The sequence below is a fragment of the Rubrimonas cliftonensis genome (assembly GCF_900107585.1).
In the GTDB taxonomy this organism is placed as follows: Bacteria; Pseudomonadota; Alphaproteobacteria; order Rhodobacterales; family Rhodobacteraceae; genus Rubrimonas; species Rubrimonas cliftonensis.
In genome coordinates, this window is record NZ_FNQM01000003.1 from 498515 (window position 1) to 554176 (window position 55662).

Below are 55662 nucleotides of genomic sequence, written 5' to 3' on the forward strand. Positions count from 1 at the left end.
CATCGCCAGCCCGTTGATGGCCCCGTCGATGGTCGCGCCGTCGCCCTTCTTCCACAGGAACCTGCCGACCCACATGGCGGGCCGGATGAAGATGAAGGCGTAGAGCTCGTCGAACCACCACTTGTTGAGCAGGAACTGGTAGAGGCCCTGGTGGCGCTCGGCGAGCTGCCCCGGCAGTTCCGGGCTGCGGATGTACATCCACCACGCCAGCGCGAACCCGCCCAGCATCGCGAGGAACGGCGAGAGCTTTACCAGCTTGGAGACGTCGTGGCTGTCATGCAGCACCGTGTTGCTCTCGGCGGTGAAGATAGACGCGCCCCAGAACGCCGCCTCGTGGTGGCCGACGAAGTCGCCGTAGAACTCCATGCCGGCGAGACCGGCCCCGACCGCCAGCACGATCAGCGGCACGGTCATGACGCTGGGGCTCTCGTGCGCTTGCTCGTGGGCGTGCATGTCGCCGCGCGGCTTGCCGTAGAAGGTCATGAACATCAGCCGCCACGAGTAGAACGAGGTCATCGCGGCCGCGGCCAGCAGCAGCAGATAGGCGTAGTTGGCGGCCGGCGCCTGAGCCGCGTAGGCGCTCTCGATGATGACGTCCTTGGAGATGAAGCCCGCGAAGCCGATCGGCGTGTCGAGCACGTAGACCAGCGGCAGCCCGACGCCTGTGATGGCGAGCGTGCCGATCATCATCATCCAGAACGTCAGCGGGATCTTGTCCTTCAACCCGCCGTAGTGGCGCATGTCCTGCTCGTGGTGCATGGCGTGGATGACCGAGCCGGCCCCGAGGAACAGCAGCGCCTTGAAGAAGGCGTGGGTGAACAGGTGGAACATCGCCGCCTGATAGACGCCGAGGCCCGCGATGGCGAACATGTAGCCGAGCTGCGAGCAGGTCGAATAGGCGATCACCCGCTTGATGTCGGTCTGCACCAGCCCGATGGTCGCCGCAAATAGCGCCGTGGACGCGCCGATCACCGTCACCACCCACTGCGCCGTCGGCGCGACCTCGAACAGCGGCGACATCCGGCAGACGAGGAAGACGCCCGCCGTCACCATGGTCGCGGCGTGGATCAGCGCGGAGACCGGCGTCGGCCCCTCCATCGCGTCCGGCAGCCAGGTGTGCAGGAACAGCTGCGCCGACTTGCCCATGGCGCCGATAAACAGCAGCAGCGCCAGCGTCTCGGCGGCGTTCACCTCCATGCCGAGGAAGCGGAACGTGCTGTCGGCGAGCATCGGCGCCGCGGCGAACACGTCGTCGAACTGCATCGAGTCGACCATGTAGAACAGGCCGAAGATGCCGAGCAGATACCCGAAATCGCCGACGCGGTTGACGATGAAGGCCTTCATCGCCGCGCGGTTGGCGCTCTCCTTGTGCCGCCAGAAGCCGATCAGCAGATACGAGGCGACGCCCACGCCCTCCCAGCCGAAGAACATCTGCACGAGGTTGTCGGCCGTCACCAGCGCCAGCATCGCGAAGGTGAAGAAGGAGAGATAGGCGAAGAAGCGCGGCTTGGCGGGGTCGTCCGCCATGTAGCCCATCGAATAGGCGTGCACGAGCGCGGAGACCGAAGTGACCACGCAGAGCATCACCACCGTCAGCGCGTCGACGCGGACGCCCCACTCCACCGAAAGGCTGCCGGACTCGATCCAGCGGGCGATGACGATGCTGCGCACCGCCTCGTGGTCGAAGGTGAAGAACGCGATCCACGAAAGCAGGCAGGCGACCGCGACAGTGCCGGTCGTCAGCAGCATCGCCCCGCGTTCGCCGATGGCGCGGCCCCCGAAGCCGGCGATGACGGCCGCGACGAGCGGCGCGAGCAGGATGAAGGAGTACATGGCTCAGCCCTTCATCATGTTGACGTCTTCGACGTCGATGGAGCCGCGGTTGCGGAAGAAGCAGACGAGGATGGCGAGCCCGATGGCCGCCTCCGCCGCCGCGACCGTCAGGATGAACATCGTGAAGACCTGACCGACCATATCGCCGAGATGGGCCGAGAACGCGACCATGTTGATGTTGACCGCCAGCAGCATCAGCTCGATCGACATCAGGATGACGATCACGTTCTTGCGGTTGGCGAAGATGCCGAAAATTCCCGTGACGAAGAGGATGGCCGCCACGGTTAGGAAATGGCCGAGGCCGATCCCGGCGTCGGACAGCATGTTCATCGCCTCCATGATCCGGCTCCCCCCTTGCACGCCATGCCTGCTGCCCTCGTCTTCATGCGCGTGATCTTCATACGCCTTGCCCCGGCTTCACGTCGCGCAGCTCCACGCTCTGCTCGCGGGTGCGGTACATCTGCGCGAGCACGTCCTGGCGCTTGACGCCCTCGCGCTTGCGCAGCGTCAGCACGATGGCGCCGACCATGGCGACGAACAGCACCATGCCGGCAAGCTGGAACAGGTGGAGGTAGTCGTCATAGATCAGCCGCCCGAGCGCGACGGTGTTGGAGACCTCATCGGGCGTCGGCGAGACCGCCGCGCGCGAGGCGACCGCCGCATCGCCGAACTGCCAGACGCCGACGGCCAGCACGATTTCCGTCAGCAGCACTGCGCCGATGAGCAGGCCGAAAGGCATGTTCTCGACGAAGCCCGACTTCAGCGCCGCGAAATCGACGTCGAGCATCATCACGACGAACAGGAACAGCACCGCGACCGCGCCGACATAGACGATGACCAGCAGCATCGCCACGAACTCCGCGCCCAGCAGCACGAACAGGCCAGCCGTCGAGAAGAAGGCGAGGATCAGCCACAGCACCGAGTGCACCGGGTTGCGCGCCAGCGTCACCATAAGCCCCGAGGCCACGGCCACGGCGGCGAACACGTAGAAGGCCAGGGCAGCTATCGCCATCGTCGTTCCCTCGTGCGTTCCTTGGGTGCGGCGCGGCAAGCGCTACACCAGTTCGGGCGAAAGACCCATGCGCCGCGGCGCCCCCTCGCGCGCGGCGCGCCGCCGCAGGCGTCAGCGATAGGGCGCGTCCATCTCGATGTTGCGGGCGATCTCGCGCTCCCACCGGTCGCCGTTCGCGAGCAGCTTATCCTTGTTGTAGAACAGTTCCTCCCGCGTTTCGGTCGCGAACTCGAAGTTCGGACCCTCCACGATGGCGTCCACCGGGCATGCCTCCTGACAGAAGCCGCAGTAGATGCACTTCGTCATGTCGATGTCGTAGCGCGTGGTGCGGCGCGAGCCGTCCTCGCGCGGTTCGGCCTCGATGGTGATGGCCTGCGCCGGGCAGATCGCCTCGCAGAGCTTGCAGGCGATGCACCGCTCCTCGCCGTTGGGGTAGCGGCGCAGGGCGTGCTCGCCGCGGAAACGCGGGCTCAGCGGGCCCTTCTCGTGCGGATAGTTCACCGTGACCTTGGGCTTGAGGAAGTACTTCATCCCCACCCTGAAGCCCGCGATGAAGTCCGCCAGCAGGAAGTAGCGCGCGGCCTTGTCGAACGCGATGGCCATGGTCAGCCTCCAACCGCCCAGCGGGCGTATCCGGGAACGTCGAGTTTCGCGAGCGTGGCGGCGATCACGACCCAGGCCAGCGACATCGGCAGGAACACCTTCCAGCCGAGCCGCATCAGCTGGTCGTAGCGGTAGCGCGGCACGATCGCCTTCACCATCGCGAACAGGAAGAAGAACGCGACCACCTTGAGCGTGAACCACAGCACGCCGTCCGGCAGCCCCGGTATCGGGGACAGCCAGCCGCCGAAGAAGAGCGTGGTGATCAGCGCGCACATCATCACGATGGCCATGTATTCGCCGATCATGAACAGCAGGTAGGGCGTGGACGAGTATTCCACCTGATAGCCGGCGACGAGTTCGGACTCGGCCTCCGGCAGGTCGAAGGGCGGGCGGTTGGTCTCCGCCAGCGCCGAGACGAAGAACAGCACCACCATCGGCAGGTGCGGCAGCCAGTACCAGGAGAACAGGCCATAGGCGCCGTCCTGCGCGCGCACGATCTCCGAGAGGTTCAGCGAACCGGTCGAGATCATCACGCCGACGATGATCAGGCCGATGGAGACCTCGTAGGACACCATCTGCGCCGCCGAGCGCAGCCCGCCAAGGAACGGATACTTCGAGTTCGACGCCCAGCCGCCCATGATGACGCCATAGACGCCGAGCGAACTGATCGCGAAGATATAGAGGATGCCGACATTGAGATCGGACACCACCCAGCCGTCGGCGAAGGGGATCACCGCCCAGGCCACCGACGCCAGCACGAAGCTGATGAGCGGCGCGAGCAGATATACAGCCCGGTCGGCGCCCGCCGGGATCACCACTTCCTTGACCACGAACTTCAGGAAGTCCGCGAAGCTCTGCAGCAGGCCAAAGGGGCCGACCACGTTCGGACCGCGCCGAAGCTGCACCGCCGCCCACACCTTGCGGTCCATGTAGAGCAGGAAGGCGAGGCTCAGCAGCAGGCTCACCACCACCGCGAGGCACTGCGCGAGGATGACGGTGAACTGGCCGAAGCCGCTGTCGAAGAAGGTCGTCTCCATCGGCTTACTCCGCCGCCATGGGGCGCTCGGCCCGTTCCGCCGCGAGCCGGCTCAGTTCGGCCATCACGGCGGAGGCCCGCGCGACGGGGTTGGTCAGGAAATGATCCCTGACCGGCGTCTCGTAGCGCGCGGTCGTCAGCGCGCCCGACGGCGTCGCGACGGCCTCGCTCACGGCGATCTCGTCGATGCGCGCGAGATGCGGATGCGCGGCGAACAGCTTCTCGCGCAGCTGGGCGAGGCTGTCATAGGGCAGCTTCTCGCCGACATGCTCCGACAGCGCCCGGATGATCGCCCAGTCCTCCTTGGCCTCGCCCGGGGGAAAGCCCGCGCGGAAGGCCATCTGCGCGCGTCCTTCGGTGTTGACGAGGATCGCGGACTGCTCGGTGTAGGCCGCGCCCGGCAGCACCACGTCCGCCCGGTGAGCGCCGCGGTCGCCGTGGCTGCCCTGGTAGATGACGAAGGGGCCGGCGGGGATGTCGATCTCATCGACGCCCAGCGCATAGACGACCCCGGCGCCGTCGAGCGCCGCCGCCAGGCCGCCCCGGGTCGTGAATCCGAGGTCCATGGCCCCAACGCGGCCGGCGGCGGTGTGCAGCACCAGCAGGCCGCCGCCGGTCTCGCCCTTCACGCCGATGCGCTGGCAGGCGGCGAGAACCGCCCCGCCGTCCTCACCCATGAGCGCGCCCTGCCCCACGATCACCAGCGTCTCGGGGCCGGCGGCGTCGAGCGCCTTGCCCAGCGCCGCGCCACCCTCGCCGAGATACTCGCAAGGATAGGTCAGATCGACCGCGGCCCCGATCAGCGCAACGTCGGCGCCGTTCGCCCAGGCCCTGCGGATGCGCGCGTTCAGCACCGGGGCTTCGGCCCGCGGGTTGGTTCCGACCAGAAGAATGCGTTTCGCGCGGTCGATGTCGGCGACGCCCGCGGTCCCGACATAGGCCGAGCGGTCGCCCTCGGGCAGCTTCGCGCCGTCGGTCCGGCACTCGACGCTGCCGCCGAGCCCTTCGACGAGTTGCCTGAGCGCGAACAGCGGCTCGACCGGCGCGAGGTCTCCGGCCAGCGCGGCGACCTTGCCGCCCTTCATCGCGGCGGCGCAGGCGGCGAAGGCCTCCGCCCAGCTCGCCGCGCGCAGGCGGCCGTTCTCGCGGATGTAGGGGCGGTCGAGCCGCTGGCGCTTCAGCCCGTCCACCACCTGGCGCGTCTTGTCCGCGATCCACTCCTCGTTCACGTCGTCATGGTTGCGGGGCAGGATGCGCATGACCTCGCGCCCCCGCACGTCGACGCGGATGTTCGAGCCGAGCGCGTCCATCGCGTCGATGGTCTCGACCTTGCGCAGCTCCCATGGCCGCGCGGTGAAGGCGTAGGGCTTGTTGGTCAGCGCGCCGACCGGGCAGAGGTCGACGATGTTGCCCTGCATCTCGGAGCTGAGGATCTGCCCGAGATAGGAGGTGATCTCGCTGTCCTCGCCGCGGCCGGTCTGGCCCATCTCCGCCACGCCGGCGACTTCGGTGATGAAGCGCACGCAGCGGGTGCAGGAGATGCAGCGCGTCATGTGCGTGCCGACGAGCGGCCCGAGCTGGAGGTCCTCCGCGGCGCGCTTGGGCTCGCGGTAGCGCGAGAAGTCCACGCCGTAAGCCATCGCCTGGTCCTGCAGGTCGCACTCGCCGCCCTGGTCGCAGATCGGGCAGTCGAGCGGGTGGTTGATGAGCAGGAACTCCATCACCCCCTCGCGGGCCTTCCTGACCATCGGGGACTTCGTCCTGACCTCGGGCGGCTCGCCGTTGCGGCCGGGGCGAAGGTCCTTCACCTGCATGGCGCAGGAGGCGGCTGGCTTCGGCGGCCCGCCGACGACCTCCACGAGGCACATGCGGCAGTTGCCGGCGATGCTCAGCCGCTCATGGTAGCAGAAGCGGGGTATCTCCACGCCGGCCTGCTCGCAGGCCTGCAGGAGCGTCAGCGCGGGGTCGACCTCGAGGGTCTGACCGTCGATGACGATGGGGCGGAGGTCGGTCATCGGTCCTCGCAGAAAGTCAGGGTTTCGCGCATCACCGACCCTCGATCCGGGCGACGGCGGTGAAGTCGAAGAAAAGCTTCGGGTTGCGTGCGATGAGCGCCTTCGGCGTCCCGCCGAAAACGGCGCGGTTCACTTCCGCCGCGAACTGGCACGTCGCCTTCGTGACCTCCGGCCACCGGGCGTAATCGTCGACGATCAACACCCCCTTCGCGTCGAGCAGGCTCCAGTAGGCGCGCAGATCCGCAAGGCAGGCGGCATACTCGTGCGAGCCGTCGATGTGGATCACCTGCGCCTTGACGCCCAGTTTCTGCAGAACCACAGCGGCGGAGGCGCCGTCCATGGGCAGCGGCGTGATCCGATTCTGGTGTCCGCGCTTCATGACGTTGGCGAGGAAGGTCCGATAGATCGTCGGCATGCCGTGCTCATGGCGCAGCGACGCGCGCCACCGCTCCTGCAACAGGTGCTCCGACGAGCCTAGCCAGGTGTCGATCGCGAGAATTTCGCCGTCGACGCCCAGCCTCTCCATCACGTCGGCCATGTAGAGCGCCGACATGCCTTTCCAGACGCCCAGCTCGATCACCAGGCGCGGCCGACAGAGTTCGATCACCGTATCGAAGAACGGATGACGGGAATTCCACCCCTGCTCGTCGACCCGCGCAGGGTCCAGCTGCAGCCCATCGAAGGCGTTCGGAATGTTCAGCACATCGCGGATCGGAGTGCTCGGTGCGTCGGCGCCGTCGCTCATCGTTTTACTCCGCCGCCATGCAGCGCATCTCGCGCCATCGGGTCGCCTGCGCGAGATGCGCCCAGCCGAAAGCGTGGTCGGTGTCGCCGTGCGCCTTGAGATGCTCCAGCCGCTCCAGCGCCTCCTCGATGGTCGGCCGCCAGCCCACGGGCACGAACCACATCACGAAATGCATGGCGCCCAGCACCTCGAACCACTCCGCGCGGCGCTCATAGAACTGGCGGTGCACCGTGTCCCACACGAAGCGCTCAAGACTGGCCACGTCCTCCCAGACCGTGAGGTTCGAGACGAAACGCGGGTCGCCATCGAGCTTTACGTCGGTGTTGCCGCGGCCGGGCTCGCCGGAGCCCTCCATCATCCACACGAAGCCGGGCATGCGCTTGCCGAGCCCGTTGACGCGGTCGAGCGCGCCCATGAACTCCGCCACGCGCGGGTCATCGGTCTCGGCGACGAGGCGGCCGATGTTGAGCTGGGCGAGATGGCGATCCCTGCTCATCACCTCCCCCCATTGACCTGTGAAGTCGCAGGACTCGCGGCGCCGGGGAACAAGCCCCATACGGGCCCCATCGAACGGCTCACCGGACAAATAGCCTTTCGATCGTGACGATAGCAATCGCCAGACCGCAACCGAGAAGCACGCCGGCAAGCGCTCTCATGCCCCATTGGCGCCGGCTCATCGACCAGAGGCGCCGGTCGAGAGCGTCGTCGCGGACCACGAAGCCGCACTGCGAGCAGAGAAAGTTTCCCATGGTCGGGCCATGGTCGTGACCACAGCTGTGGCACACCCCGCTGTTGAAAGCAGGCACATTGGACGAGGTCCAGAAGGAGCGGCGATGCTTTGCGGGCATCGACCATCACTCCGCCGCCACCGCGCTCGCGCGGCCCTTCTGCTTGGCGCGGATGCGGTCCTCGATCTCGTCGCGGAAGTGGCGGATGAGACCCTGGATCGGCCAGGCGGCGGCGTCGCCGAGGGCGCAGATGGTGTGGCCCTCGACCTGCTTGGTGACCTCGTGGAGCATGTCGATCTCCTCAATCGCGGCGTCGCCGGTCACGAGGCGGTCCATCACGCGCATCATCCAGCCGGTGCCCTCGCGGCAGGGGGTGCACTGGCCGCAGCTCTCGTGCTTGTAGAACTTCGCCAGCCGCCAGATCGCCTTGATGACGTCGGTGGACTGGTCCATCACGATCACCGCCGCGGTGCCGAGGCCCGAGCGCTGCTCGCGCAGCCAGTCGAAATCCATGATCGCGTCGCCACAGACGCCCGCCGGCAGCATCGGCACCGACGAGCCGCCGGGGATCACCGCCTTGAGGTTTCCCCAGCCGCCGCGCACGCCGCCGCAATGCTTGTCGAGCAGCTCCTTGAGCGGGATCGACATCGCCTCCTCGACGACGCAGGGCCGGTTCACATGGCCCGAGATCGCGAAGATCTTGGTGCCGGCGTTGTTGGCGCGGCCGAAGCCGGCGAACCAGCTCGCGCCCCGGCGCAGGATCGTCGGCGTCACCGCGATGCTCTCGACGTTGTTCACCGTCGTCGGGCACCCGTAGAGGCCGGTGTTGGCGGGGAACGGGGGTTTGAGGCGCGGCATCCCCTTCTTGCCCTCGAGGCTCTCCAGGAGCGCGGTCTCCTCGCCGCAGATGTAGGCGCCGGCGCCGTGGTGGAGGTAGACGTCGAAGTCCCAGCCCGAGCCGCAGGCGTTCTTCCCGATCAGCCCCGCGTCATAGGCCTCGTCGATCGCCGCCTGCAGCGCCTCGCGCTCGCGGACATACTCCCCGCGGATGTAGATGTAGCAGGCGTGCGCGCCCATGCCGAAGCTGGCGATCAGGCAGCCCTCGACGAGAAGATGCGGGTCGTGCCGCATGATCTCGCGGTCCTTGCAGGTGCCCGGCTCGGACTCGTCGGCGTTCACGACGAGATAGGACGGGCGCCCGTCGCTCTCCTTCGGCATGAACGACCACTTTAGCCCTGTCGGGAAGCCCGCGCCGCCACGGCCGCGCAGGCCCGACGCCTTGACCTGCTCCACGATCCAGTCGCGACCGTTGGCGATGAAGCCGGCCGTGCCGTCCCACGCCCCGCGCGCCCGCGCGCCGGCCAGGCTGCGGTCGCCCATCCCGTAGAGGTTGGTGAAGATGCGGTCCTTGTCGTCGAGCATCGCGGGTCTCCAGCGGCCTTGCGGCCCAAATGTCTCGCCGGCGCCTCAGGCGCGGCTCGTCGGGACGTCTCCCTTCGCGGCGCGCTCCGAGAACTCGGTGGCGCCGCCGCTGGCCAGAACCCTGGCCTGATCCACCCAGCCGTCGCGTGAGACGCGGCCGCGGAAGCCTTCGAGGTTGTCGTCCACCCAGGCGACTTCCTCACCGGTCCAGCCGGCGATCTGGTCGAAGTGGTGTATCCCCATGCGGTTCAGCATGGCCTCCAGCTTCGGGCCGACGCCCTTGATCAGCTTGAGATCGTCGCCCCCCCCGGCGCGCGGCGCGTCCAGCAGTTCGGGCTTCCCGGCGTCGCCCCGCGCGCCGGGGGCGTCGACGGCGTTCGGCGCCGCCATGCCGTCCACGGGCGCGGACGCCCTCTCCGCAACCACGTTGACCGGCGCCGCAGCTGCGGCGGGCGACGTCGGGGCCGCGGCTTCGGCGGCCGGTCTCGCCGGCGCGGCGGCCTCGGCTGAAGCCGCCGAGCCAGCTTCCTTCTCCTCGGGCGCCGAGCCCGCCTCCTTCGCTTCGCGCAGCGAGAAGGAAAGCAGGAGGCCGAAGGCGATCAGCCCGAAGGCGACCATGGCGACGTCGGAAGCGACGCCGCGCAAACCCATCATCACCGCCAGCCCGAACGCCGCGCTCCAGATCACCGCGAGAACGATGCGGTCCCTCCGACTCAATTCGCCCAGCATCTACGCCCCCATGTCATCGCGCCCGCTGGGCCCCATGCCCCCGGCGGCGCCGAGCCTCAGCCGACGCCCTCCCGTCAGCTTCCCCCATCCCTCAGGTCAGTAAGCGCCGCGACCGGGTGTTCCCCGGTGATGCGCGCGACGGTGTCGCCCAGCCGTTCGGCGAGCGTCACCGAGCCGTTCGCCGCCTCGCCGCCGACGTCGCGCAGGGTGGTCGCGCCGCCCAGCGGCTCGGAGGCGAAGCGGCCGTTCTGCGGGCCGGGGCGGGGCGTCTCTCCGCGCGCCAGCGAGGCGAGGACGGCCTCCAGCCGCTCGGCGGTGAGATCCTCGTAATAGTCCTTGCCGATCTGCGCCATCGGCGCGTTCGAGCAGGCGCCGAGGCACTCGACCTCCTCCCACGAGAACCTGCCGTCCTCGGAAAGCTGGTGCGCCTTCGGCGCGATCCGGGACTTGCAGACGGCCACGAGATCCTCGGCGCCGCAGATCATGCAGGACGTCGTGCCGCAGACCTGAATATGCGCAACGCTGCCAACGGGTTGCAGCTGGAACATGAAGTAGAAGGTCGCCACCTCCAGCGCGCGAATGCGGGGCAGCGACAGCATGTCGGCGACGGCCTCGATAGCGGGCCTGGTCAGCCAGCCCTCCTGCTCCTGCGCGCGCCACAGCAGCGGAATGATCGCGGAGGCCTGCCGGCCCGCGGGATACTTGGCGATCTGCGCCTCGGCCCATGCGGCGTTGGCGGGCGTGAAGGCGAAGTTCTCGGGCTGGTCGGGGTGAAGGCGGCGCTGCATTACTCTCTCACGATCTTCCAGTTTATCCGGGCGCCCGCCACGGCCACCCCATTGTATCCATTGTTGTTCGTCGAAGAGCTTAGCGGCTGGTCAGTTGCAAGATAGTATTCTGTATGTCCATGCTCTCGCACTATAGATACATCCTGACCGAACCTAACAAAATCCCCTGCAGTGAAATATAGTGGAATATCACTCTTCAAAGCATATTCAGGTAAATCAAACGAGTCGGAAGCCAAAATTCTCTGCGCAAGAGCATCTATTTCAACTTGCGATAGGCCCCGGTGGTCAAAAACCACCTGTCCGCTCGGCTGTACGTAACGATGAACGTCTCTCACCGCTTTCCAGTCACTCCATAGACCCCCAAACCATAAAACTGCACCCGCAAAAACCAATACCGCTCCGGACGCAGTCGTAAAGACCTTCCACAGAGCGAGACCTTGGTTGGCTTTCTCGGCAAGTAGCTTGAGACGGTCGTTCTCTTCTTGCTGATCAGAAACCTTTTTGGTCATCGAGACAATAAGCTCAGCCATTTCAATACGATCAAGTTGGCTAACCTTTGAGATTGCCTGTAGCTCCGCGTCCTTTGGCGAGGCCGACGCAACCCTGAGCGTCTTGTTGAGCGCCGTGATGTTCACCGGTCGATCTCCCCGAACACGATGTCGAGGGAGCCGAGGATGGCGGAGACGTCCGCCAGCTGGTGGCCCTTGCAGATGTGGTCCATCGCGGCGAGGTGCGGATAGCCCGGTGCGCGGATCTTGGCGCGGTAGGGCCGGTTGCTGCCGTCGGCGACGAGATAGACGCCGAACTCGCCCTTGGGCGCCTCGACCGCGGCATAGATCTCGCCCTCGGGCACCCGGAAACCCTCGGTGTAGAGCTTGAAGTGATGGATCAACGCTTCCATCGAGGTCTTCATGTCCCCGCGCTTCGGCGGGCCGATCTTGGCCCGCGTCATCACGTCCTCGCCCTGCGTCTCGTCAAGGATGCGAAGGCACTGGCGCATGATCTTAACGCTCTCGCGCATCTCCTCCATGCGGATGAGATAGCGGTCGTAGCAGTCGCCGTTCTTGCCGACGGGGATCTGGAAGTCGAGCTCGGAGTAGATTTCGTAGGGCTGCGAACGCCGCAGGTCCCACGCCCAGCCCGAGCCGCGCACCATCACGCCTGAGAAGCCCAGCGCCTGCGCCTCCTCGATCGACACCACGCCGATGTCGACGTTGCGCTGCTTGAAGATGCGGTTGTCGGTGAGCAGCGTCTCGAGGTCGTCGCAGACCTCCAGGAACGGCTCGCACCACGCCTCGATGTCCTCGATCAGCTTCGGCGTGAGGTCCACATGCACGCCGCCGGGGCGGAAATAGGCGGCGTGGAGCCGCGCCCCGCAGGCGCGCTCGTAGAACACCATCAGTTTCTCGCGCTCCTCGAAGCCCCAGAGCGGCGGCGTGAGGGCGCCGACGTCCATCGCCTGCGTCGTGACGTTGAGCAGGTGGCTCAGGATGCGGCCGATTTCGCAGAACAGCACCCGGATCGTCTGCGCGCGGCGCGGCACGGGCGTGCCCGTGAGGCGCTCGATGGCGAGGCACCACGCATGCTCCTGATTCATCGGCGCGACATAATCGAGCCGGTCGAAATAGGGCAGGTTCTGGAGATAGGTGCGGCTCTCCATCAGCTTCTCGGTCCCGCGGTGCAGCAGGCCGATATGCGGGTCGCAGCGCTCGACGATCTCGCCGTCAAGCTCCAGCACCAACCGAAGAACGCCATGCGCCGCAGGGTGTTGCGGCCCGAAGTTGATGTTGAAGTTGCGGATACGCTGCTCGTGGGGCAGCAGGTCGCCGTCCATCAGGATGCTCCCTTCTCGTCGCCCGGCAGCACGTATTCGGCGCCTTCCCACGGGCTCATGAATTCGAACTGCCGGTATTCCTGCACGAGGCTCACCGGCTCATAGACCACGCGCTTCTGCGTCTCGTCGTAGCGCACCTCGACATAGCCCGTCGTCGGGAAGTCCTTGCGCATCGGGTGGCCGCGGAAGCCGTAGTCGGTGAGGATGCGGCGCAGGTCGGGGTGGCCGCCGAACATCACGCCGTAGAGGTCGAAAACCTCGCGCTCGTACCATTCCGCCGCCGGGAAGACTTCGACCACCGAAGGCACGATCGCATCCTCGCGCACCTGGGTCTTGACGCGCACGCGGTGGTTCTGGCGCATCGAGAGCAGATGATAGACCACGTCGAAGCGCTTCTCCCGTTCCGGCCAGTCCACCCCGCAAATGTCGACGAGGGTGGTGAACTGGCAGGCGGAGGCGTCGCGCAGGAACTTCATCAGGTCCGCCACGCCCTCTGGCGCGCATTGGACCACGAGTTCGCCATCCACCACGCGGGCGCTGAATACGGCGTCGGGCGTCGCGCCCTCGATGTATTCGCCGAGCTCGATCAGGTCTTCGGACAAGGTCAGCCCCTAGCGCGAGATGGTGCCGGTGCGGCGGATCTTCCGCTGCAACTGAAGAATGCCGTAGAGCAGCGCCTCGGCGGTCGGCGGGCAGCCCGGCACATAGATGTCCACGGGCACGATCCGGTCGCAGCCGCGCACCACCGAGTAGCTGTAGTGGTAGTAGCCGCCGCCATTCGCGCAGCTTCCCATGGAGATGACATAGCGCGGCTCGGGCATCTGGTCGTAGACCTTGCGCAGCGCCGGGGCCATCTTGTTGGTCAGCGTGCCCGCGACGATCATCACGTCGGACTGGCGCGGCGAGGCGCGCGGCGCGATGCCGAAGCGCTCGGCGTCGTAGCGCGGCATGGAGGTGTGCATCATCTCGACCGCGCAGCAGGCCAGTCCGAAGGTCATCCAGAACAGCGAGCCGGTCCGCGCCCAGTTGATGAGGTCGTCGGCGGTGGTCAGCAGGAAGCCCTTGTCCGCCAGCGCCTCGTTCAGCGCCGGCATCTGGGCGTCGCGGTCGACGCCTGCCTGAAGCGCGCCGGTCGAGGCGCCGCCCATGCCTGCGCTCACTCCCATTCCAGCGCCCCCTTCTTCCACTCGTAGGCGAAACCGACGGTGAGCACCCCAAGGAAGACCATCATCGACCAGTAGCCGACCCAGCCCTGGTCGCCGAAGGACGCCGCCCACGGAAACAGGAACGCGACCTCCAGATCAAAGATGATGAACAGGATCGACACGAGGTAGAAGCGCACGTCGAACTTCATCCGCGCGTCGTCGAAGGCGTTGAAGCCGCACTCGTAGGCGGAGATCTTCTCGGCGTCCGGCCGCCGCACCGCAACCACCAGCGCGGCGACGATGAACAGCAATCCAAGCGCCAGCGCGAGGCCGAAGAAGACGACGATGGGCAGATATTCCTGCAACAGTTCCGGCATTCCGGGCGCTCCCCTGTCGCGCGCGCTGGTCGCCGTCAGCCACCTTCGCGCTTCACCCCACTGACTATAGGCCGTGTGCAGTGCGGTCAACGCGGACGGGGCGCGGTCGGGCCGGTGCTATCGCCGCAGGGAAGCGGCCCGGCGCCGCGACGCGGGGTCTTCGGCCGGCGGGACGCGCGGCGGCGCCGGGCCCCGCTCAGCCCTGCCGCGCATCGGCGGCGCCGGCCTCGGGGCCGCTCCCGATCCCGCCCTCGGGCGGGCCCGCAGGCGCGACCTCGAAGGAGACGATCTCGGCGGCCTCCGAGTCCGCGCTGGCGCCCAGCGCCACGGCGCCGCTGCCCGTGAGCACGGCGGTCTGGCGGCGCACGAACAGCTCCTCGCCGCCCGGCCTCGACACGAAGGTGCCGTAGGAGCTGCGGTCCACCACCGCCGCGACGCCGTCGCGCACATGCAGGATGGCGTGGCGGCGCGAGACCCAGGGCCGCGGGATCACGAGGTCGCACTCCTCGGAGCGGCCGATCGACAGGCTCTCGGCCTCGCCGATGTCGAGCGTGACGTCGCCATGCCGCACCCGCAGCACCACCCTTCCCTCCTGCGAGGCGGGGCGCTCGCGCAGCGACTGCGGCAGCTGCGTGGTCTCGCCCATCGCCGGCGACGGGAGCGCGAACACCTGCACCGGGCGGGTGCGGCCCTTCAGGCGGAACGCGTCCATCGGGCGCAGGGCGCTGCGCATCACCGGCGGCAGGCGACGCGCGGCGGCGCCGCTCAGCAGCGCCTCGTCGGCGTTGGCCAGCGCCGCCAGCCGATACGCAACGTTGATCGCGTCGCCATAGACCGCGTCGCCGACGCGGATGACGTCGCCATGGTGGATGGAAAGGCGCAGGCTCACCGCGCCGCCGCGCGTCGCCTCCAGCATGCGGCCGGCGGCCTCGCACGCGCCGGCGCCCTCGTCGAAGAAGCTGAGCACATCGTCGCCGCGACTCTGCACCGGCTCGCCGCCACAGCCGGAAACGGCGCCGCGCACCCGCTCCAGAGCGCCAACGATGCGCGCATAGGCGGCGGCGTCGCCAAGCTTTTCATACAGATGGACGCTTGCCGTGATGTCCGCGATCATGACGAACGTCGTCGTCGCGATGGGCTCTGACATCGTCGCCCTCCTCGCCGAGCCAGCGTTCCGTAACGCTACAGGCAGGATGCGAAAGAGGAAAGTGGCGCGGTTGACGGGGCTCGAACCCGCGACCCCCGGCGTGACAGGCCGGTACTCTAACCAACTGAGCTACAACCGCGCAATCCGCCGGCTGCCCGGCGGCGTGGAGGGTGTTTAACGGCGGCGCAGGGGGGCGTCAAGCGCCGAAAAGGCGCGCCGCGGCAGCCTCACACGGCCGCGTCGGCGAGCGACAGGCCGCGGTATCCGTCGCGCTCAAGGGCGCGGAGCATCGCGGCCATCTTGTGGCGGCCGAGCACGTCCGTGGCGGCCCCGTCGAAGGCGAGATCGACGACCTTGCCGTAGTGAACGCCCCACGCGCCCACGACGTCGCCGCGGATCCGGAGATTGACGCCCGTGACCCAGTGGAACATCGCGCCCACGTCCTGCGCGGCCTGGAACGGATGCAGGAAGCCGCTCGCCAGCATCCCGGCGAAGCGCAGGTAGCCCGTGCCCGTGACCGCCGCGGTGGCCATCTGGCCGACATTGCGCGACATGATCGCGACGCCCGGCGCATTGAAGGTGGCGAAGGGCAGCCGGAGGCGGTTGCCGACGATCTGCGCGATGGCGCCGCCCAGGGAGTGGCCGCAGACGACGACGCTGGCCGCCGAGCCGCGGTTCACGCCCTCGATGAACATCGCGGCGTCGCTGAACTGGCTGCTGTTCATGCCGACGCCGAGCTTGAGGTCGGCGATGACGTCCCGCGGGCCGCTGGTGCCCTTGCACGCGAACACGAGTTCGCCGCCGCGCTGGAAGGCCGCGCCCTGGAAGGCTTCGGTCAGTCCCACGCCGGAGGGGCGGAAAGCCACCCGCGTCCATCCGGGCGCGCCGGGGTCGTCGTCATAGACCGCGTCCGCCAGAAGCCCGTAATCGTAGATGCTGGCCATGCGCAACGCCCTTCCGCCAAACCGATGATCGGCCGACATGCTGCGTCGGCGGCGGTTGACGGGCAGTGACGCGCGTCACGGCCATCGCGGCGATGGTGGGCGGTGAGAGGCTCGAACTCCCGACATCCTCGGTGTAAACGAGGCGCTCTACCAGCTGAGCTAACCGCCCTGACCGCCGCCTTCTAACGCAGCGGCGGCGGCGGCGCCAGTTCGCCGCGCGCCGCCCCGGCGGTGCGCCAGGCGGTGCGCCACGGCGCCGTCACGGGCGCCGCCACCTCGCTTGGCGGCCTCCCGGAGCGCTCTCCGAAACGACCGGATCAGTCAGCGACAAGAGAACCGCGACCGGGCGATTGCGCAGGGCGGCGGACCTGACGCCGTCAGGTCGGACGCCGCTCTAGCCGGCGACGACGCGGCCCTCTCGCAGCGTCACCGTGCGGTCCATGCGCGCGGCGAGGTCGGGGTTGTGGGTGGCGACCAGCGCCCCCGCGCCCTCCGAGCGCACCGCCTGCGTCATCACCTCGAAGACGCGCGCGGCCGTTTCGGGGTCGAGATTGCCCGTCGGCTCGTCGGCGAGGATAAGCCGCGGACGGTTCGCCAGCGCCCGCGCCACCGCCACGCGCTGCTGCTCGCCGCCCGAGAGTTCGGCGGGCCGGTGGCCGGCGCGCGGCGTCAGGCCGACCGCCTCCAGCAGCGCCCGCGCCCGCGCCTCCGCGTCGCGCCGCGGAACGCCGGCGGCGAACTGCGGCAGCATCACGTTCTCCAGCGCGGTGAACTCCGGCAGCAGGTGGTGGAACTGGTAGACGAAGCCGATGGCCTCGCGTCGCAGCGCGGTGCGCTCCGCGTCGCCCGTCGCCGCCCGTCCGCCGACCGACACCACGCCGGCGTCGGCGCTGTCGAGCAGCCCCGCGATCTGGAGCAGCGTCGACTTGCCGGCGCCCGATGGCGCGACCAGGGCGACGATCTCTCCGCCCGCCACGGCGAGGTCGACGCCGCGCAGCACGGCGACCGCGGTCTCGCCGCGGCCGTAGGTCCTGGCGACGCCCTGCAGCGCCAGCGCCGGAGCCTCACTCATGGCGCAGGGCCTCCACCGGGTCGAGCCGCGCCGCGCGCCAGGCGGGATAGAGCGTGGCGAGGAAACTCAGCGCGAGCGCGAGCCCCGCCGCGGTCAGCACGTCGGAGGCGCGCAGGTCCGCGGGGATCTGGCTCAGCACGCGGATCGAGGGGTCCCACACCGAGCCGCCCGTCACCGCCTCCACCCAGCCCTGGATCGTCCGGATGTTGAGCGTGAAGGCGACGCCGAGCGCCACGCCGAGCAGCGTGCCGACCACGCCGATCGAGGCCCCGCAGATGAAGAACACCCGCAGCACCGAGCCGCGCGCCAGCCCCATGGTGCGCAGGATGCCGATGTCGCGCTCCTTGTCCTTCACCAGCATGATCAGGCCGGAAATGATGTTGAGCGCCGCCACCAGGATGATCAGCGTCAGGATGATGAACATGGTGTTGCGCTCGATCGCCAGCGCGTCGAGGAAGGCGCCGTTGGCCTGCTTCCAGGTCCAGAGCGGCGCGCGGGCGCCGATGGCGTCGCGGATCGGCTGGGCGAAACGCTCCACGTCGTCGGGGCGGTCCACCATGATCTCCAGCCCGCTGACGGCGCCCTCGCGGTTGAGGAAGAGCTGCGCCGCCGGCAGGTCCATGTAGACGAACGCCTTGTCGTATTCGTGCATCCCGATGCGGAAGACGTAGGCGACTTCGTAGCTGCGCGAGCGGATCGAGCGGCCGAAGGGCGTCGAGAGCCCGTTGGGCGAGATCAGCGTCAGCGTGTCGCCCCTGGCGACGCCGAGCTGCTGCGCGAGGCCCCAGGCCACTGCGACGCGGTTCGCGCCGATGTCCGCGGGGTCGCCCAGCGCCTCCTCGGGCGCGGCGATGGCGGGCAGGCTGCGCAGGTCGTCGGCCGGGTAGGCGCGCAGGATGACGCCGGAGGCGCCGCCGGGGCCGGACGCCATCACCTGCCCCTCCAGCATCGCGGCGGCGCGGGTGACGCCGGGCAGCGCCGCGACGCGGACGGCGGCGGCCTCGGGGTCGTCCAGCGCGCCGCCGGCCGGCAGCGCCATGACATGGGCGCCGACGCCGAGGATGCGGTCCACCAGCGTGTCGCGGAACCCGTTCATCACGCTCATCACGATGATGAGCGTGGCCACGCCCAGCATGATGCCGACCAGCGAGAAGCCCACGATGGCGGAGATCGTGCGCTCCCGACGGCGCGCGCGCAGGTAGCGCCCGGCGATCAGCCACTCGAAGCGGGCGAAGGGGGGGGTGTTCATTGCGCCTCCTCGGAAGGACGCGCCTCCCGTATCAGGCGCCGGCGACCGCGGAAAGCGACCCCCGGATGAAAGGCGCGTCAGAATGTCGTCACCCGCGCGGACGCCGCGCCACCGGCGATGACGCCGGCCTGCGGCGGCGGCCCCGCGAGGCGCCGCCGCCCTCCGAGGCCAAACGGGCCGCGGCTCCTTGCCGACGGGGCGTCGCCGCCGCCCCGTTCGGCCTGTCCGGTGCGGCGTGTCCGGCGGCGGCGGCGCGGGCTTCAGCGCCCGTAGATCGCCGCAACCTTCGCCACCGCCGCCTCGGGCGTCAGCTCCTGGCTTTCGCCGGTGCGGCGCGAAGTCAGCTCCACGACGCCACTTTTCAGCCCGCGCGGGCCGACGGTGACGCGCCAGGGCAGGCCGATGAGGTCCATCGCGGCGAACTTCGTCCCCGCCCGCTCGTCGCGGTCGTCGTAGAGCGGCTCCAGCCCGGCGGCGGTCAGCCGGTCGTAGATCGACTGGCAGGCCGCGTCGGCCTCGGCGTCGCCCTGCTTGAGGTTGACGATCCCGGCGTGGAAGGGCGTCAGCGCCTCGGGCCAGATCACGCCCTTGTCGTCGTGGTTGGCCTCGATGGCGGCGCCGACGAGGCGCGAGACGCCGATGCCGTAGCTGCCCATCTCCACCGCGACCTGCGCGCCGTCCGGCCCCGCGACCCTCGCGCCCAGCGGCTCGGAATACTTCGTGCCGAAGTAGAAGATGTGGCCGACCTCGATGCCGCGACGCACGGTGCGGCGCGCCTCGGGCACGGCGCTCTCGAACAGCGCGGCGTCGTGCGTCTCGTCGGTGCGGGCGTAGGGCTTGGTCCACTGGTCGACGATGGCCTGGAGCCCGTCGCGGCTGTCGAAGTCGATGGCGCGGTCGCCGAGCGCGAGATCGAGCACGGCGCTGTCGAGAAAGACCTCGGATTCGCCGGTGTCGGCGAGGATCAGGAATTCGTGGGAGTGGTCGCCGCCGATCGGGCCGGTGTCGGCCTTCATCGGCACGGCCTTGAGCCCCATGCGCTCGAAAGTGCGCAGATAGGCGACGAGATGGCGGTTGTAGCTGTGGATCGCGGCGGCGCTGTCGATGTCGAAGCTGTAGCCGTCCTTCATCAGGAACTCGCGCCCACGCATGACGCCGAAGCGGGGCCGCACCTCGTCGCGGAACTTCCACTGGATGTGATAGAGGATGCGCGGCAGGTCGCGGTAGCTGGAGACGGCGCCGCGGAAGACGTCGGTGATCAGCTCCTCGTTGGTGGGGCCGTAGAGCATGTCGCGGTCGTGCCGGTCGCGGATGCGCAGCATTTCCGGGCCGTAGGCGTCGTAGCGGCCGCTCTCGCGCCACAGGTCGGCGGGCTGGATCGTCGGCATCAGCACCGCGTTGGCGCCCATCGCCGCCTGCTCCTCATGGACGATGCGCTCGACGTTCCTCAGCACCCGGTAGCCCAGCGGCAGCCAGGTGTAGATGCCCGAGGCCGCCTGGCGGATCATGCCCGCACGCAGCATCAGCCGGTGCGAGGCGATCTGCGCCTCGGCGGGCTGTTCCTTCAGGAGCGGCAGGAAGAAGCGGGTGAGGCGCATGGGGCGTGCTCCGGAAGGCTGCGGCGGCGCTGCGTCTCCTAGAAGATCGGCGCGCGCCCCGCAACGGGCCGTGCGGAGGCGGGCCGCAGCGGCGTTCGGCGCATCCCGTTTCCCGAGCCGGTTCGCACGCCGCCCCCTATTGCGGCGCCCCCTGTGCAAAAAAGTGTCAACAATCACCGAATCCGGCTCGACACGGGACGATTGATTGCGCTACCAAAACGTGACAAGCAAAAAGACCAAGTCTAGGGAGGAGCGGCTCGCCATCGGGCGGGCCGCAACTTTTTCGGCCCCATGGCCACCTTGGTCTGTTCCCCGCATCTCAGGCATGGCGCGAAGCGGTTCTTAGCCTCGGCGATCCGCCGGGGATCGGCGCTGCGCCGGTCCAGCTCGCGGTCCGGCGCACGGCGTCGCAAATCTTGCGAGACTCCCCCGGCGCCTTCCGGCCGGGCGGACGGTCTGCGACCGGAGCGCGAAGGCCTGGCCGCCTCTCCGCGGTCGTCACGTCAAACTTCCAGCGAGCATTCAAGGCCCAGCAAGTCCGCCAGCGCGCCGAGCCGGCGCTCGACAAGCTCGCCGGACAGGCTCGCCAGCGACGGCGCGAGCGTCAGGCGGACCTCACGCGCCGAAACGACGAGCCGCGCCTCGCTGAGCGAGCCCGGCGTCGAGGCCGAAAGCATCGCGCCAAGCCTGAGCGCCCGGCCGAGCGCCCTCGCGCGAACCGCGCCGGTCCTGTCGAGCAGCGCGAGCGCGGCCTCGGCGTCCACCGACCCGGGCCCGGCGCCGTAGCGCTGCGCGAGCGCAAGGCCGATGAACACGCGACCGGCATGGTCGACGCCGCCCAGATTGGCGCGCGTGACGGTCTCGAAGCAGCTCGCGGCGCGGTAGTCGGGGTGCGCGCGCCAGTTCACGTCGTTGAGCAGGCACGCGGCGCGGGCGAGCCGCCGATCCTCCACCGGCCAGGCGTCGAGCAGCGGCGCGACCCAGTTCGCCAGCTCGTCGCCGAAGCCGGGGAAGCGCGCCTGGGTCTGCTCCAGCCGCCGCGCGGCCTCGATCAGCGGATCCCGCCGGCGCACCGATTCCGGCAGGCGCTCGTAATAGGCGCCTTCGCGCAGGCCGAAGGCGGAGATGGCGAGCGCCACGGGCTTCAGCCGCTCGACCAGCCGGCCGAGCACCAGCGCCGCGGTCGGCGTCGCGGCGGCACGGTTCGAGGAGACGCCGGGCAGCGCCTTCAGCGCCTCGGGCGTCTGCGCCGCGATCCAGCCGCAGGCCTCGATCGCGGCGTCGGCCTCCAGCCGATAGCCGTGCAGCACCCTGAGGGGGTGGCCGACGCGGGCCATCTGCGCCTTGGCGACGCTGCGCCACGCCCCGCCGACGGCGTAGAGCGTGCGTCCGGCCAGCGGCACCACCATGGCGGCGCGGTCGATCTCGGCGTCGATGCGCTGGCGCAGCGCGGCGCCCTCCAGCCCCGCAAGCCGCTGCGGCCCCAGCGAGAGCGTCAGGCGCGGCCCGACCTTGGCGGCGGAGATGTCGGCGAGCTCCATCGAGGCGCCGCCCATGTCCGCCGCCGCCCCGTCCGCGGTCGGCTCGCCCAGCAGCACGCCCAGCGCGGAGAGCCGCGCCTCCTCGTCGCCATCGATCACGCGCAGGCGCAGGCCGGTCTCGCGCTCCACGAGGTCGCGGAACTCGGGTCCGTCCTCGGCCTCGCGCACCGCCGCCGTCGCCACGGCGTCGAGCGCGACGACGCGCATCCGGTCGGCCAGCGCCGCGAATCGGCACAGCGTCTTCAACGCAGCCTTGCGCCCGGCGACCGAAAGCCGCCCGGTCCGGGCCAGCTCGGCGCCCAGCCCGCAGGAGGCCTTCTCGTTGAAGAAATAGGCCGGCGCCCGGTCCACGCCCTCGAACACCACCAGGCGGACGGAGTTCGACCCGACGTCAACCACCGCCACGCGGCCCTCGCGGCCGTCCAGCCGCGCAAAGGACGGCGCCGCCGCCTCAAGGAAGCTCGCCTGATCGCCCACTCGCGCCTCCGCCGCGTTGCCTCGCGAGCGACGTCGCACAAGCCCGTCGACGGATCAACCGGCGCGGCGACCTGCCCGGCTCACTTGCGGTCGTAGGGGTTTTCGGTCTTGCGGTAGCTGAAGCGGATCGGCACGCCGTCGAGCCCGAAATCGCGCCGAAGGCCGTTGACGAGGAAGCGCGTGTAGCTCTCCGGCAGGTCCTCGGGCTTGTTGCAGAACGCCAGAAAACTCGGCGGACGGGACTTGACCTGCGTCATGTAGCGCAGGCGGATGCGGCGGCCGGAAGGGGCCGGCGGGGCGTGCTCGGCCACCCGGTCGCCCAGCCAGCGGTTGAGCTTCGCGGTCGCGATGCGGCGGTTCCAGGTCGCATGGACCTTCAGCACCGCCTCGCGCAGCCGGTCGAGCCCGCGGCCCTCGATGGCCGAGACGGTGACGAGCGGCGCGCCCTTGAGCTGCGGCAGCAGCCGGTCGAACGCCTCGCGCAGTTCGCGCAGGCGGGCCGACTTGTCCTTCTCGAGATCCCACTTGTTGACGGCGATCACCACCGCGCGGCCCTCGCGCTCGGCGAGGTCGGCGATGCGCAGATCCTGCTGCTCGAAGCTGGAGGCGACGTCGAGCAGCACCACGACCACCTCGGCATAGCGCACCGCGCGCAGGCCGTCGCCGACCGAGAGTTTCTCCAGCTTCTCCTGCACGCGGGCCTTCTTGCGCATGCCCGCGGTGTCGAACACGCGGAACGGGCGGCCGCCCCAGTCGATCTCCAGCCCGATGGCGTCGCGCGTGATGCCGGCCTCTGGGCCGGTCAGCAGCCGCTCCTCGCCGAGAATGGCGTTGACCAGCGTGGACTTGCCCGCGTTGGGCCGGCCGACCACGGCGATCTGGATGGGGCGCGAGGGGTCGGCCACGCCGTCGCTCTCATCCTCCTCGCCCAGCACCTCAGGCAGCGCCACGTTGGTCTCGGGCGCCTGCGCGGTGATCAGCGCGGCCTCGTCGGCGAAGGTGTCGGCGATGGGCTGAAGCGCGGCGTAGAGCGCCTCCATGCCCTCGCCATGCTCGGCGGAGAACGGGATCGGCTCGCCGAGACCGAGGCTGTAGGCCTCCATGGCGCCGGAGAGGCCGGCGCGGCCCTCAGCCTTGTTGGCGCCGAGCAGGATGCGGCCGCCGCGGCGGCGCAGGATGTCGGCGAATGTCTGGTCGAGCGGCGTGACGCCGGCGCGAGCGTCGATCACGAACAGCACGACGTCCGCCTCGGCGACGGCGCGGTCCGTCAGGCGGCGCATCCGGGCCTGAAGCGAATCGTCGTCGACGTCTTCGAGCCCTGCGGTGTCCACCACGATGAAGCGCAGATCGGCGAGCTTGCCCTCGCCCTCGCGCAGGTCGCGCGTCACGCCCGGCTGGTCGTCCACCAGCGCGAGGCGCTTGCCGACCAGACGGTTGAACAGCGTCGACTTGCCGACATTGGGTCGGCCGACGATGGCGAGCTTGAAGGTGGGGGCGCTTGGGCTCATGGCCGGCGGGCGATACGCCATCCCCGCCACGCCGTCCAGTGCCCGGGTCAGTGCGCCGGGCGGCCATGCGCGCGGCGCAGGGAGCGCCGCGCGGGCCCAGGGGCCGTCAGCGGAACGCGTAGAGCACCGCGTCGTCGGAGAGGACGTAGAGAGCGCCGCCGGCGATCACCGGCCCGGCCGAGGCCCCGCCGGAGACCGGCGCAACGCCGACGCGCTCGCCGGTGGCGGCGTCGAAGACCAGCAGCCCCTCCTCGCTGGAGGTGAGATACACCCGCCCGTCCGCCACCACCGGTCCGCCATAGGCGACGGCGCCCTCGCGGTCGTCGGGGTCGGACCAGCGCGGCAGGTCCACGGCCCAGAGCGTCTCGCCCGTCGCGGCGGCGAGCCGCACGAGCTGCGCCTCGGTGCTGACGGCCACAAGGGTCGCGCCGACCGCCCAGACCGGCGTGACCGAGCCGATCGGCCGCAGCCAGCCGCGGCGCCCGGTGCGCGCGTCGAGCGCGAGCATTTGGCCGCTCTGGTTCGCGACGAACACGGCCGAGCCCGCGATGACCGGGTCGCCGGTGATGTCGCTGATGTCGGCGCTGGCCAGCCCGCGCTGGCCGCTCGCCAGCGCATCGGCCCAGATCCGCCGGCCGTTGGCGGCGGCGACGGCGACCACCTCGCCCGAGAGGAAAGGCAGCACGGCGAGCCCGCCGGCAAGGGCGGGGCTCGCCCCGCCGAGAAAGCCCGCGCCGCCGCGGGCGCCGAGCACGCGCCACCGCACGGCGCCGTCTCGGGCGTCGAGCGCGAAGGCGGCGTTGTCGCGCGTCACGACCACGACGCGCTCCTCGTCCACCGCCGGCGCGGCGCGCAGCGGCGCTCCGAGGCCGCGGCGCCAGAGCTCGGCGCCGTCGGTCACGCCCAGCGCCACCACGTCGCCGAAGCCCGTCGTCGCGATCACCCGCCCATCGGCGACGGCGAGGCCGCCGCCGAAACCGTCGTCATCGCCCTCGGCCTCCGGCGAGAGCGAGGTCCGCCAGAGCACCCCGCCGGAAGCCGCGTCGACCGCCGTCACCGACGACGCGGCGTCCAGCGCGAAGACCCGCCCGCCGGACACGACGGGGGACGAGGTGATCCGCCGATCGCCGTCGGCGCCCGCCCCTACGTCGACGCGCCAGGCTTCGCGCGGCGCGGCGCCCCCGGCAGGGCCAGCAATGTGGCCGGGCGCCCGGTTCGGCGACGCGTTGCTCTGGGGCCAGTCCGCCAGCGGCTGCGCGACGCCCAGCGGCGCGAGCTGGGCGGCGCGGTCGGCCGGCGCCGTCGGCAGCGCCGACGCCAGCCTCACCGGCGTCCGGTCTCCGGGAAGGATCTCCTCGTCGCTTTCGAAAAGACCGCAGCCGGCAAGCGAGAGAATCGCCGCGCCGAGCATGGCGCAGCGCCGGAGGCCGCCGCCTAGGAGCCCGGCGCCCCGACCGCCCATGGTCCTCTCGCTCATTGCGCGGCCTCCTGCGGGTCGCGGGCGCGGATGGCGGAGGCCAGCAGTCCCGCGCGGCCCCGGGTCTCCTCGGTGGCCGCGGGGTCCGCCAGAACGGCCTCGACATCCTCGCGCGCTCCCGCGAGATCGCCGAGCCCAAGCCTCAGCGCCCCCCGGGCCTCCAGGGCGAGAAGCCGGAAAGACCCCTCCGCGCCGGCCAGCGGCGAGAGCTGCGCGACCGCGCCGGCGGCGTCGCCGCCCGCGGCCGTGAGCATCGCGGCGCGATAAGCGGCGAAGGCCGCAAGGCTGGGCGGCGTCGCGGTGTCGATGGCGACCGCGTCGTAGAGACCCCGCGCCTCGGCGACCTCGCCGGCCGCCGCGAGTTCGCCGGCCGCCCGGAGCCGCGCCAGCAGCGCCGCGCCTTCCGGCAGGGCGTCGGCTTCGGTCAGATAGCGTTCCGCGCGCGCCGGGGCGGTCGGCTCCTCGCCGGCGTCGATCAGCGCCGCGCCGGCCTCGCGCGCCGCCGCCTCGTCCTGCGCGTCGCGCCAGGCGATGAACGCCGCCGCCGCGACGACCGCTACGATCACGCCGATGACCAGAGGCGCATAGCGCTTCCACAGCCCGAAGAGGCGGTCACGCCGAACCTCCTCGGAGACTTCCTGGATGAAGCTGTCGGCGTCGCTCAACGGGCGTCTCCCTCATGTGCGGCGCGGACCCTAGTGGCGACGCGCGCGCCCGCCAAGCCCCCGCCGAGACCCCGGGCCGCGCCGCGCGCGCCGGGACGTGGATCAGCCGGCGTCGCCGCCGCGGCGCGCGGCGTAGGTGTGCTCCTCGCCGGGAAAGGCGCGGGCGCGCACGTCGGCGGCGTAGCGCGACACGGCGTCGTCCATCATCGCCTCCATCGCGCCATAGCGCTTCACGAAGGTCGGCACGCGCGGGAACAGGCCCACCATGTCCTCGAAGACGAGGATCTGCCCGTCGCATTTCGCGGAGGCGCCGATCCCGATGGTGGGGATCGCCACCGCCTGCGTGATGCGGTCGGCGAGCGGTTCGGCCACCCCCTCGACCACGATGGAGAACGCGCCGGCCTGCTCGACGGCCTTCGCGTCCTCGATCACGGCGTCCCACTGCGCCTCGTCGCGCACGGCGCGGAAGCCGCCGGCGGTGTTCATCGCCTGCGGCATCAGGCCGATATGCGCCATGACTGGGATGCCGCGCCGGGCGAGATAGCGGATCGTCGGCGCCATCTCGACGCCGCCCTCCAGCTTGACGGCGGTGCAGCCGGTCTCCTTGACGACGCGGCTCGCATTGCGGAAGGCGGCCTCCGGGCTCTCCTCGAAGCTGCCGAAGGGCATGTCGACCACCACAAGCGCCTTCTCCGCCCCGCGCGTGACCGCCTGCCCGTGCATGATCATGTGCTCCAGCGTCACGCCCAGCGTGTTGGGCATTCCGTGGATCACCATGCCGAGCGAGTCGCCGACGAGCAGAAGGTCGGCGTGCCTGTCGCAGATGCGGGCGACATGGGCGGTGTAGGCCGTCAGGCACACCAGCGGCTCTCCGCCCTTGCGGGAGGCGAACTTGGGCACGGTCATCCGGCTCCGGCGCGGCTGGCTGTCGCTGGTCTGGTCGGGATCCGCCATCGCGGCCTTCTTGGAGATGGTGCTGGTCGTGGACATGGCGCTCACCCTTCCATGCGATGTCGCAGATGGGGGATAGCACGGAGCATGGTCGGGCGGCGAGGGCGGCGGCGCGGCCTCGCCCGAGGCCTGCGGCGAGAGGCCAGCGGATCGGGGCCTGGGGATCGGGGCCAGTGAACCGGGGCCAGCGGACCGGGGCCAGTGAAGAGGTCGCAGGGGGCCTCGCTTTCGCGAAAGCGCCTCTTACATTAGGTTGGCTCCGCCGATACGTCGGCTGCGACGTCAGTTTGGAAGCAAAATGCTGCTCAGCAGGACGATGAGTGCGTTCGGCGCCCCGGCGCTCGCGGCGGCGGCCCTTGCGGCAGGCTTCGCCTGCGCGGCCGAGCCCGCCGCCTCCGTGGTGACGGTGCTGAGCATCGCCGAGCCCCATGCCCGCACGCTCCTGCTGCGGGGCGCGACCGAGGCCGACCGCCGGGTGGAGGTGCGCGCCGAGATCGGCGGGCTTGTCGCGTCGGAGCCGCTGCGCGCGGGCGCGTTGGTCGCCGCGGGCGACGCGCTGTGCGAAATCGACCCCGGCGAGCGGCCGGCGAATCTCGCCGAGGCGCAGGCGAACCTGCGTCAGGCCGAGGTCGAGTACGCCGCGGCCGTGCGTCTGCGCGACAAGGGTTTCACGGCAGAGACGGAATCGCTGACCAAGGCCGCCCGGCTCGAAGCCGCGCGCGCCCAGCTCATGCGCGCCGAGATCGCCATGGGGCGGCTGACGATGACCGCGCCCTTCGCCGGCGTGCTGGAGACCGACGCCGCCGAGCGCGGCGCGCTGCTGCAGGCGGGCTCGGTCTGCGCGACGCTGCTCTCGCTCGACCCGATCAAGCTGGTCGGCTACGCCGCAGAGACGGACGTCGACGCGCTCGAGGTCGGCGGCGCGGCGACGGCGAGGCTTGCGACGGGGCGCGCCGTGGCGGGCGAGATCCGCTTCGTCGCGCGCTCGGCGGACCCCGAGACCCGCACCTATCGCGTCGAGGCCGTCGCGCCGAATCCCGATCTCGACATCCGCGACGGGATGACGGCGGAGATCACCGCGGAGCTGCCCGCCTCGCCCGCGCATTTCCTCCCGCAGTCGGCTTTGACGCTCGACGACGACGGAGCGCTGGGCGTGCGGCTGGTGGAGGACGGCGCCGCGCGTTTCCACGCTGTCGGAATCGTCGCGGAGGCGCGCGAGGGCCTGTGGCTCTCCGGCCTGCCCGATCGCGCCGAGGTCATCGTCGTGGGTCAGGAGTTCGTCTCCGACGGCCAGCCCGTCGCCCCGACGCGGCGCGACGCGAGGCCGATGGACGCCGGCCCAGGCGCGGGTTCAGGCGCAGGCCCCGGCGAGAGCCCCAGCGGCGCCGAGGCCGGAGCCGACGCCGCCGACGGGCCGTCGCCTCTGGCCGAGGCCCGCCCGTGACCGGGCTCGTCACCTGGGCCGTCGCACGCGCGCGCATGATCGTCGCGCTGGTGCTGCTCAGCATCGGCGCGGGCATGGCGGCCTATGTCGGGCTTCCCAAGGAGGGCAGCCCGAACATCGACGTGCCCGTGCTCTACGTCTCCGTCGCCCTGCCCGGCGTGTCGGCGGAGGACAGCGAGCGCCTGCTGGTGCGGCCGCTCGAGGCCAAGCTCCGCGGGCTGGAAGGCATGAAGGAGATGCAGGGCGTCGCCTCGGAGGGCCACGCCGGTCTGGTGCTGGAGTTCGACTTCGGCTGGGACAAGACGCGCACCATCTCGCAGGTGCGCGCGCTGGTGGACGAGGCTCAGGCCGAGATGCCGGCCGACGCGCTGGAGCCGACGATCAACGAGGTGAACCTGTCGGCCTTCCCGATCCTTGTCATCAGCCTCTCCGGCTCCGCTCCCGAGCGCACCCTGCAGAAGCTCGCCAGGGACATGCAGCGCGACCTGGAGGCGCTGACCCCGGTTCTGGAGGTGGGCGTCGCCGGCGCCCGCGACGAGCTCATCGAGGTGATCGTCGATCCGATCAAGCTGGAGAGCTACGACGTCACCGTGCCCGAACTGCTGCAGGTGGTCAGCGCGAACAACGCGCTGGTCGCGGCGGGCGCGGTGGAGAGCCGCAGCGGTCGGTTCTCGCTGCGGGTGCCGGGGAACTTCGAGACGGCGCAGGAGATCAACGAGACGCCGGTGCGCGTCTCCGGCGACCGGATGGTGACGATCGGCGACATCGCCGAGATCCGCCGCACCTTCGAGGACCGCACCAGCGTCGCGCGCTACGACGGCCGGCCCACCGTGGCGCTGCAGGTGAAGAAGCGGCTCGGCTACAACATCATCGACGCCGTCGAGGAGGTGAAGGCGCGGGCGCGGCAGATCGAGGCGACATGGCCCGACGCGCTGCGGACCTCGGTCCACGTCACGTTCTCGATGGATCAGTCCGTCGAGGTGCAGGACATGGTCGGCCAGCTCGAGGGCTCGGTGCTGACCGCGGTGGGGCTGGTGATCCTCGTGGTCGTGCTGACGCTGGGCGGGCGCTCGGCGGGGCTCGTCGGGCTGTCGATCCCGCTGTCGTTCCTGCTGACCTTCGCGGTGCTGGCGGCGTTCGGCATGAGCGTCAACAACATGGTGATGTTCGGGCTGATCCTCGCGGTGGGGATGCTTGTGGACGGCGCCATCGTCGTCTCCGAATACGCAGACCGGCGCATGACCGAGGGCGCCGAGCCGGAAAGCGCCTATGCGGAGGCGGCCAGGCGGATGTTCTGGCCGGTGACGGCCTCCACGGCGACGACGCTCTGCGCGTTCCTGCCGATGCTGTTCTGGCCGGGGATGCCGGGGCAGTTCATGGGGCAGCTGCCGATCACGCTGATCTTCGTGCTGTCGGCCTCGCTGGTCGTCGCGCTGATTTTCCTGCCGGTGCTGGGCGGCGTTCTGGGGCGGGCCTCGGTGAACGGCGGTCGGGCGATGCGCCGGCTTGGCGGGCGCGCGGCGCGGCCGGGCGCGGCGCCGCTGCCGAAGGGAGCGCGCCGCACGCTGTTCGGGCGGCTCATCTCGCTTGTCGTGACCAATCCGCTCGGGCCGGCGCTCGCCATCGGCGCGGCCTGCGGCGGCATCTATCTCGTGTACGACTACTATGGCGGGCACAACCGCGGCGTGGAATTCTTCGTCGAGACCGAGCCCCAGCGCGCCATCCTCTACGTTCGCGCGCGCGGCAACCTCTCGCTGGAGGAGAAGGACAGGCTCGTGGCGGACGTGGAGCGGCGGGTGATCGGCGTCGAGGGCGTGGCGGCGCTGTTCTCGTTCGCCGGCGACGGCGGTCTCCAGAAGCAGGGCGGCGAGGGCCCGAAGGACAGCGTCGGCGAGTTGCAGTTCGAGCTCGAGCGCTGGGGCGAGCGCCGCGACGGCAAGACCATCCTCGCGGAGATCGTGGAGCGCGCGCAGACGGCGCCCGGCGTCATCGTGGAGCTGGCCGAGCAGAAGGACGGCCCGCAGCAGGGCAAGCCGATCCAGATCCGCCTAGAGGGCTTCGACTGGCCGGCGCTGCAGGCGGCGGCCGGCGAGCTCTCCGACAGGCTGTCGCGCATCGAGGGCCTGCGCGAGATCGAGGACACGCGCCCCCTGCCCGGCATCGACTGGCGCGTGAAGGTCGACCGCGAGGCGGCCGGCCGCTTCGGCGCGGACGTGCAGACCATCGGCGCGGTGGTCAGCCTCGTCACGCGGGGCGCCCTGCTCGACGTCATGCGCCCCGACGACAGCGACGAAGAGATCGACATCCGCGTGCGCTTCCCGCAGGGCGACCGCGTGCTGACGACGCTGGAGCGGGTGAAGCTGCGCACGCAGATGGGGCTCGTGCCGCTCAGCAACCTCTTGACGGTGACGCCGGCGCCGGCGCTCGCCGAGATCACCCGGATGAACGGCTCGCGCATCCTCGTGGTGAAGGCCAACGTCGACCCGGGCGTGAACGTCAACGAGAAGATCGCCGAAATCGCCGCGTCGCTGCAGGAGGACCCGCTGCAGAGCGTGCGGCCGGTGTTCCAGGGCGATCAGGAGGAGCAGGAGGAGAGCCAGCAGTTCCTCATGACCGCCTTTGCCGGCGCGCTGGGCCTGATGTTCGCGATCCTGCTGGCGCAGTTCAACAGCGTCTACAACTCGGTGCTGGTGCTGAGCGCGGTGGTCATGTCGGTCACGGGCGTGCTGATCGGCATGATGGTGATGGACCAGACTTTCTCGATCATCATGACCGGCACCGGGATCGTCGCGCTGGCGGGCATCGTGGTGAACAACAACATCGTGCTGATCGACACGTTCCAGGAGCTGAGCCGCTCCATGCCGCCGCTTGAGGCGATCGTGCGCACCGCTGAGACGCGCATCCGCCCGGTGATGCTGACCACGATCACCACCATGGCGGGCCTTGCGCCGATGATGTTCGCCGCCAGCATCAACTTCGACGGCGTCGGGCCGGGCTTTGCGGCGCTGATGGCGGCGGGGCCGCTGACGGCGGCCGGCTGGGCGGCGCTCTACGGTTCGATCGTCTCGGTGGGCGCGCCGGTGGCGCTGTGGTGGACGCAGCTGGCGACGGCTGTGGTCTTCGGGCTGGGCGTCTCCACGGTGCTGACGCTGGTCGTGACGCCCTCGGCGCTGGCCGCTCGGGTATGGTTCTGGCGCGGCGTCGGCTGGCTCGCGGTGACGCTCGCCGGCGGCGCGCAGGCGCGGGCGGACCGGCGGCTGCGCGCCCGATCCGCCCGCATCGCGCCGCCGGAAATCCTGTGGGAGGCCGCGCCGCCCCCGCCCGGCCCGATCGCGTTTCCGCCGCGCGCCTACGCCGACGCCGCCGAATAGCGGCGGCGCCGCTCAGCCGGCGGCTTCGCGCAGGCTCTCCAGCTCCAGCCACTCGTCCTCGGCGGAGGCCAGCGCCTTCTGGCGCGCGGCCAGTTCGCGGGTGGCCTTGTCGAAGGCGGCGGGGTTCTTGGCGAAGAGGTCGGGCTGGGCGAGGAACTGCTCCAGACGGCCGATCTCGAAACCGAGGCGGTCGATTTCGGCCGGCAGCAGGTCGAGCCGGCGGGTCTGGGCGTAGTTGAGTTTTTCGCGCTCGGCCGGCGCCGGCCTGACGGCGGAGGCCGGCGCGGCGCCGGGCTTAGCCGCGGAGGCCTTCGCGGCAGGCGTCGGCGCGGACTGCCGGGGGGCCGGCGCGGCCGCCCCCGCCTTCTGCGCGAGGTGGTCGCTCCAACCGCCGGCGTACTCCACCCAGCGCCCCTCGCCTTCCCAGGCGATCACGCTGGTGGCCACGCGGTCGAGGAAGTCGCGGTCGTGGCTGACGAGGATCACGGTGCCGTCGAAATCGCCCAGCAGCTCCTGCAGCAGGTCCAGCGTCTCGACGTCGAGATCGTTGGTCGGCTCGTCGAGCACCAGCAGGTTGCTCTCGCGCGCCATCAGCTTGGCCATCAGCAGCCGCGCCCGTTCGCCGCCCGAAAGCGCCTTGACCGGCCCGCGCGCCTGCCGCTCGTCGAACAGGAAGTCCTTGAGGTAGGCGACGACGTGCTTGGGCCGACCGCGCACGAGGATCTGGTCGTTGCGGCCCGACACGCCGATGTCGGCCGCGCCGGTCAGCGTCTCCCACAGCGTCGCGTCGAGGTCGAGCGCGGCGCGGTTCTGGTCGAACAGCGCCATGTCGAGGTTGGAGCCGAGCCGCACGGTTCCCGAGTCGGGCGCCAGCTCCCCGGTGATCAGCTTCAGCAGCGTGGTCTTGCCGGCGCCGTTGGGGCCGACCAGCGCCACCCGGTCGCCACGCGCGATCCGGGTGGAGAAGTCGCGCACGATCGTCTTGTCGCCGAAGGACTTCGAGACGCCCTTCAGCTCGGCGACCAGCTTGCCGGAGGTCTCGCCGCCGCTCAGCGCCATGGCGCCGACGCCGGTGCGGGCGACCTGGCTGCGGCGCTCCTCGCGCAGCGCGGCGAGGCGGCGGACGCGGCCCTGGTTGCGGGTGCGGCGGGCGGAGATGCCCTCCACGGCCCACTTCGCCTCCTGCTTGATGAGGCGGTCGAGCTTGTGGCGCTCGGCCTCCTCGTCCTCGAACACCTTGTCGCGCCACGCCTCGAAACCGGCGAAGCCGCTGTCCAGCCGGCGCACCTGCCCGCGGTCCACCCACAGCGTCGCGCGGGTGAGCTTGGCCATCAGCGCACGGTCATGCGAGATCAGCACGAAGCCGGTGCGCGCATCGCCGAGAAACTCCTCCAGCCACTCGATCGCGGCGATGTCGAGATGGTTGGTGGGCTCGTCGAGCAGCATCAGGTCGGGCTCGCCGGCGATGAGCCGAGCGAGCGCGGCGCGGCGGCGCTCGCCGCCCGAGGCGCCGGCGGTCGGCCCCTCGGCGCGCACCGCGAGGCCCTCCATCGCCATCTCGGCGCGCCAGTCCTCATCCGGCGCGACGCCGGCGGCGACATAGGCGCCAAGCGTGTCGAAGCCGGAGAGGTCCGGCTCCTGCGGCAGGTACGCCACCTTCGCGCCGGGCTGGACGAAGCGCCCGCCGCTGTCGGCCTCGACCAGCCCCGCGGCGATCTTGAGCAGAGTGGACTTGCCGGAGCCGTTTCGACCGACGACGCCGACGCGCTCTCCCGGCCCGACGCTCAGCGAGGCGCCGGAAAAGAGCGGCGCGCCGCCGAAGGTCAGCGAAACGTCCGTGAGCGTGAGGATCGGGGGCTGAGCCATGGCCGCCTTCTCGCGCGTGCGAAGGCCGCGGTCAACGGGGGCGTCAGGCGGTTCTGCGCAGCACGCGCAGGCGGGTCTCGCCATGGCGGCGGTCGTCCTCGACGTCCCAGCCCTCGGGGAGCGGCTCGGGGTCTTCGGCCGCCGTCTCCACCACCGCAAGCGCCGCGGGGACGAGCCAGCCGCCCGCCGCGGCGCCCGCCAGCGCCGGCGCCACGAGGCCCTTGCGATAAGGCGGATCGAGGAAGGCGAGGTCGTAGGGCGCGCCGCGGCAGGGGCCGAGCGCCGTCGCGTCGCGGCGGTAGATCTTCGACGCCCCGATCAGGCCGAGGGACTCGACGCTCTCGCGGATCAGCGCGCGGCTCGGGCCGTGGTCGTCCACGAAAAGGCAGTGAGTCGCGCCGCGCGACAGCGCCTCCAGCCCCAGGGCGCCCGTGCCGGCGAAAAGGTCGAGCACGCGCATTCCCTCCGGCGGCGACGGCTCGGCGTAGCCGCCATGGGCGAGATGGTTGAACAGCGCCTCTCGCACCCGGTCGGAGGTGGGGCGCAGATGCGCCGCGCCGCCGCCCGCGGCGCCGGGCGCGGCGAGCGCCCTGCCCCGCAACCTGCCGCCGACGATTCTCATCGGGCGGCCCGGCCTTCGCGTCCGGTAATGGCGCGGGCGCGCCGGCCTCGCGGGCCCGCCGCGTCGGCGGCCCCGCACGGTGCGCCCGGTCGCGGCGGCGTCACAGCACCGCGTCGAGCGCGTCGACCAGCCGGGCGATCTCGGCCTCGCTGGTGTAGTGCAGGAAGGAGAGGCGCAGCGCGCCGTGGCCCTCGTCGACGCCCATCGCCTCAATCAGCCGACGGGCGTAGAAATGCCCGCCGCCAGCCATCACGCGATGCCCGGCGAGCGCCGCGGCGAGCTCCTCGCCCGGTCGGCCGGCGACGAGGGCCACCGTCGGCGCGCGGCGCGCGGGGTCGGTCGGGCCCAGCACCCGGATGTCGTTGCGGCACCGCAGCCAGTCCATCAGCGGCGCCAGCAGCGCGATCTCGCGCGCGCGGATCAGATCATGGACGCGGGCGGTGGTGACGTCGGGCGCGCCGCCCTGTGCGAAATGGCGGGTGTGCAGCGCCTCGATGTAGTCTGCGACGCCGGCCATGGCGGCGACCTGCGCGTGGTCGGGGCCGGCGGGGACCAGCTTCTTGCGGATCTCGCCGGCATTGAACCAGTGGCTCTGGTTCGGCAGCCGGTCGGCGAGCTTGCGGCGCACGACCATGACGCCCTGGTGCGGCCCGAAGGTCTTGTAGGCGGAGAACAGGTAGATGTCGGCGCCCGTCTCCGCGACGTTCGGAAGGCCGTGGCCACAGTAGCTCACCCCGTCGACGCAGACGAGCGCGCCGGCGGCGTGCGCCTTCGCGGCGATCTCGGCGACCGGATTGATCTCGGCGACGATGTTGGAGGCGTGCGGAAAGGCGACGAGGCGCGTGCGCTCCGACAGCAGCGCGTCGAGGGCGGCGGGGTCGAGCGAGCCGGTGTCGGGGTCGACCTTCCACTCGCGCACGACGATCCCGCGCTGGGCGAGGCGCCGCCACGGGCCGGAATTGGCCTCGTGGTCCTGGTTGGTGACGATGATCTCGTCGCCTTCGGCCCACATCTCGCGGAAGGCCTGCGCGAGGACACAGGCGTTCTGCGTGGTGGACGGGCCGAAATGCAGCTCGTCGGCGTCGACGCCCAGCATCGGGGCGAGCCGCTCGTACGACTCGTCCATCGCCGCGCCGGCCGCCATGGAGAGCGGATAGGGCGCGTAGGGCTGGACCTTGGTGCGCGTGTAGAACCGCGTCAGCCGGTCGATGGTCTGGCGGCAGGGGTAGCTGCCGCCGGCGTTCTCGAAGAAGCCCCAGCCCTCGAGCGCGGGGTCGGAGAAGGCGGGGAACTGGGCGCGCGCGAAGGCGGTGTCGAACTGGGTCATGCGCCCTGTTGTCGGGCGCCGCGGGCCCTGCGTCCAGAGCGCAGGGCCGCGGGCGTCGCCGCCCGCGGCTTGAAGCGTCTCAGGCGCGCCGCGGCTCGCTGCGCAGCCCCATGACGATGGCGACGCACATGACGAGCAGCACGATCGTGAACGGGAATCCCGTCGAGACCGCCATCGCCTGCAGCGCCGTCAGACCGCCGCCGAGCAGCAGGGCGATCGCCACCAGCCCCTCGAACACGCACCAGAAGACGCGCTGGGGCACCGGAGCGTCGACCTTGCCGCCGGCGGTGATGGTGTCGATCACAAGCGACCCCGAATCCGACGAGGTGACGAAGAAAACGATCACCAGCACGATGCCGATGAACGAGCTGATCGAGGCCAGCGGCAGCGCGTCGAGCATCGCGAACAGCTTCAGTTCGAGCGGCGCCTCGGTCACGGCCTGGTAGCCGTCGTTGAGGATCTGCCCGATGGCGACGCCGCCGAAGGCGTTCATCCACAGCACGCACACCAGCGACGGGATGATCAGCACGCAGATCAGGAATTCCCGCACCGTGCGGCCCCGGCTGACGCGGGCGATGAACATGCCGACGAAGGGCGACCAGGAGATCCACCACGCCCAGTAGAACGCCGTCCACCCCTGCGAGAAGTTGGCGTCCTCGCGGCCGAAGGGCATCGCGAGCGCAGGCAGGTAGCCGATGTAGGCCACGAGGCTGTCGGCGAAGCCGGTGAACACCGCAAGCGTCGGCCCCACCGCGACGATGAAGATGAGCAGGAGCAGCGCCAGCACCATGTTCGCCTCGGACAGGCGCTTCACGCCCGCGTCCATCCCCGCAAGCACCGATACAAGGGCCACGCCGGTGATGGCGGAGATCAGGATCACCTTCGAGGTGTCGGTCGACGGGATGCCGAAGAGGTAGTCGAGACCCGCGTTCGCCTGCTCCGCGCCGAAGCCGAGCGACGTCGCGAGGCCGAACAGCGTCGCGAAGACGGCGAGGATGTCGATGAGATGGCCCGGCCAGCCCCAGACGCGCTCGCCGAGCAGCGGATAGAACGCGGAGCGGATCGTCAGCGGCAGCCCCTTGTTGTAGCTGAACAGCGCCAGCGACAGCGCCACCACGGCGTAGATCGCCCAGGGGTGAAGGCCCCAGTGGAAGATCGTCGCGGCCATGCCGAGGCGCGCGGCCTCCGCCTCGTCGCCGGCGGCGCCGCCGAGCGGCGCCCAGCTCCCGGGCGCGCCGGCGTTCTCCGCGAAGCTCGAGGAGAAGTGCGAGATCGGCTCGGAAACGCCGTAGAACATCAGGCCGATGCCCATGCCGGCCGCGAACAGCATCGCGAACCACCCGGTGTAGCTGTAGTCGGGCGTCGCATCGGGGCCGCCGAGGCGAACCGAACCCCAGGGCGAGACGATCAGCATGAGACAGAAGATCACGAAGACGTTGGCGGCTGAAATAAAGAACCAGTCGAGCGAACTGGTCATCCAGTCACGGATCGACGTGAACACGGGCTCGGCAACGTCATGAAACAGTAGTGTGAAAAAAACGAACGCTATGACTGCAATACCCGAAATCATAAAGACCGGATTATGTATGTCGAGAGGAAATGGACCCAAGTTTGCCTGAATGTTGTCTTGACCAATTTCATACTCAGTATCGATGACGCTTTCCGGCGGTGCGTCGAATGCCGTTTGCTCGGTCATGGAACGCTCCTTCTCATGATTTTTGGGCGGCCGCGTGCGGCGACTGGCGTACCGCAACTTCCCGCAGATCGCCGCAAATTGCAAACCGCCGGCCTGTCAGCGCGCGCGTGACAGCGCCGCCCGGTCTGCTAGATGAGCGCCACGACAAGGCTGGGAGGTGTGGGATGCACGAGATTGTTGCGCCTTTGGCGCTGGGGATCCTGATCGGCGGCATGGGGCTGTTCTCGCTCGTCGTGGCGCCGACTGCCTTCCGCGCGCTTCCGGTCGAGACGGCGGGGCGGTTCGTGCGCGGCCTGTTCCCGCACTACTACCTGTTCGTCATCGGCGCCGCGGCGTTCTCGGCCGTCGCGCTCGTCGGGCCGGCGCCCTACCTCGCGGCGATGATGATCGGCGTGACCGCGCTCGGTCTGCTGGCGCGGCAGGTGCTGATGCCGCGCATCAACGCGCTGCGCGACCGGCAGGGCGCCGGCGACGCGGGCGCGGCGAAATGGTTCGGCCGGCTGCACGGCGTTTCGGTCGCGATCAACCTCGTGCAGTTCGTCGCCGCGCTGGCCGCCGTGGCGCTCTATGTCTGATCGCCGCGCCGCGCCGGTTCCCCCGCCCGACGACGCCGACCCCGTCGCTCGGCTGCGCGCGATCATGCGCACGCTGCGCGACCCTGCGGCCGGCTGCCCCTGGGATCTGAAGCAGGACTTCGCCTCCATCGCGCCCTACACGATCGAGGAGGCCTACGAGGTGGCCGACGCCATCGCGCGGGCGGACATGGGCGATCTCGCCGACGAGCTCGGCGATCTTCTGCTTCAGGTGGTCTATCACGCCCAGATGGCCGAGGAGCAGGGCGCCTTCGGCTTCGAGGGCGTCGCCGCAGGCGTCTGCGCCAAGATGATCCGCCGGCACCCGCATGTCTTCGACCATGGGCCGGACGGGCGCGACGCGGACGGGCAGACGGTCGCGTGGGAGGCGATCAAGGCGGCCGAGCGCGCCGCGAAGGAGCGCGAGGCGGCCGGCGCGCTCGACGGCGTGGCGGCGGGCCTGCCCAGCCTCACCCGTGCGCGAAAGCTTCAGGCGCGAGCGGCGCGCGTCGGTTTCGACTGGCCGAGCGCAGCCGACGTTCTCGACAAGATCGTGGAGGAGGCGCGGGAGATCGAGGCCGCGCGCGGCGACGCGGACGCCCTGGAGGACGAGTTCGGCGACCTGATGTTCGTCATGGTCAACCTCGCGCGCCACATGGGCGTGGACCCCGACGCCGCGCTCAGGCGGGCCAACGCCAAGTTCGAGCGCCGCTTCCGCGCCGTGGAGGCGGCGCTGGCCGCGCAGGGCCGCACGCCGACGGAATCGACGCTGGCGGAGATGGACGCGCTCTGGGACGAGGCCAAGGCGCGCGAGCGCGCGGCCGCCGGCCACGGCGCGGCCGAGAGCGCGGGCGCGAAGCCGCGATAGCGCCGCGGCGCGCGCGAACGCCGCGCCCGCGGCCGCTCGATTGCCCTGCGCTGCGCGAGCCGCTATGAGGCCGCGCAAGGCACGCAGAACGGGCGTCAGCGCATGGGCCGCGAAAGCGATCGCGACAGCATCATCGGCCGCTGCGAGGCCCAGGGCCTGCGCATGACCGAGCAGCGCCGCACCATCGCCGACATCCTCGGCGACAGCGCCGACCATCCCGACGTAGAGGAGCTGCACCGCCGCGCGGCCTCTCGCGACGCCAACATCTCGCTGGCCACCGTCTACCGCACCGTGAAGCTGTTCGAGGAGCACGGCATCCTCGAAAGGCACGACTTCCGCGACGGCCGGGCCCGCTACGAGGACGCCGACCGCGACCACCACGACCACCTCATCGACGTGACCTCCGGCGAGGTCATCGAGTTCGTCGACGCCGAGATCGAGGCGCTGCAACGCCGCGTCGCGGAACGGCTCGGCTACGAGCTGATCGGCCACCGGCTTGAGCTTTACGGCCGGCGCCGCGCCAAGCGGTCGTCCTGACCCCCCGTCCCCTTCCCCGCCCAAGGAAACGCACCCATGAGCGCCATCATCGAGATCACCGGCCGCGAAGTGCTCGACAGCCGCGGCAACCCTACCGTCGAGGTGGAGGTGCTGCTGGAGGACGGCGCCATGGGGCGGGCCGCCGTTCCTTCCGGCGCGTCCACCGGCGCCCATGAGGCGGTGGAGCTGCGCGACGGCGACACGGCGCGCTTCGGCGGCAAGGGCGTGCTGAAGGCGGTGGCGGCGGTCAACGGCGAGATCTTCGAGGCGCTGGCCGGGGCCGACGCGACGGCGCAGATCGCCATCGACCAGGTGATGATCGACCTCGACGGCACGCCCAACAAGGCCCGCCTCGGCGCCAACGCCATCCTCGGCGTCAGCCTCGCCGCAGCGAAGGCCGCGGCGGAGAGCGTGGGCCTGCCGCTCTACCGCTACGTCGGCGGGGTGGGCGCGCGCACCCTGCCGGTGCCGATGATGAACATCATCAACGGCGGCGCCCACGCCGACAACCCGATCGACATCCAGGAGTTCATGGTGATGCCCATCGGCGCCGACACGCTGGCGGACGCCGTGCGCGTGGGCGCGGAGATCTTCCAGACGCTCAAGAAGGAGCTGTCGGCGGCGGGCCACAACACCAATGTCGGCGACGAGGGCGGCTTCGCGCCCAATCTAGGCTCCACCCGCGACGCGCTCGACTTCATCATGCGCTCGGTCGAGAAGGCCGGCTACAAGCCCGGCGACGACGTGATGCTGGCGCTGGACGCCGCCTCGACCGAGTTCTTCCAGGGCGGCGTCTACGACCTCAAGGGCGAGGGCAAGAAGCTCGGCTCCGGCGAGATGGCCGAATACCTCGCCGCGCTGGTCGACAGCTACCCGATCCTCTCCATCGAGGACGGCATGGCCGAGGACGACTGGGAGGGCTGGGCCACGCTGACCGACCTGTTGGGCGAACGCTGCCAGCTCGTCGGCGACGACCTGTTCGTGACCAACACCGAGCGGCTCAACCGCGGCATCGAAACCGGCGCGGCGAACTCCATCCTCGTCAAGGTCAACCAGATCGGCACGCTGACCGAGACGCTGGAGGCCGTGGAGACCGCCCATCGCGCGGCCTTCACCGCCGTGATGTCGCACCGCTCGGGCGAGACCGAGGACGCCACCATCGCCGACCTCGCGGTGGCGACCAACTGCGGGCAGATCAAGACCGGCTCGCTGGCGCGCTCGGACCGGCTGGCGAAGTACAACCAGCTCATCCGCATCGAGGAGCAGCTTGGCGACACCGCGATATACGCCGGCCGCTCCATCCTTCGCGCCTGATCGCCGAGGCGCGAGAGGCGGGTTTCGCTTCGCCGCGCCATCGCGCATAGTCATGCCCGAGGGCGCGGTGAAACCGTTGCAGGGAGGGGCCGCATGGCCGGGGACGGCAAGGGCGTCAAGGTGATCGACGCGGTGTTCGCGCTGCTGATGCTCGCGGGCCTCGCCAATTTCGGCCACCATGCGCTCCAAGGCGATTACGGCGTCTTCGCCATGATCGCCATCGAGGCGGAGGAGTCCAAGCTCACCTCCGAACTTGCGCTGCTCCGCACCGAGCGCGCCGCGATGGAGAACCGCGCCCAGCGGCTCGACACGGCGTATCTCGACCTCGACCTGCTCGACGAGAGCGCCCGCGACGTTCTGGGGCTGATGCGCGCAGACGAACGACTGTCGCGCTAAGAGCCGCGGCATCAACACCAACGGCCGCACAGCCGGCCGGCGACGACTGACCAGGGAAGGGACGATCCCCATGGCGACGCGCAGACCCACAAAGGCCGCCGCGGCGAAGACGGAGGAGCTTCGCAAGGCCTATCGCGACATGCTGCTGATCCGCCGCTTCGAGGAGAAGGCCGGCCAGCTCTACGGCATGGGCCTGATCGGCGGCTTCTGCCACCTCTACATCGGGCAGGAAGCCGTCGTCGTCGGCCTGATGGCGGCGGCGGTGGACGGCGACCAGACCACCACCTCCTACCGCGACCACGGCCACATGCTGGCCACCGGCATGGACGCCAAGGGCGTGATGGCCGAGCTGACGGGGCGCATCGGCGGCTATTCCAAGGGGAAGGGCGGCTCGATGCACATGTTCTCCAAGGAGAAGGCGTTCTACGGCGGCCACGGCATCGTCGGCGCCCAGGTGCCGATCGGCGCGGGGCTCGGCTTCGCCAACCAGTATCTCGGCAACGGCAAGGTCTCGATGGTCTATTTCGGCGACGGCGCCGCGAACCAGGGCCAGATCTACGAGGCGTTCAACATGGCGTCGCTGTGGAAGCTGCCGGTCGTGTTCGTGATCGAGAACAACCAGTACGCCATGGGCACGTCGCTGGCGCGCTCGTCCTCGACGCCGGCGCTCTACACGCGCGGCGCGGCGTTCAACATCCCCGGCGAGGCGGTCGACGGGATGGACTTCCTCGCCGTGAGGGCCGCCGGCGAGAAGGCGCTGAAGCACTGCCGCGACGGCGACGGCCCCTACATCCTCGAACTCAACACCTACCGCTATCGCGGCCACTCGATGTCCGACCCCGCGAAATACCGCACCCGCGAGGAAGTCACCAAGATGCGGGAGGAGAAGGACCCCATCGAGCGCGTGCGCAAGCTGCTGCTCGAAGCCGGCGACAGCGAGGACGACCTCAAGGCCATCGACAAGGAGGTGCGCGACGAGGTCAACGCCGCCGCCACCTTCGCCCAGGAGAGCCCGGAGCCCGACGAGGCCGAGCTCTGGACCGACATTTACGCCGACGCCTGAGGGGGCCTTACGACATGTCCATCCAGATCCTGATGCCTGCCCTCTCCCCCACGATGGAAGAGGGCACCCTCGCGCGCTGGAGCGTGAAGAAGGGCGATGCGGTCAAGGCCGGCGACGTCATCGCCGAGATCGAGACCGACAAGGCGACCATGGAGTTCGAGGCCGTCGACGAGGGCGTGATCGGCGAGTTGCTGATCGCCGAGGGCGCGCAGGGCGTGAAGGTCAACACGCCCATCGCGGTGCTGCTGGAGGAGGGCGAGACCGAGGCCAAGGTCGCCGCGCCGCCCGCGACGCCCCAGACGGCCGCGCCGCAGCCGGAGCGCGCCCCGCCGCCCGCCGCGCCCAAGACGCCGGAGCCGGCCGCCGAGCAGGCCCCGGAAGTGCCCGAGGGGACCGAGTTCGTCACCCAGACGGTGCGCGAGGCGCTGCGCGACGCCATGGCCGAGGAGATGCGCGGCGACGACCGCGTGTTCATCATGGGCGAGGAAGTCGCCGAATATCAGGGCGCCTACAAGATCACGCAAGGGCTGCTCGACGAGTTCGGCTCCAAGCGCGTCGTGGACACCCCGATCACCGAGCACGGCTTCGCCGGCCTCGCGGTCGGCGCGGCGTTCGGCGGGTTGCGGCCAATCGTGGAGTTCATGACCTTCAACTTCGCGATGCAGGCCATCGACCAGATCATCAACTCCGCCGCCAAGACGCTCTACATGGCCGGCGGGCAGATGGGCTGCCCTATAGTGTTCCGCGGCCCCAACGGCGCCGCCGCCCGCGTCGCCGCCCAGCACAGCCAGGACTACGCCGCGTGGTACGCCCACATCCCGGGCCTGAAGGTCTGCATGCCCTACACCGCGGCCGACGCCAAGGGTCTGCTGAAATCCGCGATCCGCGACCCGAACCCGGTGATCTTCCTCGAGAACGAGATCCTCTACGGCAAGTCCTTCGAGGTGCCGAAGCTCGACGACTTCACCGTGCCGATCGGCAAGGCGCGCGTGGCGCGACCTGGAACCGACCTGACCATCGTCAGCTTCGGCATCGGCATGACCTACGCGATGCAGGCGGCGGAGGCGCTGGCCGGCGAGGGCGTCGAGGCGGAGGTGATCGACCTGCGATCGCTGCGCCCGCTCGACACCGCGACGGTCGTGAACTCGGTCAAGAAGACCAACCGCTGCATCACCGTGGAGGAAGGCTGGCCCGTCGGCGCCATCGGCAACCACATCTCTGCGGTGCTGATGCAGCAGGCCTTCGACTGGCTCGACGCCCCGGTGATCAACCTCACCGGCAAGGACGTGCCGATGCCCTATGCGGCCAATCTCGAGAAGCTCGCCCTCGTCACCACGGCGGAGGTCGTCGCGGCGGCCAAGTCCGTCTGCTACCGCTGAGGGGAGACGCGCCATGCCAGTGACGATTCTCATGCCCGCCCTCTCGCCCACCATGGAGGAGGGCACGCTCGCCAAGTGGAGCGTCAAGGAGGGCGACAGCATCCGCTCCGGCGACGTGATCGCCGAGATCGAGACCGACAAGGCCACGATGGAGTTCGAGGCGATCGAGGACGGCGTGATCGGCAAGCTGCTCGTCGCCGAGGGCGCGCAGTCGGTCAAGGTCAACGACCCCATCGCGATCCTGCTTCAGGAAGGCGAGGACGCGGGCGACATCGACAAGGCCCAGGCGCCCGCCGGCGCCCCAGCGGGCGCCGGGCCCGCCAGGGCCGCGCCGGAGCCCCCTGCGGAACCCGCCGCTGCGGCGGCCGCGGCGACGCCTGCGCCGGCCGCGCCGCGCGCCGAGGGCGGCGACCGCATCTTCGCCTCGCCGCTCGCCCGCAGGCTCGCCGCGGAGAAGGGGCTGGACCTCGCGTCGGTCAAGGGCTCCGGGCCGCACGGCCGGATCGTGAAGGCGGATGTGGAGGGCGCCGAGGCTGCGCCAAAGGCGGCGGCGGCCCCGGCCGCTGCGGCGGCGCCGGCGAAGGCGGCGCCCGCCGGCCAGTCGGTGGAGACGCTGCGCAAGGTCTACGCCGACCGCGCCTTCGAGGAGATCGAGCTCGACGGCATGCGCAAGACCATCGCCGCGCGCCTGTCCGAAGCCAAGCAGACCATCCCGCACTTCTACCTTCGTCGCGACATCGAGCTCGACGCGCTGACTGCCCTGCGCGCAACGCTGAACGAGCGCCTCGCCGACAGCGGCGTGAAGCTCTCGGTCAACGACTTCATCATCAAGGCCTCCGCGCTGGCGCTGCAGAAGGTTCCGGGCTGCAACGCCGTCTGGGCCGGAGATCGCGTGCTGCAGTTCAAGGCGTCCGACGTGGCGGTGGCCGTGGCGATCGAGGGCGGACTGTTCACGCCTGTCCTGCGGGACGCCCACATGAAATCGCTCTCGACGCTGTCGACGGAGATGAAGGATCTCGCCGCCCGGGCGCGCAGCCGCAAGCTGGCGCCGAACGAGTATCAGGGCGGCGCCTTCGCGATCTCCAATCTCGGCATGTTCGGCATCGACAACTTCGACGCGGTCATCAACCCGCCGCACGCCTCGATCCTCGCCGTCGGCGCCGGCGCCCGCAAGCCGGTGGCGCGCGGGGAGGAGATCGCGCTCGCGACGGTGATGAGCGTCACGCTGTCTGTCGACCATCGAGTGATCGACGGCGCGCTCGGCGCCCAGTTCCTCGCCGAGTTCAAGCGTCTGCTCGAAGACCCGATGGCGATGCTCGTCTGACCCGCCGACGCCGCTCCGGGCCCACGGTCCCGGAGCGGCGATGTCGCGACAGCCCCAGCAGTCGGGACTTCAGCAGTCGGGAACGATGTCCTCGGCGGCAGGCTGGATCATCTGGTCCATGCTCCGCGAAGGGTTCGAACAGCCGGCGTCGCCCACGATTCGCGCGGGCACCCCCGCGACGGTCTTGCAGGGCGGCACATCCGCCAGCACGACCGAGCCCGCGGCCACGCGGCTGCAGTCGCCGATGCGGATGTTGCCGAGGATCTTCGCGCCCGCCCCGATCAGCACGCCCGAGCCGACCTTGGGGTGACGGTCGCCATCCTCCTTGCCGGTGCCGCCCAGCGTGACGTCGTGCAGCATGGAAACGTCGTCGCCGACGACCGCCGTCTCGCCGACGACGATCCCATGTGCGTGGTCGATCATGATGCCTTTCCCGAAACGCGCCGCGGGATGGATGTCGACGGAGAACGCCTCCGACATGCGCATCTGCAGATGCCGCGCGAGGTCGGCGCGTCGCCGCGACCATAGCCAGTGCGCGACGCGATGGGCCGTAAGCGCCTGAAAGCCCTTGAGATAAAGCACCGGGTCGATCAGCCGCCCGCATGCCGGGTCGCGCTCCCGCACCGCCACGATGTCGGCGCGCGCGGCCTCGGCGATGCCCGGATCGGCGGCGAACGCCTCGCCCGCGAGTTCGCGCAGCAGCATCGCCGGCAGTTCGGCGTCGCCCAGTTTCTGCGCCAGCCTGAAGCTGAGCGCATCCTCGAGGCTGTGATGGTGCAGCACGACGGCGTGCACCATGCTTGCGACCAGAGGTTCGGCCAGCGCCATCGCCTCGGCTTCCGCCCGGATGGTCGTCCACACAGGATCGACCTCTGCGACCGCCTGACGGCGTTCCGTGATTGCCATTGGGCCTCTCCCGCGCTTCGCGTCCAGCTTATGGGAGAGGTATCGTGGCCGGCGCGGCCGATTTCAACCGCGCCGACGATTTTTGCGGCAGGTCAGCCGGCGACGAAGCGCCCGCCGAGCCTGTTGGGGGCCACCTGCTTGGCGGCGCCCACGTTCAGCGCGACGGCTTCGAGGATCTTGTAGATCTTTCCCACGAAAATGTCGTCGCGCGGCGTCGGCGTCAGCGCCGTGATCGCCGAGGCCAGCGCGATCGCCGCAAAGGCGACCTCGAAGATCGCCGGTATCGACGCCGCGACGCTCTCGATAGCTACGCTCAGAAACTCCATGTCATTCTCCAATCGCTCTCCGATCCACACAAGAACCGCGCGCCGACCTGCGTCTTTCGGCCAGCATGCGGCACACCACGGCGCCGGCGGCGAGCAGGTCCGGCCTGCCGCCGCCGCCGCCCCGTCCGCGCTTCGGCGACAAGGCCGCCGCCGCGATGGACCCGTCCCCGTAGTCGGGATGCGCGCGGCCGGTGCGGCGGCGATGATCCGCCGCCGCCTCCGACCGCGCCAGCAGCGCCGCGCAGGCCGCGTCGCCGGCGGCCCCGGCCGCCTGCTCGCGCGCCACCCACCGCACGGCCGCGAGCACGTCCTCAAGGGTCAGGGCGCCCATGGCGCTCAGACCGGCCGCGGCGGCGTCAGCGTCAGCAGATGCGCGCAGAGCCGCACGACGCCGCGCTCGAACGCGCCTCCCTCCGCCGCCAGCAGCAGCGCGGTGGGGCCGTAGTAGGCCACCGGCGCGCCGGTCACGCCTGCAGCATGGGCGTTGAGCCCGACGCCATAACCCGAGCCGTAGCGATCCGGAGACCCTTCGACGCCGAGCCGCCAGCCGGTGAGCCCGGGCCCCTCCAGCGGCGCGATCACGCGGGCGGTCACGCCAAGCACGATGGCCTTGTCCGGGATGAAAGTCGCCGTCAGCGAAACCACGCCGCCGGTAACGGCGTGATCGAGCGTCGCCGCGCGCAGCGAGGCCCCTGCGCCGAAGGCCCCCTCGCCCGTCGCCGCCGCCCAACCGTCGCCGTCATGAACCACTTCGGCGGCCTCGTCGGCGACGAAGAGCCGCCTCCCGAGCTCGGCGTCGGCGAAGACCCACCCGCCATTGTCAAACAGCGCAAGACGCCCGTCGTGGCCCGCCCAGGCGCCCGAGGCGCCGTCGGCGGGAATGTAGAGGTCGCCCTCCAGCGCCGGGGGCGCCGCGGCGAGCGTGCGGCTCAGCGCCGTCGCGGCAGAGAAGCCCTCCAGCCGCGTCAGCGCGGCGTTGACCGTCACATGCTTCTGGGCCTGCCCGGCCTCCAGCAGCGTGAGGCCCAGTCTCCGCGTATCAGACATCGATCAATACCCTCCGTTCCCAACCTGGGCCGACCGTGGCGGAAAGTTGCGCGACGGAGACCGTCAGCGCCCCCTCCGCCGTCCCGCCACGCGCCGCATCGGCCGCCTGCTCCGCAGTTCCGTAGCGCCACGCGGGCGCCGTCACGTCCGTCTGCCGCACCACCGCGCCGCCGATGCGCGCGGTCACGCGATAGCGCTCGGCTTCTTCGCCCACAGGCGGCTCCACGACGCCCCAGGCGTCTCCGCCAAGCCGCGCCCGCCGCACCCACGAGATTGCAAGCGCGCCGTCCGCCTCTCGCATCGCCGCCAGATGCGCAGGCGCCCATGGGCGCAGACCGAGCCCCGCCGGCGTGAACTCCACCACCCGGTGAGCGGCGCTTTCCGGCGGCAGATGCGCCGGCCCGGCGATCAGCCGGAGCGGCGCGCCGAGCGAAGAAGCCGCGATCGGCAGCCGCCCCACCGCCCCGTCCAGCAGCACCAGGCGCGCCCCCGCGCCCGCCGGAGCGGCGAGCGCCGCTTCCGAACCAGCCTGCCCCCGCAGCAATCCGGTGAGGCGCCACCGCCGCGGCGCGATCAGTTCGGCGCCGGCGAACTGCAGCGCCTCCCACGATCCGTCGTCATGCCGCAGCGCCGCGCGATTGCCGCCGCCAAGCACGCCCTCCGCCGCAAGCGCCGTCAGCGCGCCGCCGAACAACTCGACCTCCAGCGCGGCGCCCGCCCAACGTGCGGGCGCCGCGTCCGGCGCCACCTGAGCGAGAGCGCCCATCGTCGCGGGTCTGTCGAGCAGGATCGCCGGCGCCGCCGCGCCATCGCCGCCGTCGCGCCATACGGCGACCGGCCCGGGCCACGGCGCCGCGAAACAGGCGATCGAGAGCGCCAGGTCCGTCTGGTCAGGCGCCGGCGCCTCGAACACCGCCAGTTCGACCGGTTCGCGCGCGGGCGGTTGCGGCGGCCTGACCGTCCGGGCCGGCGCCCTCGCGCGCCGGAGCGCCGCCGCATCCACCCGGCGGGCCGTCATCGCCCGCGAGGCTCCGGCGGCTCCTTCGATCACACGGTCGATGCGCATCGGAACCGGCCCGCGGCCCGTCTCGACCAGCGCCACGTCGCCAGCCTCCAGCGCGAGCGAGGAGGGCGGCAGCACGAAGCGCGCCTCCTCGGCCGCCGCATGGGCGCCGTGCAGCAGGCGTTCCGCGGCGTCCTGCGCCGCCTCGCCCGCCAGGGCGAGGCCGAGATCGGCCGCCTCCACCCGGCGGGCGGGGCCGGGCCCGAGCCGCGCCTCCGCCACCGCCGCCTCATAGGCGCCGTCCCCCGCGTGATAGGCGACCCGCACCGCGTCGGGCGCGGACTGGGCCGGCGAGCGCGTCAGCGCGAAGGCGGCGCCGTCGCCGTCGGCCGCGCAGCCGTCCGGCGCGACCGCCGCCGCGGCCGTTGCGCCGCGTGGGATGAAGCGCAGCCCGTCGCCGTTCTCCACCATGTCGAAACCGAACGCGACCATGAGCGGCTGAAGCGCCGCCCGCGCGGTCTGCGTCGCCTCCTGCAACGCCCCGTCCAGAACGTCGTGCAGCCCGGCGACGTCGACCGAGGCGACCCCGGCCTCACCGCAGATCTCCGCCACGGTCTCGGCCAGACCGGCGCCGCCGAGCCGCCCCGTGATCCAGTGGCCCAGACGGTGGTTCGCACCGTCCGACCAGACCGACAGGCGCTGCGGGAAATCGGGCCACGGGCGCAGATCCCATGTCCAGACATAGGCCCGAGCAGGGTCCACCATCGGCCCGCCATAGACCGGCGACACCGGGTTGCGCCCGGCGTCCTCCCAATAGCCCAGCGCCGCCTGAAGGTAGCGCCGCTGCATCGCCTCGTCGCGCGCGCCGCTGGAGAAGTGCGGCAGGGCGCTCTCGGAAGATTTCGGGTCCACGAAGACGTTCGGCTGGTTGGCGCCCTTGTCGACCGCCGGGCATCCGATCTCGGTGAACCAGAACGGCTTGGACATCGGAACCCACGCCGTCGGGCTCGCGCTGCGCACGCCGCCGATGCGGTCATGGTGCCGGCGCGACCACCAGTTGCGGATGTCCTTGAAGCGGAACATCCAGGGCTCGTCATGTGCGCCGTCGGTTATCGGGCTGCGTCGCTGGGCCGCGCGATCGGCGTCCGTCGCATAATACCAGTCGAAGCCCTCGCCGCCCTCAACCTGACTGCGCAGATAGGCCAGCGAATGCCCCGAGCCGGCTGCGGCGTCGAGGTGGCCGTCGCCGTCGCGCCAGTCGGCGAGCGGCATGTAGTTGTCGACGCCGACGAAATCGATCGCCGGATCGGCCCAGAGCGGGTCGAGATGGAACGCCGCGTCGCCGCTTCCGTCCGCCGGCTGGTGCCCGAAATACTCCGACCAGTCCGCCGCATAGCCGATCTTCGTCGTCGGCCCGAGGATGGCGCGCACGTCAGCCGCCAGCGCGCGCAGCGCCGCCACCGCCGGATAGACGCCAGGCCCGGACCGGATCCAGGTGAGCCCGCGCAGCTCGGAGCCGATGCAGAAGGCCTCCACGCCCCCCGCCGCCGCGCAGAGATGCGCATAGTGCAGGATGAACCGTCGCAGCCCCCATTCCTCCGGCCCGTGATAGCTCACGGCGTCGCCCGCGACGCTGAAATCGGAGACCCGCGCCGCGCCGAAGAACGCCGCGACCTGAGCCTCGGCGGCGGTCGTCCGGTCCACGCTTCCCGGCAGACCCGGCGCGACGTCGAGCGTGATGCGCCCGCGCCATGGATAGGCGGGCTGCTCGCCGCCATGGGGGTTCGGCCGGCCGGAACCGGGCGGCACGTCCATCAGGATGAACGGGTAGAACATCGCGCTGATCCCGCGCCGCTTCATCTCCCGCAGCGTGGCCGCAACGCCGTCGTCGGAGGGCGTGCCGCCGAACACCGGCCGCCCGTCGCGCTGGCCCACCAGCGCCGCCGAAGCCCGGTCGGCCCCGCCCGCGCGCCAGGCGACCGGCTCGGTGAGCTTGTCGCGCGTCTCGACGCCGGGGCGGATGCGGCACTGGCCGCAGCGCAGGTCGTCGCCGAACCACGACACCACCAGCGAGGCCGCGCCGCAGGCCGGCGCCTCCTCCTGAAGCTGGTCGAAGGCGGCAAGCGCGTCGGCGCGCTCCGCGAGGCCGTTGACGTTCTCCGTCACCGACGCGCCGGGCCCGATGCGCCGGCGCACCGGCTCAAGGTTCAGCGAGAACTCGCCCGAGCCCGGCGACAGCGCCACGGCGCGCACGAGCTGCGAGAGCGGCGGCGCGATCTCGTCCGACAGTCCCGCCGGCGCCTTCGGCTGGCGGAACACCTCGACGTTGAACTGCGGCACGCGGTTGCCGAAACGGCCAAGGTCGAGATCCTCGAACACGACATAGGCGGTCCCGCGATAGGCCGGCGCCGCGCCCTCGATCGCCTCGATCAGCGGGTCGGGCGCCTGATCCTCCGTCCCGCGATGCAGGCGGTGCTCCACGAGGCTGATGTCAAGCAGCGCGCCGTCGGCCCAGACCCGCCCGATGCGCTCGACCGGCCCCTCGCAGAGCGCCACCGCGAGCGAGACGCTGTAGCGATGGCTGCGCACCGCCGGCGCGCCGCCCTTGCCGCCGCCGCCCGTGCTCGTCTCCTCCCGGAAGCGCGACGCCCAGACAACCTGTCCGCCGACGCGCATCCGGCCATAGACGCGGGGGATCGGCGCGCCCTCGCGGCCGCTCATCACGCGAAACTGCGCGACGCGCCCGGTGTCGACCGCCGCGGCCCCGTCGCCAAGGATGCGCTGGTCGATCACGCCGCCCAGCACGCCCCCCGCCGCGCGGCCGAGCACCGCCCCCGCGCCGGCGAGACCGGCGCCGAGCGCCGCGCCCGCCGCCGACCCCGCCGCCGCGCCCGCCGCGGCCAGAACAAGCGTCGCCATCACACATCCTCCGGAAATCGGAACGCCGCCGCGACGCGCCCGCGCCAGGCAGGGCCCAGCGCGGACTCCACGACGCCGCGCCGGGAGTAGGCGTGGATCAGGGTCGCCCCCCGCTCGGGGCGGAACGCCAGCACGCCGACATGCTCGGCCGCCATACCCGGCCGCATCCGGATCAACGCGACGTCGCCGCCCAGCGCCGCCCCGGCCGCAACCGTCTCCATCCGCGCGGCGAGCCCGCGCCAGAGGCGTTCGTCGACGCCCTGGGCCGCGTGCAACCGATGGAACGGACCAGCCGCCTCCGCGGGCTCCCAGCCATGGAGCGTCCGCCACACGCCCCTGAGCAGGCCGAGGCAGTCCGCCCCGGCGCCCTGCGCGCTTGCGCCCGGCACATAGGGCGTGCCGATCCAGGCGCGCGCGGCTGCGACGGCGCGCGCGCCTGCCGCGGCCACGTCAGCCATGCCGCGAGCCTCCGTCATGCGCTGCGCCCGGCGCCGGACTGGCCGCGATCCAGTCGTCGCCCGGCATGTGCGGGAATCCGCGGAAGTTCATCGCCGCGCGGAACTTCTCGCCGCAGGTCGCGAAGCGCTTGTCGCAACCCGCCGTCGCAACGAAGGCGTCGCCTCGGGCGACGGGCGCCCCGGGCGTGCGCGCCAGCGTCAGCAGCCGGGCGCCCTGCGCCGTCGCGTCGTCGCGAACGGCCACGGCTTCCCCCGCGTTCGCGCCGCCGGTCCAGCGCAGGACGCCATGGGCGAACCAGCCCGGCGCGAAATCGTCGAGCCCCGTCACGCGCAGCCCTCGCGCGTCGAACTCATCTGCGACGCCGGCGCCCTCCATGCCGGGGGCGCCAAGGTCCACCCCACAGCGCGCATCGCCAAGCGCCGCGTCGCACGCGCCGAGATAGGCGCGCCCCAGCGGCCGGTTCAGCGCCGAAGCCGGGCCCAGCGCCTCCGCCAGGAAGCCGCCCTTCTCAGTCGTGATCTCGCCGAGCGTCCCCTCGAACAGCTTCACCCTCTGCGCGGGAGCGGCCCAGTTGACCCGCCAGCGCGTCAGCCCGGCGCCGTCGAAACGGCCCTGCGCGACGTCGCGCGCGTCGATCGCGTCCGAGCGCAGGGCGCCGGCGACCTCGAAATTGCCCGCAGCCATGCCCGTCACGGCCTCCGCCGCGCTGGCGGAGAGCGCCGTCTCCGGGAGAAAGCGCATGCCGTCGAACGCCACCGCCTCATCGTGATCCGTGAAGCCCAGCAGCAGCCCGTCGCGCCGACGCAGCAGCCAGCAGTCGCAGAGCGTCGTGGCGCCGGAGGCCAGATGCGCGGCCAGCGCGGGGTCCAGGCGGCGCATCAGACGCGCACCTCGACCACCGGCGCCGACGGGATCGCGCCCGCCTCGAACGCCGCGAGATTCACCTCCAGCCGATCGGTCTCGAACCGCACCGGCACGTCGAAGGCGAAGCCCGCCGTCACGGCGGCGCCGGGCGCGGGCGCAGCGGCGAGCGCCACGATCCCCGTCGTCGCGTCCACCGTGAAGTCCACGCCCTCCGCCAGCTCGGTCCCGTCGACCGCCAAGCGCACCGAACCCGCGACGGGCTTGGCGATCGGCCGCGCATAAAGCGCCGGGCCTGAGACGTAGCTCTTCACGAGCTGGAACGCCGTCAGCACCCCGTCGCCGACGCCAAGCGCGCAGTCCACCGGCGTCGGCGTCTGCGATGGCGGGCAGGACTTGTGGTCGGCCCAGTCCTTCCAGCGAAAGCCGTAGAGGCGCCCGCGCCGCGCCTCGAAGAAGGCCAGCACCGCATGCACGTCGTCGAGCCGGCGCAGCCCGAGGCCGGCGTCGTAGCGACGGCGCGCGTGGGCCCAGGTCGCGTTGCGCTCCTCATGGCCGCTCGCCAGCGTCACGATCTCGGTGCGCCGCTCGGGCCCCCCGGTCGCGCCGAGCGAGATCGCCGCCGGAAACCGCACTTCGTGAAAGTTCATCGCCCCGTCTCCCCTGTCGGCCTTCAGAGCCCGCGCCGTCCGCGCGCCACCGCGCGCGCCAGCTCCGCCGCGACCTGCGGGCCGGAGCGGCGGAAGCCGTCGACGTCGGGCGTGGTCACGTTCATCGTCACATGCACGCCGCCGCCGCCCCGCACCCCGAGCCGGCCGTCGGCCGCGCGCGCCAGCGGCAGGATCGCCTCGGGCCCCGCCTCGCCCATCACCCCCGCGCCGCCGGCCATCGGGAAGGCCGTCGCGCCCTCGACTACACCGCCCTTGGCGAAGGCGCGCACGCCGGCGCCGGCGCCGGAGATCGCCCCGCCGAGCCCGTGGATCAGCGAGCCGGTCAGCGCGCCGACGCCGTCGCCGACCGCCCGGCGCAGCGGGTCGACCGCCGCGCGCAGGCCGTCGCGCGCCATGTCCTGCGCGAAGCGACGCGCGACCTCGCCGAAACCCGCGGCGCCGCGCGCGGCGTCCTCCAGCGAGCGGCGCAGGTTCAGCCCCACGGCGTTCGACAAGGCGCCGGCGGCCTGCTCGGCCGCCTCCAGCGCCTCGGCGGTCGCGCGAAGGCGGTCCGCGCCCGTCTCGTCCCGCCAGCTTTCGACGTCGCTCATGTCGCGTCCTCCTGCTTCGCCGAAGCCGCGTCGGGAAACTGCGCCATCAGCGCCCGCAGCGACCCCGCGTCCGCCGCGCTGCGCCCGGTCCCGAAGGCGCCGGCGCAGGCGGCGCTCAACTCGCGGGGCGTCATCGCCCAGAAGGCCTCGGGCGGCAGCCGCAGCCGCCCGAGACCCGTCTCCATGAGGCCCCGCCAGTCGAGCCGGCGCGGCCCGGTCACGCGTGCGCCTCCGAGAAGGTCGCCGCGAGCAGCGCCAAGGCGGCTCGCGCCGCCGCCGCCGGGCCGCCGTCGAAGCGCATCGAGGCCACGTCCTCTGCGTTCACCGGCTCGCCGGCGCCGCGCAGCCCCGCGGTCAGCACCGCGATGGCGTCGCGCGCGCGCATCCCGCCGCGCTCAAGCCGGTCGACGAGGTCGACGAGGCCCTCGGCGCCCAGCCCGGCCTCCAGCTCAGCCAGCGCCCCCAGGGTCAGGCGCAGCGTGCGCGCCCGCCCGTCGACCGAGACCGACGCCTCGCCGCGTATCGGATTGGCCATGCTCAGAACGCCGTGAAGACCAGCGGCCCGGCCGATTCCAGGCTCACCGTGAACAGCGCCTCGGCGTCATGGTCGCCGGCGTATTCGAGCCGCGAGACCAGGAACGCCCCCTCGATGCGCCCGAAATCGGGGATCACGAGCTGGAACGGCGGCGTGGCGCCGTCGAAGAACACCGTGCGCAGCGCGGCGTCCGAGGCCGCGTCCTTGAACACGCCTGAGCCGCTGACGCTGGCCGACTGCACGCCCGCCCCCGCCAGCAACTCCCGCCAGCGACCGCTCGCCTCGGCGCTGGTGGCGTCGACCGCCGCTGCATTCAGCGACAGGCGCGTGGCGCGCAGCCCCGCGATGGTCTCGAAATCGCCCGAGCCTTGCGCGTCGAGCTTGATGAGAAGGTCCTTGCCGCGCTGGGCCGCCATGCTCCGCACTCCTTCGATGCCATGAAAATCCGCGCCGTCGAGACGCGCTTCAGCCGTCCTGCTCGATCGCGAAGCGGAAACGCAGGTCGATGCGCCGAAGCCCCGCACGGGCGATCAGCCGGGTCCGCGCGCCGAGGAAGCGCGCCAGCGCCACGCGGCCGCGGCTCAGGATGAGCGGCCCGAGCGCCGCGTCGCAGACGGCGCCCGCGATGCGCTTCAGCCGCCCGAACCCCGCCTCCCCGGAAATCACCGAAATCGTCAGGACATGGGCCGCCCCGGCCATGTCGGCGTCGCCCCAGGCCTCGACGGTCTCCTCGCCGATCAGCAGGAAGGGCGCGGGGTCGGGCCCGAGCGCGTCCGCGTGCGGCGGCGCGTCATGGACGCCGCCATCCGCTTCGGCCGCGATGGTCGGCTGGTCGCCGAGCGCGGCGTAGAGCGCCTGCTGCAGCGGCCATGAAAAGGCGTAGGTCACAGCGGCGCTCCTTCCCGAAGCCAGACATGCAGATGCGCGTTGCGCGGGTCGGCCTCGGTCACGCCGAGGATGTCGAAGACCCGGCGGCCTTCCCTGAAGCGCTGCTGCGCCGTCGGTCGCGACGGGGCGTCGAACGGCGCCCAGCGCAGGGTCGCGCGGTGCGTGACGGCGCTCGCCTCCACCCCGCCGGCCACGCCTTCGCGCGCCGACGTCGACCGCAGCTCCGCCCAGTGGGCGCCGAGCGGCGTCCAGCCCAGCGTCGCGCCGCCGGCGCCGTCCTCCGCCCGCGTCGGGGCTTCGAGCGTCAGCAGTCGGTTGAGCAGCGGGGACTTCACAGCCGCACCGGCAGATAGGGCGCGATCAGCGCGTTGACGGTCGCGGGCACCGCGCCGCCCGGCGCGCCGCCCGCGTCGAACCAGGACGCGCCGAGGATCACCGCGGCCTGTCTCAGATCCTGCGGCGCGTCGCTCCAGACCTCGCCGTAGCCAGCGCGGTAGCGCGCCTCCACATGCCCCTCCGCGGGGATGGCCGGCAGCCGCCGCCCGGCGCGGGCGCGCAGATGCGGCCTGCCGCGCAGCGTCTCCAGCCGCCAGGCGTCGACCGGAACGTCGCCCCTGCCGCCGTCCTCGGCCACCACCGCCAGACCGTCGACCGAGATCACCGGTCCGACCGGCAGAACCAGAGTGTCGCCGTCGTCCCAGGCGGACTTGCATAGCGTCGCCGTCCGCGCCAGCAGCAGGCGGCGCGTGCGCTCCTCGACGACCTGCGTCGCGGCCGAGAGC

General features: G+C 71.1%; 55 protein-coding genes, 2 tRNA genes and 1 pseudogene (2 of these 58 only partly in view). 10 read left to right on the plus strand and 48 right to left on the minus strand.

Annotated features, from left to right (window positions below):
- From nuoL to panB, 29 genes and pseudogenes are all read right to left on the minus strand, one after another.
- A protein-coding gene (gene nuoL, locus BLW43_RS07810) for an NADH-quinone oxidoreductase subunit L (RefSeq protein ID WP_093251314.1) crosses the window boundary here: on the minus strand, positions 1-1833 show its 5' portion. The gene continues 126 nt to the left of window position 1, outside the view; the window shows 1833 of its 1959 coding nt (coding positions 1-1833); its start codon is at positions 1831-1833; its stop codon lies off the left edge, out of view.
- 3 nt (positions 1834-1836) lie between these two features.
- Positions 1837-2157, minus strand: a complete 321-nt coding sequence (nuoK, locus tag BLW43_RS07815) for an NADH-quinone oxidoreductase subunit NuoK (RefSeq protein WP_093251686.1) — start codon at positions 2155-2157, stop codon at positions 1837-1839.
- A 73-nt stretch (positions 2158-2230) separates the two neighbouring features.
- Positions 2231-2845, minus strand: coding sequence for an NADH-quinone oxidoreductase subunit J (locus BLW43_RS07820; RefSeq protein ID WP_093251317.1), 615 nt, complete (start codon positions 2843-2845; stop codon positions 2231-2233).
- A gap of 111 nt (positions 2846-2956) precedes the next feature.
- Positions 2957-3448 (minus strand): NADH-quinone oxidoreductase subunit NuoI, encoded by a 492-nt coding sequence (nuoI, locus tag BLW43_RS07825; protein WP_093251319.1) that lies wholly within the window; start codon positions 3446-3448, stop codon positions 2957-2959.
- Between the two features lie 2 nt (positions 3449-3450).
- Positions 3451-4485 (minus strand): NADH-quinone oxidoreductase subunit NuoH, encoded by a 1035-nt coding sequence (gene nuoH, locus BLW43_RS07830; RefSeq protein WP_093251322.1) that lies wholly within the window; start codon positions 4483-4485, stop codon positions 3451-3453.
- 4 nt (positions 4486-4489) lie between these two features.
- Positions 4490-6499 carry an NADH-quinone oxidoreductase subunit NuoG gene (gene nuoG / locus BLW43_RS07835; protein ID WP_093251324.1) on the minus strand — a complete coding sequence of 670 codons (2010 nt, stop codon included), beginning with the start codon at positions 6497-6499 and terminating at the stop codon, positions 4490-4492.
- 31 nt (positions 6500-6530) lie between these two features.
- Complete coding sequence (locus BLW43_RS07840) at positions 6531-7244, minus strand: class I SAM-dependent methyltransferase (RefSeq protein WP_093251327.1); 714 nt, start codon at positions 7242-7244, stop codon at positions 6531-6533.
- Between the two features lie 4 nt (positions 7245-7248).
- Positions 7249-7740 (minus strand): DUF3291 domain-containing protein, encoded by a 492-nt coding sequence (locus BLW43_RS07845; RefSeq protein ID WP_093251338.1) that lies wholly within the window; start codon positions 7738-7740, stop codon positions 7249-7251.
- Between the two features lie 79 nt (positions 7741-7819).
- Positions 7820-8092 carry a hypothetical protein gene (locus BLW43_RS22885; protein WP_139284012.1) on the minus strand — a complete coding sequence of 91 codons (273 nt, stop codon included), beginning with the start codon at positions 8090-8092 and terminating at the stop codon, positions 7820-7822.
- A 6-nt stretch (positions 8093-8098) separates the two neighbouring features.
- Positions 8099-9394: an NADH-quinone oxidoreductase subunit NuoF gene (nuoF, locus tag BLW43_RS07850; protein WP_093251341.1), complete on the minus strand. Its 1296-nt coding sequence runs from the start codon at positions 9392-9394 to the stop codon at positions 8099-8101.
- A gap of 45 nt (positions 9395-9439) precedes the next feature.
- Positions 9440-10123, minus strand: coding sequence for an NADH-quinone oxidoreductase subunit E (locus BLW43_RS07855; RefSeq protein WP_245730960.1), 684 nt, complete (start codon positions 10121-10123; stop codon positions 9440-9442).
- Between the two features lie 104 nt (positions 10124-10227).
- Positions 10228-10911: pseudogene (gene nuoE, locus BLW43_RS07860) on the minus strand (NADH-quinone oxidoreductase subunit NuoE); the annotation flags it as partial.
- The gene (locus tag BLW43_RS22890) at positions 10911-11546 is read right to left on the minus strand and encodes a hypothetical protein (RefSeq protein ID WP_139284013.1); all 636 of its coding nucleotides are present in this window, start codon (positions 11544-11546) and stop codon (positions 10911-10913) included. The pseudogene nuoE and the gene BLW43_RS22890, both read right to left, overlap by 1 nt.
- Entirely contained in the window at positions 11543-12745 is a 1203-nt protein-coding gene (locus tag BLW43_RS07865; RefSeq protein ID WP_093251346.1) for an NADH-quinone oxidoreductase subunit D, read from the minus strand. The genes BLW43_RS22890 and BLW43_RS07865 overlap by 4 nt, the downstream gene beginning before the upstream one ends.
- The gene (locus BLW43_RS07870) at positions 12745-13347 is read right to left on the minus strand and encodes an NADH-quinone oxidoreductase subunit C (protein ID WP_093251348.1); all 603 of its coding nucleotides are present in this window, start codon (positions 13345-13347) and stop codon (positions 12745-12747) included. Before BLW43_RS07870 ends, BLW43_RS07865 begins: the two co-directional genes overlap by 1 nt.
- Before the next feature lie 9 nt (positions 13348-13356).
- Positions 13357-13893 carry a NuoB/complex I 20 kDa subunit family protein gene (locus BLW43_RS07875; protein ID WP_093251351.1) on the minus strand — a complete coding sequence of 179 codons (537 nt, stop codon included), beginning with the start codon at positions 13891-13893 and terminating at the stop codon, positions 13357-13359.
- Between the two features lie 8 nt (positions 13894-13901).
- Entirely contained in the window at positions 13902-14267 is a 366-nt protein-coding gene (locus BLW43_RS07880) for an NADH-quinone oxidoreductase subunit A (protein ID WP_093251354.1), read from the minus strand.
- Between the two features lie 196 nt (positions 14268-14463).
- Entirely contained in the window at positions 14464-15414 is a 951-nt protein-coding gene (locus BLW43_RS07885) for an adenylate/guanylate cyclase domain-containing protein (RefSeq protein WP_093251356.1), read from the minus strand.
- 62 nt (positions 15415-15476) lie between these two features.
- Positions 15477-15553: transfer RNA gene (locus tag BLW43_RS07890), tRNA-Asp, on the minus strand.
- A gap of 88 nt (positions 15554-15641) precedes the next feature.
- The gene (locus tag BLW43_RS07895) at positions 15642-16358 is read right to left on the minus strand and encodes a Tle-like phospholipase domain-containing protein (protein ID WP_093251359.1); all 717 of its coding nucleotides are present in this window, start codon (positions 16356-16358) and stop codon (positions 15642-15644) included.
- Between the two features lie 93 nt (positions 16359-16451).
- A tRNA-Val gene (locus BLW43_RS07900) sits at positions 16452-16527 on the minus strand.
- Between the two features lie 225 nt (positions 16528-16752).
- The gene (locus tag BLW43_RS07905) at positions 16753-17430 is read right to left on the minus strand and encodes an ABC transporter ATP-binding protein (RefSeq protein ID WP_093251361.1); all 678 of its coding nucleotides are present in this window, start codon (positions 17428-17430) and stop codon (positions 16753-16755) included.
- Positions 17423-18679 (minus strand): lipoprotein-releasing ABC transporter permease subunit, encoded by a 1257-nt coding sequence (locus BLW43_RS07910; protein WP_093251364.1) that lies wholly within the window; start codon positions 18677-18679, stop codon positions 17423-17425. Before BLW43_RS07910 ends, BLW43_RS07905 begins: the two co-directional genes overlap by 8 nt.
- 260 nt (positions 18680-18939) lie before the next feature.
- A complete protein-coding gene (gene proS / locus BLW43_RS07915) occupies positions 18940-20277 on the minus strand; it encodes a proline--tRNA ligase (protein WP_093251367.1) in 1338 nt (445 codons plus the stop codon).
- Between the two features lie 503 nt (positions 20278-20780).
- Positions 20781-22295: a Ppx/GppA family phosphatase gene (locus BLW43_RS07920; RefSeq protein WP_175478806.1), complete on the minus strand. Its 1515-nt coding sequence runs from the start codon at positions 22293-22295 to the stop codon at positions 20781-20783.
- 80 nt (positions 22296-22375) lie between these two features.
- The gene (gene der / locus BLW43_RS07925) at positions 22376-23803 is read right to left on the minus strand and encodes a ribosome biogenesis GTPase Der (protein ID WP_093251691.1); all 1428 of its coding nucleotides are present in this window, start codon (positions 23801-23803) and stop codon (positions 22376-22378) included.
- Between the two features lie 106 nt (positions 23804-23909).
- A complete protein-coding gene (locus tag BLW43_RS07930; RefSeq protein ID WP_093251372.1) occupies positions 23910-25280 on the minus strand; it encodes a PQQ-like beta-propeller repeat protein in 1371 nt (456 codons plus the stop codon).
- A complete protein-coding gene (locus BLW43_RS07935) occupies positions 25277-25945 on the minus strand; it encodes a tetratricopeptide repeat protein (RefSeq protein WP_093251374.1) in 669 nt (222 codons plus the stop codon). Before BLW43_RS07935 ends, BLW43_RS07930 begins: the two co-directional genes overlap by 4 nt.
- Before the next feature lie 102 nt (positions 25946-26047).
- Positions 26048-26851, minus strand: a complete 804-nt coding sequence (gene panB, locus BLW43_RS07940) for a 3-methyl-2-oxobutanoate hydroxymethyltransferase (protein ID WP_217632125.1) — start codon at positions 26849-26851, stop codon at positions 26048-26050.
- A gap of 343 nt (positions 26852-27194) precedes the next feature.
- On the opposite strand from panB, the gene BLW43_RS07945 reads away from it, so the two are divergent.
- Both BLW43_RS07945 and BLW43_RS07950 read left to right on the plus strand, forming a co-directional pair.
- On the plus strand, positions 27195-28340 hold the full coding sequence (locus BLW43_RS07945) for an efflux RND transporter periplasmic adaptor subunit (protein WP_093251380.1): 1146 nt from the start codon (positions 27195-27197) through the stop codon (positions 28338-28340).
- Positions 28337-31711, plus strand: a complete 3375-nt coding sequence (locus BLW43_RS07950; protein WP_093251382.1) for an efflux RND transporter permease subunit — start codon at positions 28337-28339, stop codon at positions 31709-31711. Before BLW43_RS07945 ends, BLW43_RS07950 begins: the two co-directional genes overlap by 4 nt.
- Positions 31712-31723: 12 nt before the next feature.
- Here the strand turns inward: BLW43_RS07950 and BLW43_RS07955 are convergent, their stop codons facing one another.
- From BLW43_RS07955 to BLW43_RS07970, 4 genes are all read right to left on the minus strand, one after another.
- The gene (locus BLW43_RS07955; protein WP_093251385.1) at positions 31724-33577 is read right to left on the minus strand and encodes an ABC-F family ATP-binding cassette domain-containing protein; all 1854 of its coding nucleotides are present in this window, start codon (positions 33575-33577) and stop codon (positions 31724-31726) included.
- Positions 33578-33620: 43 nt separating this feature from the next.
- On the minus strand, positions 33621-34199 hold the full coding sequence (gene rsmD / locus BLW43_RS07960) for a 16S rRNA (guanine(966)-N(2))-methyltransferase RsmD (RefSeq protein WP_093251388.1): 579 nt from the start codon (positions 34197-34199) through the stop codon (positions 33621-33623).
- A 100-nt stretch (positions 34200-34299) separates the two neighbouring features.
- Positions 34300-35526, minus strand: coding sequence for an aminotransferase class V-fold PLP-dependent enzyme (locus tag BLW43_RS07965; protein WP_093251391.1), 1227 nt, complete (start codon positions 35524-35526; stop codon positions 34300-34302).
- A gap of 79 nt (positions 35527-35605) precedes the next feature.
- Positions 35606-37222: a BCCT family transporter gene (locus BLW43_RS07970; protein WP_093251399.1), complete on the minus strand. Its 1617-nt coding sequence runs from the start codon at positions 37220-37222 to the stop codon at positions 35606-35608.
- 164 nt (positions 37223-37386) lie between these two features.
- On the opposite strand from BLW43_RS07970, the gene BLW43_RS07975 reads away from it, so the two are divergent.
- From BLW43_RS07975 to BLW43_RS08010, 8 genes are all read left to right on the plus strand, one after another.
- Positions 37387-37797, plus strand: a complete 411-nt coding sequence (locus tag BLW43_RS07975) for a DUF4149 domain-containing protein (RefSeq protein ID WP_093251400.1) — start codon at positions 37387-37389, stop codon at positions 37795-37797.
- Positions 37790-38662: a nucleoside triphosphate pyrophosphohydrolase gene (gene mazG, locus BLW43_RS07980; RefSeq protein WP_093251401.1), complete on the plus strand. Its 873-nt coding sequence runs from the start codon at positions 37790-37792 to the stop codon at positions 38660-38662. The genes BLW43_RS07975 and mazG overlap by 8 nt, the downstream gene beginning before the upstream one ends.
- A gap of 102 nt (positions 38663-38764) precedes the next feature.
- On the plus strand, positions 38765-39199 hold the full coding sequence (locus BLW43_RS07985) for a Fur family transcriptional regulator (RefSeq protein ID WP_093251402.1): 435 nt from the start codon (positions 38765-38767) through the stop codon (positions 39197-39199).
- Positions 39200-39235: 36 nt separating this feature from the next.
- A complete protein-coding gene (eno, locus tag BLW43_RS07990; RefSeq protein ID WP_093251403.1) occupies positions 39236-40513 on the plus strand; it encodes a phosphopyruvate hydratase in 1278 nt (425 codons plus the stop codon).
- Between the two features lie 93 nt (positions 40514-40606).
- Positions 40607-40909: an FtsB family cell division protein gene (locus BLW43_RS07995; RefSeq protein ID WP_093251404.1), complete on the plus strand. Its 303-nt coding sequence runs from the start codon at positions 40607-40609 to the stop codon at positions 40907-40909.
- A 70-nt stretch (positions 40910-40979) separates the two neighbouring features.
- Positions 40980-41972 (plus strand): pyruvate dehydrogenase (acetyl-transferring) E1 component subunit alpha, encoded by a 993-nt coding sequence (gene pdhA / locus BLW43_RS08000; protein ID WP_093251405.1) that lies wholly within the window; start codon positions 40980-40982, stop codon positions 41970-41972.
- A gap of 14 nt (positions 41973-41986) precedes the next feature.
- A complete protein-coding gene (locus BLW43_RS08005) occupies positions 41987-43351 on the plus strand; it encodes a pyruvate dehydrogenase complex E1 component subunit beta (RefSeq protein ID WP_093251406.1) in 1365 nt (454 codons plus the stop codon).
- 13 nt (positions 43352-43364) lie between these two features.
- Positions 43365-44675: a pyruvate dehydrogenase complex dihydrolipoamide acetyltransferase gene (locus BLW43_RS08010; protein ID WP_093251415.1), complete on the plus strand. Its 1311-nt coding sequence runs from the start codon at positions 43365-43367 to the stop codon at positions 44673-44675.
- Between the two features lie 69 nt (positions 44676-44744).
- Here BLW43_RS08010 and cysE read toward each other — a convergent pair whose 3' ends face one another.
- From cysE to BLW43_RS08085, 15 genes are all read right to left on the minus strand, one after another.
- Positions 44745-45575: a serine O-acetyltransferase gene (gene cysE, locus BLW43_RS08015; RefSeq protein WP_425441170.1), complete on the minus strand. Its 831-nt coding sequence runs from the start codon at positions 45573-45575 to the stop codon at positions 44745-44747.
- A gap of 98 nt (positions 45576-45673) precedes the next feature.
- Positions 45674-45907 (minus strand): hypothetical protein, encoded by a 234-nt coding sequence (locus tag BLW43_RS08020; protein WP_245730961.1) that lies wholly within the window; start codon positions 45905-45907, stop codon positions 45674-45676.
- Between the two features lies 1 nt (position 45908).
- Positions 45909-46238, minus strand: a complete 330-nt coding sequence (locus BLW43_RS08025) for a DUF7742 family protein (RefSeq protein ID WP_093251421.1) — start codon at positions 46236-46238, stop codon at positions 45909-45911.
- A 5-nt stretch (positions 46239-46243) separates the two neighbouring features.
- Entirely contained in the window at positions 46244-46954 is a 711-nt protein-coding gene (locus tag BLW43_RS08030) for a DUF2793 domain-containing protein (protein ID WP_093251429.1), read from the minus strand.
- The gene (locus BLW43_RS08035; RefSeq protein WP_093251432.1) at positions 46947-50876 is read right to left on the minus strand and encodes a baseplate multidomain protein megatron; all 3930 of its coding nucleotides are present in this window, start codon (positions 50874-50876) and stop codon (positions 46947-46949) included. Before BLW43_RS08035 ends, BLW43_RS08030 begins: the two co-directional genes overlap by 8 nt.
- Positions 50876-51334 (minus strand): C40 family peptidase, encoded by a 459-nt coding sequence (locus BLW43_RS08040; RefSeq protein ID WP_093251435.1) that lies wholly within the window; start codon positions 51332-51334, stop codon positions 50876-50878. The genes BLW43_RS08035 and BLW43_RS08040 overlap by 1 nt, the downstream gene beginning before the upstream one ends.
- On the minus strand, positions 51327-52214 hold the full coding sequence (locus BLW43_RS08045; RefSeq protein WP_093251437.1) for a DUF2163 domain-containing protein: 888 nt from the start codon (positions 52212-52214) through the stop codon (positions 51327-51329). Before BLW43_RS08045 ends, BLW43_RS08040 begins: the two co-directional genes overlap by 8 nt.
- Positions 52214-52846: a DUF2460 domain-containing protein gene (locus BLW43_RS08050; RefSeq protein WP_093251440.1), complete on the minus strand. Its 633-nt coding sequence runs from the start codon at positions 52844-52846 to the stop codon at positions 52214-52216. The genes BLW43_RS08045 and BLW43_RS08050 overlap by 1 nt, the downstream gene beginning before the upstream one ends.
- A 23-nt stretch (positions 52847-52869) precedes the next feature.
- Entirely contained in the window at positions 52870-53457 is a 588-nt protein-coding gene (locus BLW43_RS23905) for a phage tail tape measure protein (RefSeq protein WP_217632118.1), read from the minus strand.
- Entirely contained in the window at positions 53454-53678 is a 225-nt protein-coding gene (locus BLW43_RS08060) for a rcc01693 family protein (protein ID WP_217632119.1), read from the minus strand. Before BLW43_RS08060 ends, BLW43_RS23905 begins: the two co-directional genes overlap by 4 nt.
- On the minus strand, positions 53675-53992 hold the full coding sequence (locus BLW43_RS08065; RefSeq protein ID WP_093251442.1) for a gene transfer agent family protein: 318 nt from the start codon (positions 53990-53992) through the stop codon (positions 53675-53677). Before BLW43_RS08065 ends, BLW43_RS08060 begins: the two co-directional genes overlap by 4 nt.
- Positions 53993-53994: 2 nt before the next feature.
- A complete protein-coding gene (locus BLW43_RS08070; protein WP_093251445.1) occupies positions 53995-54408 on the minus strand; it encodes a phage major tail protein, TP901-1 family in 414 nt (137 codons plus the stop codon).
- A gap of 49 nt (positions 54409-54457) precedes the next feature.
- Positions 54458-54880: a DUF3168 domain-containing protein gene (locus BLW43_RS08075; protein WP_175478807.1), complete on the minus strand. Its 423-nt coding sequence runs from the start codon at positions 54878-54880 to the stop codon at positions 54458-54460.
- On the minus strand, positions 54877-55215 hold the full coding sequence (locus BLW43_RS08080; RefSeq protein WP_093251450.1) for a head-tail adaptor protein: 339 nt from the start codon (positions 55213-55215) through the stop codon (positions 54877-54879). Before BLW43_RS08080 ends, BLW43_RS08075 begins: the two co-directional genes overlap by 4 nt.
- Positions 55212-55662, minus strand: partial view of a head-tail connector protein gene (locus tag BLW43_RS08085; protein WP_093251452.1) — the 3' portion only. Its footprint extends 122 nt past the window's final position; 451 of the gene's 573 nt are visible here — the last part of the coding sequence; the start codon falls outside the window, past its right edge — the gene reads right to left on this strand; it ends in the stop codon at positions 55212-55214. The genes BLW43_RS08080 and BLW43_RS08085 overlap by 4 nt, the downstream gene beginning before the upstream one ends.

Coding starts and splice junctions, on each gene's coding strand:
- rsmD (WP_093251388.1), bottom strand. CDS start 34,199: ATGAGAATCGTCGGCGGCAGGTTGCGGGGCAGGGCGCTCGCCGCGCCC.
- BLW43_RS07845 (WP_093251338.1), bottom strand. CDS start 7,740: ATGAGCAGGGATCGCCATCTCGCCCAGCTCAACATCGGCCGCCTCGTC.
- BLW43_RS07820 (WP_093251317.1), bottom strand. CDS start 2,845: ATGGCGATAGCTGCCCTGGCCTTCTACGTGTTCGCCGCCGTGGCCGTG.
- proS (WP_093251367.1), bottom strand. CDS start 20,277: ATGCGCCTCACCCGCTTCTTCCTGCCGCTCCTGAAGGAACAGCCCGCC.
- BLW43_RS08050 (WP_093251440.1), bottom strand. CDS start 52,846: ATGAACTTTCACGAAGTGCGGTTTCCGGCGGCGATCTCGCTCGGCGCG.
- BLW43_RS07875 (WP_093251351.1), bottom strand. CDS start 13,893: ATGGGCGGCGCCTCGACCGGCGCGCTTCAGGCAGGCGTCGACCGCGAC.
- nuoI (WP_093251319.1), bottom strand. CDS start 3,448: ATGGCCATCGCGTTCGACAAGGCCGCGCGCTACTTCCTGCTGGCGGAC.
- BLW43_RS07975 (WP_093251400.1), top strand. CDS start 37,387: ATGCACGAGATTGTTGCGCCTTTGGCGCTGGGGATCCTGATCGGCGGC.
- BLW43_RS07965 (WP_093251391.1), bottom strand. CDS start 35,526: ATGACCCAGTTCGACACCGCCTTCGCGCGCGCCCAGTTCCCCGCCTTC.
- BLW43_RS07855 (WP_245730960.1), bottom strand. CDS start 10,123: ATGCTGGGCGAATTGAGTCGGAGGGACCGCATCGTTCTCGCGGTGATC.
- pdhA (WP_093251405.1), top strand. CDS start 40,980: ATGGCGACGCGCAGACCCACAAAGGCCGCCGCGGCGAAGACGGAGGAG.
- BLW43_RS07885 (WP_093251356.1), bottom strand. CDS start 15,414: ATGTCAGAGCCCATCGCGACGACGACGTTCGTCATGATCGCGGACATC.
- BLW43_RS08005 (WP_093251406.1), top strand. CDS start 41,987: ATGTCCATCCAGATCCTGATGCCTGCCCTCTCCCCCACGATGGAAGAG.
- BLW43_RS07880 (WP_093251354.1), bottom strand. CDS start 14,267: ATGCCGGAACTGTTGCAGGAATATCTGCCCATCGTCGTCTTCTTCGGC.
- nuoF (WP_093251341.1), bottom strand. CDS start 9,394: ATGCTCGACGACAAGGACCGCATCTTCACCAACCTCTACGGGATGGGC.
- eno (WP_093251403.1), top strand. CDS start 39,236: ATGAGCGCCATCATCGAGATCACCGGCCGCGAAGTGCTCGACAGCCGC.
- BLW43_RS07905 (WP_093251361.1), bottom strand. CDS start 17,430: ATGAGTGAGGCTCCGGCGCTGGCGCTGCAGGGCGTCGCCAGGACCTAC.
- nuoH (WP_093251322.1), bottom strand. CDS start 4,485: ATGGAGACGACCTTCTTCGACAGCGGCTTCGGCCAGTTCACCGTCATC.
- BLW43_RS07955 (WP_093251385.1), bottom strand. CDS start 33,577: ATGGCTCAGCCCCCGATCCTCACGCTCACGGACGTTTCGCTGACCTTC.
- BLW43_RS08035 (WP_093251432.1), bottom strand. CDS start 50,876: ATGGCGACGCTTGTTCTGGCCGCGGCGGGCGCGGCGGCGGGGTCGGCG.
- BLW43_RS07970 (WP_093251399.1), bottom strand. CDS start 37,222: ATGACCGAGCAAACGGCATTCGACGCACCGCCGGAAAGCGTCATCGAT.
- nuoG (WP_093251324.1), bottom strand. CDS start 6,499: ATGACCGACCTCCGCCCCATCGTCATCGACGGTCAGACCCTCGAGGTC.
- BLW43_RS08045 (WP_093251437.1), bottom strand. CDS start 52,214: ATGCGCCGCCTGGACCCCGCGCTGGCCGCGCATCTGGCCTCCGGCGCC.
- panB (WP_217632125.1), bottom strand. CDS start 26,851: ATGACCGTGCCCAAGTTCGCCTCCCGCAAGGGCGGAGAGCCGCTGGTG.
- BLW43_RS22885 (WP_139284012.1), bottom strand. CDS start 8,092: ATGCCCGCAAAGCATCGCCGCTCCTTCTGGACCTCGTCCAATGTGCCT.
- BLW43_RS07895 (WP_093251359.1), bottom strand. CDS start 16,358: ATGGCCAGCATCTACGATTACGGGCTTCTGGCGGACGCGGTCTATGAC.
- der (WP_093251691.1), bottom strand. CDS start 23,803: ATGAGCCCAAGCGCCCCCACCTTCAAGCTCGCCATCGTCGGCCGACCC.
- BLW43_RS08025 (WP_093251421.1), bottom strand. CDS start 46,238: ATGGGCGCCCTGACCCTTGAGGACGTGCTCGCGGCCGTGCGGTGGGTG.
- BLW43_RS08040 (WP_093251435.1), bottom strand. CDS start 51,334: ATGGCTGACGTGGCCGCGGCAGGCGCGCGCGCCGTCGCAGCCGCGCGC.
- BLW43_RS08065 (WP_093251442.1), bottom strand. CDS start 53,992: ATGGCCAATCCGATACGCGGCGAGGCGTCGGTCTCGGTCGACGGGCGG.
- nuoK (WP_093251686.1), bottom strand. CDS start 2,157: ATGCTGTCCGACGCCGGGATCGGCCTCGGCCATTTCCTAACCGTGGCG.
- BLW43_RS07865 (WP_093251346.1), bottom strand. CDS start 12,745: ATGGACGGCGACCTGCTGCCCCACGAGCAGCGTATCCGCAACTTCAAC.
- BLW43_RS07985 (WP_093251402.1), top strand. CDS start 38,765: ATGGGCCGCGAAAGCGATCGCGACAGCATCATCGGCCGCTGCGAGGCC.
- BLW43_RS07930 (WP_093251372.1), bottom strand. CDS start 25,280: ATGAGCGAGAGGACCATGGGCGGTCGGGGCGCCGGGCTCCTAGGCGGC.
- BLW43_RS08020 (WP_245730961.1), bottom strand. CDS start 45,907: ATGGAGTTTCTGAGCGTAGCTATCGAGAGCGTCGCGGCGTCGATACCG.
- BLW43_RS07945 (WP_093251380.1), top strand. CDS start 27,195: ATGCTGCTCAGCAGGACGATGAGTGCGTTCGGCGCCCCGGCGCTCGCG.
- mazG (WP_093251401.1), top strand. CDS start 37,790: ATGTCTGATCGCCGCGCCGCGCCGGTTCCCCCGCCCGACGACGCCGAC.
- BLW43_RS07840 (WP_093251327.1), bottom strand. CDS start 7,244: ATGAGCGACGGCGCCGACGCACCGAGCACTCCGATCCGCGATGTGCTG.
- BLW43_RS08010 (WP_093251415.1), top strand. CDS start 43,365: ATGCCAGTGACGATTCTCATGCCCGCCCTCTCGCCCACCATGGAGGAG.
- BLW43_RS07910 (WP_093251364.1), bottom strand. CDS start 18,679: ATGAACACCCCCCCCTTCGCCCGCTTCGAGTGGCTGATCGCCGGGCGC.
- BLW43_RS23905 (WP_217632118.1), bottom strand. CDS start 53,457: ATGAGCGACGTCGAAAGCTGGCGGGACGAGACGGGCGCGGACCGCCTT.
- BLW43_RS08030 (WP_093251429.1), bottom strand. CDS start 46,954: ATGTCTGATACGCGGAGACTGGGCCTCACGCTGCTGGAGGCCGGGCAG.
- BLW43_RS07995 (WP_093251404.1), top strand. CDS start 40,607: ATGGCCGGGGACGGCAAGGGCGTCAAGGTGATCGACGCGGTGTTCGCG.
- BLW43_RS08070 (WP_093251445.1), bottom strand. CDS start 54,408: ATGGCGGCCCAGCGCGGCAAGGACCTTCTCATCAAGCTCGACGCGCAA.